52 protein-coding genes and 1 pseudogene (2 of these 53 only partly in view) are annotated in these 56,448 nt (G+C 66.4%); 17 read left to right on the top strand and 36 right to left on the bottom strand.

Annotated elements, in window-relative coordinates; all coding sequences use genetic code 11:
* Positions 1-1,115: the 5' portion of a PQQ-binding-like beta-propeller repeat protein gene (locus tag G9465_RS16885; protein ID WP_166972105.1), read on the bottom strand. The gene continues 532 nt to the left of window position 1, outside the view; 1,115 of the gene's 1,647 nt are visible here — the first part of the coding sequence; its start codon is at positions 1,113-1,115; the stop codon falls past the left edge of the window.
* 103 nt (positions 1,116-1,218) lie between these two features.
* Positions 1,219-2,466, bottom strand: a complete 1,248-nt coding sequence (gene gatD, locus G9465_RS16880) for a Glu-tRNA(Gln) amidotransferase subunit GatD (protein WP_166972103.1) — start codon at positions 2,464-2,466, stop codon at positions 1,219-1,221.
* A gap of 133 nt (positions 2,467-2,599) precedes the next feature.
* Here gatD and G9465_RS16875 point away from each other — a divergent pair, with 133 nt between their 5' ends.
* Positions 2,600-3,100 carry a hypothetical protein gene (locus tag G9465_RS16875; RefSeq protein ID WP_166972101.1) on the top strand — a complete coding sequence of 167 codons (501 nt, stop codon included), beginning with the start codon at positions 2,600-2,602 and terminating at the stop codon, positions 3,098-3,100.
* Here G9465_RS16875 and G9465_RS16870 read toward each other — a convergent pair.
* From G9465_RS16870 to G9465_RS16860, 3 genes are all read right to left on the bottom strand, one after another.
* Complete coding sequence (locus tag G9465_RS16870; RefSeq protein WP_166972099.1) at positions 3,092-3,739, bottom strand: metalloregulator ArsR/SmtB family transcription factor; 648 nt, start codon at positions 3,737-3,739, stop codon at positions 3,092-3,094. The two genes, G9465_RS16875 and G9465_RS16870, sit on opposite strands and share 9 nt — an antisense overlap.
* A gap of 49 nt (positions 3,740-3,788) precedes the next feature.
* Entirely contained in the window at positions 3,789-4,745 is a 957-nt protein-coding gene (locus G9465_RS16865; protein ID WP_166972097.1) for a hypothetical protein, read from the bottom strand.
* Between the two features lie 95 nt (positions 4,746-4,840).
* Positions 4,841-5,479, bottom strand: coding sequence for a DUF1405 domain-containing protein (locus G9465_RS16860; protein WP_166972095.1), 639 nt, complete (start codon positions 5,477-5,479; stop codon positions 4,841-4,843).
* A 133-nt stretch (positions 5,480-5,612) separates the two neighbouring features.
* On the opposite strand from G9465_RS16860, the gene G9465_RS16855 reads away from it, so the two are divergent.
* Genes G9465_RS16855 through G9465_RS16845 form a run of 3 tightly spaced genes read left to right on the top strand, consistent with a single transcriptional unit; the run spans position 5,613 to position 7,401 of the window.
* A complete protein-coding gene (locus G9465_RS16855) occupies positions 5,613-5,978 on the top strand; it encodes a DUF5802 family protein (RefSeq protein WP_166972093.1) in 366 nt (121 codons plus the stop codon).
* A gap of 42 nt (positions 5,979-6,020) precedes the next feature.
* Positions 6,021-6,914 (top strand): Vms1/Ankzf1 family peptidyl-tRNA hydrolase, encoded by an 894-nt coding sequence (locus tag G9465_RS16850; RefSeq protein ID WP_166972091.1) that lies wholly within the window; start codon positions 6,021-6,023, stop codon positions 6,912-6,914.
* Between the two features lie 55 nt (positions 6,915-6,969).
* Positions 6,970-7,401, top strand: coding sequence for a universal stress protein (locus G9465_RS16845; RefSeq protein WP_166972089.1), 432 nt, complete (start codon positions 6,970-6,972; stop codon positions 7,399-7,401).
* A gap of 118 nt (positions 7,402-7,519) precedes the next feature.
* On the opposite strand, the gene G9465_RS16840 is transcribed toward G9465_RS16845, so the two are convergent.
* Together G9465_RS16840 and G9465_RS16835 are read right to left on the bottom strand one after the other, a co-directional pair.
* The gene (locus G9465_RS16840) at positions 7,520-7,963 is read right to left on the bottom strand and encodes a universal stress protein (RefSeq protein WP_166972087.1); all 444 of its coding nucleotides are present in this window, start codon (positions 7,961-7,963) and stop codon (positions 7,520-7,522) included.
* Positions 7,964-8,068: 105 nt separating this feature from the next.
* A complete protein-coding gene (locus G9465_RS16835) occupies positions 8,069-9,226 on the bottom strand; it encodes a KaiC domain-containing protein (protein WP_166972085.1) in 1,158 nt (385 codons plus the stop codon).
* Positions 9,227-9,337: 111 nt separating this feature from the next.
* On the opposite strand from G9465_RS16835, the gene G9465_RS16830 reads away from it, so the two are divergent.
* Positions 9,338-10,189 (top strand): NAD(+)/NADH kinase, encoded by an 852-nt coding sequence (locus G9465_RS16830; protein ID WP_166972082.1) that lies wholly within the window; start codon positions 9,338-9,340, stop codon positions 10,187-10,189.
* Here G9465_RS16830 and G9465_RS16825 read toward each other — a convergent pair.
* The gene (locus tag G9465_RS16825; RefSeq protein WP_166972080.1) at positions 10,186-10,473 is read right to left on the bottom strand and encodes a hypothetical protein; all 288 of its coding nucleotides are present in this window, start codon (positions 10,471-10,473) and stop codon (positions 10,186-10,188) included. The genes G9465_RS16830 and G9465_RS16825 overlap by 4 nt on opposite strands.
* Before the next feature lie 161 nt (positions 10,474-10,634).
* Here G9465_RS16825 and G9465_RS16820 point away from each other — a divergent pair, with 161 nt between their 5' ends.
* Positions 10,635-11,210 carry a response regulator gene (locus tag G9465_RS16820; protein ID WP_166972078.1) on the top strand — a complete coding sequence of 192 codons (576 nt, stop codon included), beginning with the start codon at positions 10,635-10,637 and terminating at the stop codon, positions 11,208-11,210.
* A gap of 7 nt (positions 11,211-11,217) precedes the next feature.
* Here the strand turns inward: G9465_RS16820 and G9465_RS16815 are convergent, their stop codons facing one another.
* Positions 11,218-11,820, bottom strand: a complete 603-nt coding sequence (locus G9465_RS16815) for a hypothetical protein (RefSeq protein ID WP_166972076.1) — start codon at positions 11,818-11,820, stop codon at positions 11,218-11,220.
* Between the two features lie 92 nt (positions 11,821-11,912).
* On the opposite strand from G9465_RS16815, the gene G9465_RS16810 reads away from it, so the two are divergent.
* Positions 11,913-12,491: a HalX domain-containing protein gene (locus G9465_RS16810; RefSeq protein WP_166972074.1), complete on the top strand. Its 579-nt coding sequence runs from the start codon at positions 11,913-11,915 to the stop codon at positions 12,489-12,491.
* Positions 12,492-12,620: 129 nt separating this feature from the next.
* Here the strand turns inward: G9465_RS16810 and G9465_RS16805 are convergent, their stop codons facing one another.
* Positions 12,621-13,253 (bottom strand): TetR/AcrR family transcriptional regulator, encoded by a 633-nt coding sequence (locus G9465_RS16805; RefSeq protein ID WP_166972072.1) that lies wholly within the window; start codon positions 13,251-13,253, stop codon positions 12,621-12,623.
* A 205-nt stretch (positions 13,254-13,458) separates the two neighbouring features.
* Here G9465_RS16805 and G9465_RS16800 point away from each other — a divergent pair, with 205 nt between their 5' ends.
* The 3 genes from G9465_RS16800 to G9465_RS16790 all read left to right on the top strand — a co-directional run bounded on the left by G9465_RS16800 (position 13,459) and on the right by G9465_RS16790 (position 19,385).
* On the top strand, positions 13,459-15,384 hold the full coding sequence (locus tag G9465_RS16800) for a COG1361 S-layer family protein (RefSeq protein WP_166972070.1): 1,926 nt from the start codon (positions 13,459-13,461) through the stop codon (positions 15,382-15,384).
* 1 nt (position 15,385) lies between these two features.
* The gene (locus G9465_RS16795) at positions 15,386-17,905 is read left to right on the top strand and encodes an RND family transporter (protein ID WP_166972068.1); all 2,520 of its coding nucleotides are present in this window, start codon (positions 15,386-15,388) and stop codon (positions 17,903-17,905) included.
* A 73-nt stretch (positions 17,906-17,978) separates the two neighbouring features.
* Complete coding sequence (locus G9465_RS16790; RefSeq protein ID WP_166972066.1) at positions 17,979-19,385, top strand: NAD(P)/FAD-dependent oxidoreductase; 1,407 nt, start codon at positions 17,979-17,981, stop codon at positions 19,383-19,385.
* Here the strand turns inward: G9465_RS16790 and G9465_RS16785 are convergent.
* The 11 genes from G9465_RS16785 to G9465_RS16735 all read right to left on the bottom strand — a co-directional run bounded on the left by G9465_RS16785 (position 19,382) and on the right by G9465_RS16735 (position 31,550).
* Positions 19,382-19,558 carry a hypothetical protein gene (locus G9465_RS16785; protein WP_166972064.1) on the bottom strand — a complete coding sequence of 59 codons (177 nt, stop codon included), beginning with the start codon at positions 19,556-19,558 and terminating at the stop codon, positions 19,382-19,384. The genes G9465_RS16790 and G9465_RS16785 overlap by 4 nt on opposite strands.
* Positions 19,559-19,611: 53 nt before the next feature.
* On the bottom strand, positions 19,612-21,528 hold the full coding sequence (locus tag G9465_RS16780) for an ATP-binding protein (RefSeq protein WP_166972062.1): 1,917 nt from the start codon (positions 21,526-21,528) through the stop codon (positions 19,612-19,614).
* Between the two features lie 47 nt (positions 21,529-21,575).
* The gene (locus G9465_RS16775) at positions 21,576-22,322 is read right to left on the bottom strand and encodes a 5-formyltetrahydrofolate cyclo-ligase (protein WP_166972060.1); all 747 of its coding nucleotides are present in this window, start codon (positions 22,320-22,322) and stop codon (positions 21,576-21,578) included.
* A 39-nt stretch (positions 22,323-22,361) separates the two neighbouring features.
* Positions 22,362-23,210, bottom strand: coding sequence for a hypothetical protein (locus G9465_RS16770; RefSeq protein WP_166972058.1), 849 nt, complete (start codon positions 23,208-23,210; stop codon positions 22,362-22,364).
* A gap of 70 nt (positions 23,211-23,280) precedes the next feature.
* A complete protein-coding gene (locus G9465_RS16765; RefSeq protein WP_166972055.1) occupies positions 23,281-23,817 on the bottom strand; it encodes a hypothetical protein in 537 nt (178 codons plus the stop codon).
* A gap of 41 nt (positions 23,818-23,858) precedes the next feature.
* Positions 23,859-25,193 carry an ABC transporter ATP-binding protein gene (locus G9465_RS16760; protein ID WP_166972053.1) on the bottom strand — a complete coding sequence of 445 codons (1,335 nt, stop codon included), beginning with the start codon at positions 25,191-25,193 and terminating at the stop codon, positions 23,859-23,861.
* A complete protein-coding gene (locus G9465_RS16755) occupies positions 25,183-26,247 on the bottom strand; it encodes an ABC transporter ATP-binding protein (RefSeq protein WP_166972051.1) in 1,065 nt (354 codons plus the stop codon). The genes G9465_RS16760 and G9465_RS16755 overlap by 11 nt, the downstream gene beginning before the upstream one ends.
* Positions 26,244-27,284: an ABC transporter permease gene (locus G9465_RS16750; protein WP_166972049.1), complete on the bottom strand. Its 1,041-nt coding sequence runs from the start codon at positions 27,282-27,284 to the stop codon at positions 26,244-26,246. The genes G9465_RS16755 and G9465_RS16750 overlap by 4 nt, the downstream gene beginning before the upstream one ends.
* A gap of 2 nt (positions 27,285-27,286) precedes the next feature.
* The gene (locus G9465_RS16745; RefSeq protein ID WP_166972047.1) at positions 27,287-28,246 is read right to left on the bottom strand and encodes an ABC transporter permease; all 960 of its coding nucleotides are present in this window, start codon (positions 28,244-28,246) and stop codon (positions 27,287-27,289) included.
* Positions 28,247-28,258: 12 nt separating this feature from the next.
* Positions 28,259-30,256 (bottom strand): ABC transporter substrate-binding protein, encoded by a 1,998-nt coding sequence (locus G9465_RS16740; RefSeq protein WP_227015596.1) that lies wholly within the window; start codon positions 30,254-30,256, stop codon positions 28,259-28,261.
* Between the two features lie 196 nt (positions 30,257-30,452).
* A complete protein-coding gene (locus G9465_RS16735; protein WP_166972045.1) occupies positions 30,453-31,550 on the bottom strand; it encodes a PGF-CTERM-anchored ABC transporter substrate-binding protein in 1,098 nt (365 codons plus the stop codon).
* Positions 31,551-31,609: 59 nt separating this feature from the next.
* Between G9465_RS16735 and btuC the strand changes: the two genes are divergently transcribed.
* Genes btuC through G9465_RS16720 form a run of 3 tightly spaced genes read left to right on the top strand, consistent with a single transcriptional unit; the run spans position 31,610 to position 36,331 of the window.
* Entirely contained in the window at positions 31,610-32,680 is a 1,071-nt protein-coding gene (btuC, locus tag G9465_RS16730) for a vitamin B12 ABC transporter permease BtuC (protein ID WP_166972043.1), read from the top strand.
* Between the two features lie 38 nt (positions 32,681-32,718).
* On the top strand, positions 32,719-33,942 hold the full coding sequence (locus G9465_RS16725; protein WP_166973086.1) for a heme ABC transporter ATP-binding protein: 1,224 nt from the start codon (positions 32,719-32,721) through the stop codon (positions 33,940-33,942).
* Between the two features lie 19 nt (positions 33,943-33,961).
* Positions 33,962-36,331, top strand: coding sequence for a DEAD/DEAH box helicase (locus G9465_RS16720; protein WP_166972041.1), 2,370 nt, complete (start codon positions 33,962-33,964; stop codon positions 36,329-36,331).
* On the opposite strand, the gene G9465_RS16715 is transcribed toward G9465_RS16720, so the two are convergent.
* Positions 36,332-37,189, bottom strand: coding sequence for a mechanosensitive ion channel family protein (locus G9465_RS16715; RefSeq protein ID WP_166972039.1), 858 nt, complete (start codon positions 37,187-37,189; stop codon positions 36,332-36,334).
* 79 nt (positions 37,190-37,268) lie between these two features.
* Positions 37,269-37,682 (bottom strand): Lrp/AsnC family transcriptional regulator, encoded by a 414-nt coding sequence (locus G9465_RS16710; protein WP_166972037.1) that lies wholly within the window; start codon positions 37,680-37,682, stop codon positions 37,269-37,271.
* 102 nt (positions 37,683-37,784) lie between these two features.
* Here G9465_RS16710 and carA point away from each other — a divergent pair, with 102 nt between their 5' ends.
* On the top strand, positions 37,785-38,831 hold the full coding sequence (carA, locus tag G9465_RS16705; protein WP_166972035.1) for a glutamine-hydrolyzing carbamoyl-phosphate synthase small subunit: 1,047 nt from the start codon (positions 37,785-37,787) through the stop codon (positions 38,829-38,831).
* Between the two features lie 231 nt (positions 38,832-39,062).
* Here carA and G9465_RS16700 read toward each other — a convergent pair whose 3' ends face one another.
* The 8 genes from G9465_RS16700 to G9465_RS16665 form a co-directional block, all read right to left on the bottom strand.
* A complete protein-coding gene (locus G9465_RS16700) occupies positions 39,063-39,989 on the bottom strand; it encodes a 2-dehydropantoate 2-reductase (protein ID WP_166972033.1) in 927 nt (308 codons plus the stop codon).
* 136 nt (positions 39,990-40,125) lie between these two features.
* Positions 40,126-43,374 (bottom strand): carbamoyl-phosphate synthase large subunit, encoded by a 3,249-nt coding sequence (carB, locus tag G9465_RS16695; RefSeq protein WP_166972031.1) that lies wholly within the window; start codon positions 43,372-43,374, stop codon positions 40,126-40,128.
* Positions 43,375-43,506: 132 nt separating this feature from the next.
* A complete protein-coding gene (locus tag G9465_RS16690) occupies positions 43,507-43,725 on the bottom strand; it encodes a hypothetical protein (RefSeq protein WP_166972029.1) in 219 nt (72 codons plus the stop codon).
* A gap of 97 nt (positions 43,726-43,822) precedes the next feature.
* On the bottom strand, positions 43,823-44,587 hold the full coding sequence (locus tag G9465_RS16685; RefSeq protein ID WP_166972027.1) for a hypothetical protein: 765 nt from the start codon (positions 44,585-44,587) through the stop codon (positions 43,823-43,825).
* Between the two features lie 37 nt (positions 44,588-44,624).
* Positions 44,625-45,161, bottom strand: a complete 537-nt coding sequence (locus G9465_RS16680; RefSeq protein WP_166972025.1) for a DUF5815 family protein — start codon at positions 45,159-45,161, stop codon at positions 44,625-44,627.
* A 50-nt stretch (positions 45,162-45,211) separates the two neighbouring features.
* Positions 45,212-46,039, bottom strand: coding sequence for a hypothetical protein (locus tag G9465_RS16675; protein WP_166972023.1), 828 nt, complete (start codon positions 46,037-46,039; stop codon positions 45,212-45,214).
* Between the two features lie 71 nt (positions 46,040-46,110).
* Positions 46,111-46,527, bottom strand: coding sequence for a hypothetical protein (locus G9465_RS16670; protein ID WP_166972021.1), 417 nt, complete (start codon positions 46,525-46,527; stop codon positions 46,111-46,113).
* Between the two features lie 147 nt (positions 46,528-46,674).
* Positions 46,675-47,925, bottom strand: coding sequence for an NAD(P)/FAD-dependent oxidoreductase (locus tag G9465_RS16665; protein WP_166972019.1), 1,251 nt, complete (start codon positions 47,923-47,925; stop codon positions 46,675-46,677).
* A gap of 129 nt (positions 47,926-48,054) precedes the next feature.
* On the opposite strand from G9465_RS16665, the gene G9465_RS16660 reads away from it, so the two are divergent.
* On the top strand, positions 48,055-48,645 hold the full coding sequence (locus G9465_RS16660) for a DUF6149 family protein (protein ID WP_166972017.1): 591 nt from the start codon (positions 48,055-48,057) through the stop codon (positions 48,643-48,645).
* Between the two features lie 163 nt (positions 48,646-48,808).
* On the opposite strand, the gene G9465_RS16655 is transcribed toward G9465_RS16660, so the two are convergent.
* The 3 genes and pseudogenes from G9465_RS16655 to G9465_RS16645 form a co-directional block, all read right to left on the bottom strand.
* Positions 48,809-49,519 carry a hypothetical protein gene (locus G9465_RS16655; RefSeq protein WP_166972015.1) on the bottom strand — a complete coding sequence of 237 codons (711 nt, stop codon included), beginning with the start codon at positions 49,517-49,519 and terminating at the stop codon, positions 48,809-48,811.
* Positions 49,520-49,901: 382 nt separating this feature from the next.
* Positions 49,902-51,250, bottom strand: a pseudogene (locus G9465_RS16650) (NAD(P)/FAD-dependent oxidoreductase).
* Between the two features lie 11 nt (positions 51,251-51,261).
* Entirely contained in the window at positions 51,262-53,496 is a 2,235-nt protein-coding gene (locus G9465_RS16645) for a histidine kinase N-terminal 7TM domain-containing protein (RefSeq protein ID WP_166972013.1), read from the bottom strand.
* Between the two features lie 130 nt (positions 53,497-53,626).
* On the opposite strand from G9465_RS16645, the gene G9465_RS16640 reads away from it, so the two are divergent.
* The gene (locus tag G9465_RS16640; RefSeq protein ID WP_166972011.1) at positions 53,627-54,502 is read left to right on the top strand and encodes a homoserine kinase; all 876 of its coding nucleotides are present in this window, start codon (positions 53,627-53,629) and stop codon (positions 54,500-54,502) included.
* A gap of 1 nt (position 54,503) precedes the next feature.
* Here the strand turns inward: G9465_RS16640 and G9465_RS16635 are convergent, their stop codons facing one another.
* Entirely contained in the window at positions 54,504-54,716 is a 213-nt protein-coding gene (locus G9465_RS16635) for a hypothetical protein (RefSeq protein ID WP_166972009.1), read from the bottom strand.
* Between the two features lie 391 nt (positions 54,717-55,107).
* Here G9465_RS16635 and G9465_RS16625 point away from each other — a divergent pair, with 391 nt between their 5' ends.
* Entirely contained in the window at positions 55,108-56,079 is a 972-nt protein-coding gene (locus G9465_RS16625) for a C-terminal binding protein (protein WP_166972007.1), read from the top strand.
* A gap of 9 nt (positions 56,080-56,088) precedes the next feature.
* Here G9465_RS16625 and G9465_RS16620 read toward each other — a convergent pair whose 3' ends face one another.
* Positions 56,089-56,448 carry the 3' portion of a peroxiredoxin gene (locus G9465_RS16620; RefSeq protein ID WP_166972005.1) on the bottom strand. 93 nt of this gene lie beyond the right edge of the window, so 360 of the gene's 453 nt are visible here — the last part of the coding sequence; its start codon lies beyond the right edge, outside the window; its stop codon occupies positions 56,089-56,091.

The following is a 56,448-nucleotide window of genomic DNA, read 5'->3' as shown; positions in this document are numbered from 1 at the left end:
TGTTTCGCGGGGACGTAGACGGTCCCGTTGGCGACGGTCGGGGCAGCGAACGCCGCGCCCGCCGGGTCGAACTGCCACTCGGTCGCTCCCGTCTCGGCGTCGTGTGCGTACACCGCCGAGCGTCCGAGCGTCTCGCTCACGTAGACGGTGCCGTTCTGGACCGCCGGTGCAGTGAGACCGCTTTGCTCGCCGCTCTGGCCGTAGTCTCGCCGCCACTCGACGGCACCGTCTGCGAGTGAAAGCGCTCCGAGCGTGTCCTCGCCGTCGGAGACGTAGACGGTCCCGTCGTCGATAGCGAGGCCGCTGGGGTCGGCGGACTCCGCGGACGTGTCGAGGGTGGCGTTCCACTCGACCGTGCCGGTCGTCGCGTTCAGCGCGACGACAGAGACGTTCTGGGACGCTTCGGTCATTACGAGGGTCCCGTTCGACAGCGCGAGGTGGGTGGGTCGAACGTCGTCGGGACCTTCCCACACCGTCTCACCGGTCGTCGCGTTCAGCGCGACCGCGCGACCGGTGTCGACGTAGAGGCGGTCCTCGCCCAGCACCTGCCCCTGACCAGAGACGTTTCGCGACCACACCATCTCGCCGGTCGTCGCGTTCATGGCGAACGTCCCGCCCGGGCGACCGCCGACAGCACTCGTCTCCTCCGGGTGCTGTCGGTCGTAGATGGGGCCGGTTCCGGTGACGTAGACGCGGTCGTTGCCCACCGAGGGCGTCGACCGAACCTTCGGCAACGCGGTCCGGTTCCACACCATCTCGCCCGTCGTCGTGTCGTACGCCACGACGTCGCCTCTGCTGTGATAGCCCGGCGACCCGGTGTGGTCGTAGCCGACGTACATCGTCCCGTCGACGACAGCCGGCGTGGTCGGTTCGCCCGCGCCTCTCGTGCCGTTCTGGTGGACGACCCCCGCTCTGGAGTCGCCGGCCGGGTACTCGTAGGCCAGCGTGACGTTCGTGTCGCTGGGGGCGTTCCCCGCGTTAGACCCTGTCGCCGCGGGCCCACCGCGTTCGCCGGGCCAGTCGTCCGCGTCGGTCGGGCCCGCCACGGCGGCGGGCACCAGCGATACACAGACTGCAACCGTCAGGACGAGCGCGACGATTCGCTGTCGAGGCATGTCCGCACTCTCGGGTGTGTGCGAAGTTACTAGTCATGTGGTAACCGTCGCAAAATGCGGTTTTAAAACGTCAGTTCGGCCCGGCCGAGCGGTGTCGTGAGCGCTACAACCAAGGGGTCGACCGCTGCTGAATCTCGCCGGCCAGCGATTCGCTCATCGCGTCGGCGACGTCCTCGGTGTTTTCGAGTGCCCACATCAGTTTCACCTTCGCGGTGCCGGGGAGCATATCCTCGCCCTCGATTACGCCGGCCTCTAGCAGGTCTCGGCCGGTGTCGTAGACGCGGTCACACACCCGGCCTTCGAGGCACTGGCTGGTCATCACGACGGGGATGTCGAGGTCGTCGAGCACCGAAATCCACTCGGTGTTGACGTGGCCCAGTCCGGTGCCTTCCAGTACGAGACCCTCGGCCCCCTCGGCGGCGGTTTCGAGCAGTTCGGTGTCCATCCCGGGCGTGAACTTCAGGAGTTCGACGTCCGTTGCGAGGGCGTCGTGGAGCGCGAGGTCCGCCTCGCCTCGTTGGGCGTACTCCCGGCGGAACGTGACCGCGTTGTCGCCGTCGGTGTCGTAGTCGACGTCGCCGAGCGGTTTCGCGCCGACCGTCTCGAAGGCGTCGCGACGGGAAGTGTGGTTCTTCCGCACCCGCGTGCCGCGGTGGAGCGCACAGCGGTCGTCGGACTCGTCGGCGTGCATACAGACGAGTACCTCCGCACAGTCGCTCTTGGCGGCCTCGACGGCGCAGACGGCGTTCATCACGTTGTCCGAGGACGGGCGGTCCGCGGAGCGCTGACTACCCGTGAAGACGACCGGCACGGGCGTATCGAGCATGAAGGCCAGCGCAGAGGCCGTAAACTGCATCGTGTCGGTGCCGTGCATGACGACGACGCCGTCCGCCCCGGCCTCGATTTCCTCTTTCACGGCGCGTGCGAGGTCCTGCCACACGTCGGTCGTCATGTTCTCCGAGAGGATGTTGGCGACGACGCGGCCCCGGTAGTTGGCCATCCCCGCGAGGTCCGGCACCGCCCGGAGGACGTCCTCGGCGTCGAACTGCGCGGTGACTGCGCCGGTGCGGTAGTCGACGGTCGAGGCGATGGTGCCGCCGGTAGAGATGAGCGACACCGTCGGGAGCTCCTCGTCGAACTCGATTTCGGAGTGACTGTCCTCGTCCTGTGCGCTCTCGACGTCGTAGACGTCGGATTCGAGGACCTCGACCGACGCCTCGTCCCGGTCGATGCCCACGTTGTACCCGCCGTCGAGTTTGACCACGACGTGGTCGGGCGTACTGGAGGGCAGCAAGACGCCCTCGTAGCTCTGGTCCGCGCTGTCGACGCGAACACGGTCGCCTGCGTTCATGCGCGTGGGTTCCTGCCGGCGTGACTTGAACCCATTTGTTTCGGCGCTCGCTCCGGGCGGTGGGGGCGTCTGTTCCAGTCACCACCGCCACACCTCCACAAAGGCCATAGGTCCAGCGAGCCGAACGAAACGTATGTCCGAGCGAACGGCGGAGCGGACCCACGAGACCGACGCGGAGGCCGATACAGTCGAAGAGAGCCCCGGTATCGGCCGGCTCGACGGGTTCTCGACGGCGACCACCGAGACCGAGTCCGAGTCAGCAGGGGGGAGTTACTTCTCGCTCCGGGCGCTCCTGTTCGCGTTCGTCGCCGTCGGCGGCGGCGTCGTCGCCGGGAGTTTGGTTCCCCTGCTTCCGTTCACCGCGCTACTGGGGATTCCGGTCGGCGCGTTCGTCTACGGCCTGTTGGCGAGCGAGCGACGCTACGCGGAGACGGCGCTGGCCGGTGGGGTCACCGCTGGCCTCCTCTCGGTCACGTCCTTTCTCTCGCAGTTCGTCGTCCGTGGCATCGCCGGCGGTCAACTCGGGATGGGGCGCCTGTTCGCCGTCGCCGCCGCTGTGGGTCTCGTCCTCGCACTTCTCGGTCACTACTTCGGCCGGGACCTGCGCGACGGCCTGACGCGGGACCTAGCGTAACTGCCACCCGTCGCGGGTCTGTTCGACGACGCCTTCACTGGCCAGTCGTTCGAGCGCCTCATCGACCATCTCGGGCGGTGCCTCGATAGTCCGTGCTAACTTCCGGACCGACGCCGGCCCGTGGGACAGCGCACTGACGAGTTCCGCGTACAGGCGGCCGTCGCCGTCCTCTACGCGCTGGTCGAACTGGTCGCGGACGTCGGTGACGCGGCCCTGTACCCACCGCTGGGCCAGCGAGAGTTCGTTCTCCAGCTGTTCGAGGTGTTCGAGTTCGTGGGCGAGGTCACGCAACTCGCCGTCGCCCTCGTCCTCGACGTCGATAGAGAGGTGCCGACAGGTGGAGATGTCGAGTCCCGGGTTCGCCGGATAGGCGCTCTTGGTCCCGAACTCGTAGGGGGAGACGCGGACCTCCAGTCGGAGGTTCCGGGCGATAGAGAAGTACTTCCGGCGCTGGTCGTCGGTGCGAGATTCGACGAGGCCGGCGTCCTCCAGTTTCTGGAGGTGATCGATGACGGCCTTCGGGCTGACGCCGATGTACTCGCTTATCTCGGTCACGTAGCAGGGTTTGTGTGCGAGCAAGCGGAGGATACGTCGCCGATTGGCGTTCCCCAGCAAGTCGAGCAACTCGGCGGAGTCCATTCATCCGAGGGTAGCGGGTCGCAGTAGAAAAGGGTGACTCCTGCGGCCGTCAGTTAGCGCGGCCACCGGCGGCCGACCCGTCCCCACTCCCGCCGTCGCCGCCGTCGCCAGCGCTACCGTCGCCGCCGTCACCAGCACTGCCAGCACCGCCGTCACCAGCGCTACCGTCGCCGCCGTCACCAGCACTGCCGTCGCCGCCGCCCGTGTTTCCCGCGTCGTCGCTGTCGGCCGTCTCGTTCGCGGAACTGTTCGTCGCGTCCGAGTTACGAGGGTCCGCGTCATCACCGGCCGCTGGACCGGGTTCGTCGGCCGGTACGGCGCCGCCGTCTCCGGGTTGACCGCCAGCGCTCCGGTCACGCCCTCTCGCCGACGTGTTTCCCTCGTCGGTACCTGCCTCGGATTGGCCGGGAGCGTCGACCGGTGGGCCGCCGCCGTTCCCACGCACGATAGCGGCGACGTCCGGTCCTGATAACCGACTGGCGTTCTCTTTGAGCCGTTCGATTCTGCTATCCTCGACGCCGGCCACTGCTGCGGCCTCGTCCGTGTCGTTCACTGCCGTTTCAAGTGCGTCAATGCGGGCGGCGAGACGGCTCTGCTGGGCGACGTAGGCCTGCCGGGGGATGGTTCCGTTTTCGTACCGTTCGCGGAGGCTCTCGTTTCGCTCGCGAAGCCGTTCGAGGCGCTGTTCGAGAGCGCCCGTTCGACTGGTCACCATCTGCGCCCGTTTATTCTCGTTCGCACGCTCGAACCCGGCCTGCCACATACCGTTCTCGACCGTGTCGTCGGTCGCAGCCGAACTGGACTGCAGGAATGCGGTCAGTTGCGTCCCGAGGCCCGGTCCGTCGTCGGTGTCGTTGGCCGCGGTACCGTTCGTCGTGGTGTCGCTGGTCGCAGTCTCGTTGGTCGCGGTGTCGGTGGTCGTCTCCTGTGCCGCGGCCGCCGGTAAGCCCAGCATTGCAGCGGCGACGAGACACAGCACGAGTCCCACAACGTACCGTCGAGTCATCTCTACTCGCTCATTGCCGACCCACCCTAAAAAGCGGCCCCTTCGTTCGCTCCGTTCAGCACCGTCTGAAACGAGCGCAGACGGTCCAAGAGCGTTTAGGACCTTTGCTCGTCCAGCCTCGGCATGATTTTCCATGCCACCCCGACCGAGAGGACTGACAGCGCCACCGTCGCGACGACGAGCGTGAGGCCCGGATCGTACCGGAGCGGCGGGTAGTAGCCAAAGCCGTAGTCAACGATGTCGTTGCCGAGTGCAACGACCAGCGCCGTCAGCAGCGCACCGCGAGTCGTTCGGGCGTAGTGAGGGACTAACAGCCCCTCCGCGATGAATCCGACGTGGGTCACGATGATACCGAAGTACGCCCACGGCTCCGGGAAGTACGCGCTAAAGCCGAGGTTCAGGGCGACGAACGTCCACACACCCATCTTCAGGAGCCACACGAGCGCGATAGTGTGGAGGTACGCCAGCGGCAGGTTCACCGGCACGTCGTCGAGCGAGCGCCCGAGAAACGGGAGCAGCGTCACGAGCGACAGCGTCAGGAGGAACAGGGCGGTCGGCGAATCGGCGTACAGCGGCCAGAGGAACGTCGAGACGCCGGGCATCGTATCGACGTAGTATCGGACGCCGACGAGGATTCCCACAACGTTAATGACGACCAGCCACACGAGACTCGGCGTGTTCTCCAGATAGTACCGCGCGTAGCGACGCGGCAACGGCCCCCGCTCGTTGTCCATGGGGTCCTCTCGGCCCCGCCCGGCAGAAACCCTATCGGTCCCGGCGCGGCGAGAGCTACGGCCTGAAAGCCCGACGGGAAAAGGGTATCGGCGAAAGCTTATGTGTGTGACTACCACACGTACGACCGTACCGATGTTCGAACAGTTCTCCCGCGGCTACTACCTCGGTCGCCTCTACGTCGAACCACGTCAGGACGGGGCGGCCGCGATGTGTCGGGACCAACACGAGCGAGTCAACCAGCAACTGTACGCCTCTGGCGAGGGAGTCGAACGCACAGACCTCCCGCTCGTAATGAAACTCGGCTCCCGACACTTCCCGGTCCACGGCGACGACCGGGTACCGGCCGATACCCTTGCCGTCCCCGACGAGGTGCTCGAATCTGCGAACGTGCGGAACCCGCCCAGCCTTCGTGAGGTGTTCCTCGCGAAGGCGGACCACGCGGCCCAACTGCTGTCGGTAACCGACACGACGTCGGCGCTGCCCGATAGCGCCGTCTGAGGGCAACCACTTTTAAGCCCGTCCCAGTCCGCAGTCCAGTCGATGCTGGACCGGTTGCTGGGGCGTGCCTCGCTCAAAGAGCGCGTCGCTGACCTCGAAGCGGAGAAACGCCACCTCGAACGGCAACTCGACGCGGAAGAAGAGCGGCGCGCCGAGGCGTCGACGGCCAGACAGCAGGCCGAGGCCGAGGTCAACCGGCTAGAGGACCGCGTTACCGAACTCGAGGACCGCGTCGAGCGACTGCAGGCCGACGACGGCGAGTACGCCTACCGCGCCGAGGACCGACTCAACGGCCGGCGAGTCGGCGAGATACTGGACCGACTCTCGTCGGTCGAGAGCGAGCCAGAGGGCGTCTTCACCGCCTACGTCGCCGACGAGAGCCACTTACCCGGCCCCGTCCGAGACGCCTTCGGTGACCGCGCGTCGCTGGTCGCCCGCGCCGCCCCGTGTCTCGCGGTGACTGACGACGCCGGCCTGCTGTCGGCCTGTCTCTCGGTCCCGGTGCCGCCCGAACCCTTCGCGACGTGGAGCGACGGCGTCGAACTGGAACGGTCGTGGTTCGAACCGACCGGGACGTACGCCGTGGCGCTCGTCCGCTCGGACCTGTTCGCGCTCGGTACCTACGAGGACGGCGAGCGCACCGCGTTACACGGATTCGACGCCGACCTCAAGAGCCAGCACTCGAAGGGCGGGTTCTCCCAGTCCCGGTTCGAACGGTTGCGCGACCAGCAGATAGCGACCCACCTCGAACGCTGTCGGGCCGCCATCGAGGAGGTCGACCCCGACACCCTCTACGTCGTCGGCGAGGGGTCGGTCATCCACGAGTTCGAGGCCGACGCCGCTGTTACCCGGACCGTCGACGCGACGGGCGACCCGGAGGACGCGCTGGCCGACGCCGTTCGGTCGCTGTGGACGGTCCGATTGCGCGTCCCCTGACGCAGTCGCTGTCACAGGCCGAAGATTCAAGCCGCCGGCCGCGGGCAGGGAGTGTATGGGAAAGCGCATTCTGGTCCCCGTCGACGGGTCCGACCAGGCGAAGGCCGCCTCCGAGTTCGTCGTCGACAACTACCCCGACGCCACGGTCGTCCTCTTACACGTCATCAACCCGGCCGAGGCCGGGTACAGCGCGCAGGCGTCTGTTCCCTCTTTCTCCGAGGAGTGGTACCAGCAGAAGAAGGCGGCCGCCGAGTCGCTGTTCGACGACCTCGAAGCGGCGGCCCACGACGCCGGCGTCGAAACAGTCGAGCGAGTGCTGGAGGTCGGCCGGCCGACTCAGACCATCGTCGACTACGCCGACGACCACGACATCGACCAGATCGTGATGGGGAGTCACGGGCGCTCCGGGGTCTCGCGAATCCTGCTCGGGAGCGTCGCCGAGACGGTGGTCCGCCGGGCGACGGTGCCCGTGACGGTCATCCGCTGACGGCCGAGGCTACCTATACGCCGCTGTTTCGCGGCTCTCCTGCCGCGATTACGCGTGACAAAGCGCCGGCCACATCGCCGACACTCAGGCGTGCGCAATCGCGGCTCACCTGCCGCGATTACGCGTGTCGCACGATGTGAATGTCGTATCGCGGGTCCTCGGAGACGGGGGCACCGACGCTGGAGACGGGCGTCGAGACGCGGCCGGCGTTCTCGCTGCCGACGAAGACGATAGACGCGTCGACGTCGTGGGCGACCGACCGAATCGTCCGGACCACGTCGGTGGTGATGGAGGCCATCGAACTGACGTCTTCCGGGACTTCCGCGCGGAACTCCGCCTCCGGCGCTATCTCGGCGACGCGCTCACGCAAGGTGTCGGCGATGTCGTCCGGATCGAAGGGGTCGTTCGGGTTGAGCCAGTTGCGCTCCAAAGCGTAGTCAGGTTCGTCGGGGATGACGACCAGCGCGAGGACGTCCTCACCGGTGTACTCGGAGAACTCCGTCGCGCGTTCGAGGGCGGCCTGTGAGAGCTCCGAACCGTCGAAGGGAACGAGCAGCACCATAGCGGTGACTCGACAGGCAGCGGCTTAAAATCACACGGCCGGTCGTGATACGTGTGGTCCGTGATGGCGTCGGCGTCTCGAATCACGCCGACTCCGGTCCCGCCGTCAGAAGATGTTTGCTTGCTGGTAGACGCTGATGCCGTCCATGGTTATCTCGTAGGGTTTCGTCTCTCGGGAGTGATTCGCGTTCCGAATCTTCTGAATCTCGACGGCGAGACGGGTCTCGCGGGTCTCCGAGCGGACGTACTGGAGGATGAACACGCCGTCGGTCAGGTACTCGATGACGCCGTAGCGGGAGGCGTAGGGGTTGTCCTCGTTGGCTTCGGAGGTGAGCATCGTCGTCACGCCGGCGTCCTTCAGCGACCGCGTGAAGTCGAACACCTCGGTCCGGCGCTTCGAGGGCTTGTCGTACATCATCTCGAGCAGCGAGACGGAGTCAAGCACCAGTCGGTCCGCGCCGAAGTCCTCGATGAGGTCGGGGAGTTCGCCCCGGATGTTGTCGAGACTGTTCGCCATCTCGACCGGGTCGAGGTCGACGACGGCCAGTCGACCCTCGGCCTCGTACTCCTCGAACCCCCACCCGCGGTCGTCGGCGGTGTCCATGATGGCCTCGTGCGACTGTTCGAGCGTGATGAACACGCAGCTCTCGCCGTTCTGGAGGCCGTGGTGGAGGAACTGCAGGCCGAACGTCGTCTTCCCGGTGCCCGCCGACCCGATAGTGACGAGGAGGTGCCGGCGGGGAATCCCGCCCTGTATCATCCGGTCGAGCCCCTCGATACCGACGTCGATGCGCGGGATGTCGGAGTCGAAGTCCTCGTCCGCGAAGTCTGCGCCACCGCCGCCACCGGGGTCGCCGGCGGACTCGAAGGCCGACGAGAAGTCGTCGTCGAACAGGCCTTCGCCACCAGCGTCCCCGAACGGACTGTCGCCGCCAGCGTCCTCGAACGGACTGTCGCTGCCGGAATCGTCGAACGGACTGTCGCTGCCGGAATCGTCGAACGGACTGTCGCTGCCGGAATCGTCGAACGGACTGTCGCTGCCGGAATCGTCGAACGGACTGTCGCTGCCGGAATCGTCGAACGGACTGTCGCCACCAGCGTCCCCGAACGGACTGTCGCCGCCGGAATCGTCGAATGGACCGTCGCCACGCTCCGCGTCGGTCGACTCCTCGCGCTCCGTGTCGTCGGCGTCGGTATCGTCTTCGGGTTCGCCCTGGACAGCGCTCTCGAACCAGTCGTCGTCCCGTCGCTCGTCGTCACTCATCGCCCCGACCACCGGCCACAGACCCGGGCCATGGAGTGACGTTCTCGCCCAGATAAATATAACCTTGCCGTCGTGGAGGGTTTATACCCGCTCGCGGAAAACACACGGGCAATGACCGTCGGTATCGTCGCCCAGCGAGACAACGACCGGGCGATGTCGCTCGCAAGCAGGCTGACCGGCCGCCTCGCCGAGGTGGGGGAATCGGTGGCCGTAGACCAGACGACCGGAGCGGCCCTAAACGACCACGAGGCGTGGGACGCGTCACAACCGTCGAGTCGCCCGGTCGAGGAGATGCGTGATTGTGACCTCGTCGTCAGCATCGGCGGGGACGGTACCTTCCTCTATGCCGCCCGCGGTGCCGGGTCGACGCCGCTCATGGGCGTCAACCTCGGCGAAGTCGGCTTTCTCAACGCCCTCGCGCCCGAGGAGGCCGTCGAGACGGTGGTCGCCGAGGTCGAACACATCCAGAAGACCGGCAGTGCCCGCACGCGAGCGATGCCGCGGCTACGGGCCAGCGGCCCCGGATGGGCGCTCTCTCCGGCGCTCAACGAAGTGGTCGTGCAGGGGTCCCACCGCGGTTCCGGCGGTGGCGGGACGTTCGAGGTGCGCGTCGACGGGTCGCTGTACACCAGCGGGCACGCCGACGGGGTACTCGTCGCGACGCCGACGGGGTCGACGGCGTACAACCTCAGCGAGGGCGGGCCGCTCGTCCACCCCGACGTCGCGGGCCTCGTCGTGACGGGGATGGCCGAGGTCGACGGGATGCCGCCGCTGGTCGTCGACGCGGACAGCGACGTGGTCGTGACGCTGACGGATGCAGAAAGTGGCGTCGTGGTCAGTGACGGACGGGTCCGCGAGGAGATAACACCGCCGGAGCGCGTGACGCTGTCGCGGGCGAGCGAACCGATCCGGCTGGCCGGGCCACCGCTCGATTTCTTCACCGCGCTGGGGAAACTGGGTTAGCGGCGGCCAACGGCGTAGAGGACCGGCGCGACGGCGAGCAGTACCAGCCCGAACAGTTTGTACTGGAACGACGAGGCGAGGACGCTGCCGGCGTTCGGTTCCATCGCTGCTGCGGGCGTGATGAGGAGCAGGGCACCCATCGCGATGGTGTGGACGCCCAGCATCCGGAGCGAGCGCATCGGGAGGATGCCGACAGCGCCCACGACGAACCCCAAGAGCAGGATATCACCGATGGTGTAGTTCAGCAGGAAGCTGTCGATGACTTGCAGCGGTGGCGCGAGCATTCCTATCCCGAATCTGGCCGTGACGCAATCTTTAAAGTTCCGTTCCGTCACCGCTCGTTGGCACACACCGAGACGGCCCTCGACACCGCTCCCGACCGGCAGTACCGGGGCTCAGACGGTGACGAATAGTTATATGTACGCAGCTAGCAGTAGACAATATCGTGTCAGACTCCACTGCGGATGCGACCGTTCTCGTCGTAGACGACGAGGAAGAGGTCGCAGACGTCTATGCGTTGCGTCTCCGCAACCAGTACGAGACAGAGACGGCCTACGGTGGCGAGGCCGCACTCGCCCGGGTCGACGAGGACGTCGACGTCGTGCTACTGGACCGACGGATGCCAGACATCTCTGGCGACGACGTCCTCGCGGAGATACGGGAACGCGACATCCCGACCCGCGTCATCATGATAACGGCGGTGGACCCGGACTTCGACATCATCGACATGCCGTTCGACGACTACCTCTGTAAGCCGGTCGAGAAATCGGACCTCGTGGCGGCTATCGACCAGCAACTGGCCGCGCGCCGGTACGATGACAGACTCGCGGAGTATCTCGAAGCCACGTCGAAACTCGCGCTGCTGGAAGACGAGAAGACCCCGCAGACACTCGAAGACAGCGACGGTATCGAGTCGCTCGAACGACGTGTGGAGGAACTCAAATCGGAGATGGACGAGGCGCTCTCGGAGTTCGAGAGCATCGACACCGCGTTCAAAGAGATCGGCCGCCGGCCGAGCTAACTCGCCTTCAGTCGTCTAGCGGGGTGTAGAGGACGTACCCGCTCGTCTCGGCAGCGACAGTCCTGAGTCGGAACGACGCCGCCCCACTGTCAGTCTCGCAGGTGACGACGGTGTCGAACCCGTCCGTATCTAGCTGTGTTTCCTCTGCCGTCTCGGCACCGGTAACGAGCACTGCCTCGGAGAGTGGTGTTCCCGCCAGTTGGTCGGCCGGAACGCCGAACGTCGCGGCGAACGCCTCGTTGGCCGCTCGAATCACCGGCCCGTGGCCCTCGTTCGCGTAGTAGAGGACGGGATCCGGGTGACCGTCAAAGAGGTCCGCGGGTTGTGGCGCCGGTACGGACGAGTCGTCGACGTCGACGGTCATCGTCTCGTCCGCTATCTCGACGTCGTCCGCAGTCTGGAGGAAGTGAACCACGGCGCCGAGACCACCGCCGAGTGCGACGCCGAGACCGAGTCCGACCGCTCGCGAGACGGGGAGAGCAGCTACTGTGTCGACGCCGAGTATGAGCACAGCGAGCGTTATCGCTCCGGCGCCGATGTAGCCGACGACGACAGCGAGGCTCCCGAATCGTCCGGACGCCGCGGCGCCGTTACCGGAGGTGTCGTCCATCCTACTTCGGAGTCGACGGGCCACGAGTTAACCTTTTTCGAGACGCCGCCGGGCGATAAGACATATGCGTCTCTCCGTCCTACGGGAGGGACGTGTCCCCCGGCACAGACAGACGTGGGCATGTCCTGATTGTCGACGACGAACACGACATCGCGGACACGCAGGCGCTTCGACTCCGCGAGCGCTACGAGACGAGCGTCGCGTACGGGGGCGAGGCAGCGCTGGAACTGGCCGGACCGGACGTGGACGCGATTCTACTGGACCGTCGGATGCCGGACGTACACGGTGACGAGGTCCTCGATCGACTCCGTGAGCGAGGCTACGAGGGCGCTATCATCATGCTGACGGCCGTGGATCCGGATCTGAACATCCTCGAGATGGCATTCGACGACTATCTCAGGAAACCGGTCGACCGGGAGACCTTACTGTCGACGCTCGACCAGCATCTCGACTCACCTGGTGAGGACGAGCGACTGGACGAGTTCTTCGAGATAACGTCGAAGATAGCCGTGCTGGAGGCCGAGAAGTCGGTGTCACAGCTCGAAGACAGCAGCGAGTACACCGCGCTCAAAGCGCGCGCCGACGAACTGGAGTGGCAGCTTCGGACCGAACTCGACGACTTCGACGACATCGTCGAGACGTACCGCGATATCGGCCGGAACTCCGGGTAATCAGAAGGGAGCTCAGTCCGTCGCGAAGTAGCTTGAGAGCGATGACAGCGAGCAACAGGTGTACACGATGCCTCGGTCGGGGAGGCGTCGGCGTCACGGCCGGCCAGCGACGCCGACGAAACCGGATGGCTACGACTCGGCGTGGTCCTCGACCAGCAGTTCGTTTTCGATGTAGGACTCCATGGCCTCGCGCATCTGCGGGAGCGGGTTGTCGTCTCGCGTCGCGTTCTGGAGCGTGATTCCCTCTAGCGTGGTCAACAGGAACTGTGCGGTGCGTTCGGCGTCGACGTCTCTGAACGTACCGTCCTCGCTACCCTCCTCGATGAGAGCGGCGATACGGTCGGTGAACTCCTGGTCCGTCTCCGTGAACTTCGCCCGAAAGTCCGGGTTACGGACTGCCTGCGCCCGCAACTCGACGTACGTCGCCAGTACGTCCTCCTGTTCTGGCATCCCGTCGGCCGTGGGGAAGTCCCCGAGGAGGAGGCCGAAGAACGTCTGGAGGTCTGTCGCCGGGTCACCGGACGACTCTAGCTGAAAGACGCGGTCGAACTCTTCGAGGGTGAACTCGAGGAACGAGAGCAGCAGATCCTCTTTCCCGTCGAAGTGGTGGTAGAACGTCGACTTGCTGAGGTCTGCCTTGTCGGCGATACGCTGGATAGAGAGTCCTGCGTAGCCGTGTTCTTGCAGTGCACAGAACGTCGCACGCATTATCGCCTCGTGTGAGTCCTCGGGTTCGCCCGCGAACGGAAACGCGTCGGTCATCCCGACCGAATATTCGTTTGGTAGACTAAAGTGCTTCGTACCAGTCGTTAACCGGAACGTTGATATTTGACCGAACGTTCGTTCGATACGAGATGACCGATTGGAGGTTCGGGTTCGACGACTCTAAAGGCCCGAACACGGACCTGCCCGTCCCAACGATCCCTGCATCGGCCGACGAACTCCCCTCTATCACTGTCCCCACTCAATGAGACTCCGAACACCACTGACGCTGACCGTCGTCGCGCTCTTGCTATCCGCCGGTACCGCTGCCGCCGCGGTGAGCGGGAGTCCCGACATCGACGTGACGTTCGCTGACAACACCGTCTCGCCGGGCGAGGAGACCACGCTCGACGTGGTCCTCGTCAACAGCGGAGACCTCGACTCCGGATCTGCGAGCAACCCGAGCCTGAACAGCGAGGTGACGACTGCTCGCGGACTGACGGTCGACGTGAAATCGGGCGGTGCGCCGGTATCCGTCACGACCTCCCGGCAGTCGCTCGGGACGCTCCCGCAGGGGCCCTCGAAGACGGTCTCGTTCGACGTCAGTATCGACGAGGACGCAAACCCCGGCAAGTACCAGATACCGGTGCAACTGGAGTACGAACACACGAGCTATATCTCCGAGAGCGACGGGAGCCGCGACGAGAACGAAGTCTCGCGAACCGCGATGGTCACGGTTCGCGTCACCGACGACGCGACCTTCGACGTGACGAACGTCGAGTCCAACGCCCGCGTCGGGTCGACCGGAACGGTCGCCGTCACCGTAGAGAACACGGGCAACGAGGTCGCGCGTGACGCCGCCGTGACGCTCGCCAGTCGGAGTGGCGACCTCGGCGTCGGTGGCGGCACGGAGAGTTCGCGGTACGTCGACGTCTGGGAGACCGGCGAACAGCGGACCTTCCGGTACCGCGTGAGCGCCTCCGAGAACGCCGAATCGGAACCCTATCAGTTCGACCTCTCGGCCACGTTCGACGACGCGGACGGCGCCCGAAAGCAGTCCGTCGGCTCGTCGGTCGGTATCGCACCGCAGCCAGAACAGACGTTCTCGGTCGTGAACACGTCGAACGCCGTCGCGGTCGACAACACCGGTTCCTACGCGGTGACCCTCCGAAACGACGGTCCGGTGACGGTCCGCGACGCGACGGTCACGGTCACCTCACAGAGCTCCGATATCACCTTCGGTAAGTCGAGTTCGACTACGCAGTACGTCGGAACGTGGGCACCCGGCGAGACCCGGACCGTGGTCGTCGACGCGACGGCCAGTCCCGACGCCGAGACGCGCCAGTACGCCCTCTCGACGTCGGTCCAGTACGAGGACCCGGAGGGTGACGCGGGCGTCGACGAGGGCCTCTCGCTGGGCCTCCAGCCCCGGCCGGAGCAGCGATTCTCCCTCTCGAACGTGACCGCTACTCTGCAGGCCGGCGAAGACGGTCGACTCGAAGCCACGCTGACCAACGACGGTCCGCGTGCGGTCAGGAACGTCGTCCTGAACTGGAACAGCGATCACAGCAACCTCTCGCCACAGGAGACCCAGTACGCCGTCGGGAACCTCGAACCCGGCGAGTCAGCGACGGTGAGTTTCGGCGTCGACGCCTCCGAGAGCGCCGACGCCGGCCCGCGACAGTTCGACTTCACCGCGGTGTACCGCGACGACAACGGTGACCGCCGTGAGAGCGATACGATGGAGGTCCGGACCGACGTCGCGGCCAGCGAGGACGAGTTCGACATCGAGTCCGCCAACACGACGGTCGACGCTGGCGGTACGGCGACCATCGAACTCACCGTGACTAACGCGGAAGACGTGCCGCTGACCGACATCTCGGCGAAGCTGTTCGCCGACTCGCCCATCTCGGTCACGGACGACGAGGCGTACATCGACCGCCTCGAACCCGGCGAGTCGACGACGCTGCGCTTCGGTATCAGCGCGAGCGGCGGGGCGATGCAGAAAGATTACCCCGTCTCGCTTGACTTCCGGTACGAGGAACCCGACGGTGACACACCGGTCTCGGACACCTACCGCGTCGCCATCGGCGTCACGTCTGGTGGCGGCGGTGGGACGCCGCTCGCGACTATCGGCGGCGTCGCGCTAGTGGCCGTACTGGCTATCGGCGGCTACTTCAGGTTCAGATAAGATGGAGTATCAGCGGTACATCGACTGGATAGACGACCGCATCGTCGAGGACTCCCGTCGGGTCGTCGCCGTCTTCCTAGTCGCGACGCTGATCTTTACCGCCGGACTGGGCAACATCTCGACCAACGCCGGGACCTCGCAGTTCACGACCGGCCTCCCGGCAGAGGAGGCCTTCGAGCAGGTCAACCAGGAGTTCTCGCCCGCGTTCTCGCCTGATACCGGGTCGACACAGCTCATCCAGCGCGGCGACAACGTACTCTCGAAGGACGGGCTGTTGCGGATGCTCAGGTCCCAGCATCGGATGGAACAGAAGCCGGACCTCAGGGTACAGAGCACCTCCAGCGCGGCCAGTATCGTCGCCACCAAGCTGGACCCGACGGCCACCTCGACCGAGGCACAGATTCGAGCCGTCGAGTCGGCCACCGAGAGCGAAATCGACGCGGCGGTCCGGACCGCGGCCGACGAGAACCCTCGATTCACGTCGCTGGTCAGTACCGATTTCAACCGGGGGTCCGCCTCGGCTTCGGCGACCATCGGCCTCGCGACCCACGAGGTGCCCGCTGGCATCTCCTCGGGGTCCGGTCAGGGCGGTTCCAGTCCGCTGACGGGTATCCAGCACCGGGCCGACTACGTCGTCCAGTCGGCGGCCCACGGCAGTATCACCGTCTTCGGGAGCGGTATCATCGCCGACGAGAACTCCCGCGTGTTGGTCGACTCGCTGTTGCTCGTGGTCCCGGCGGCCGTGCTGTTCATCATCTTCTTCCTCGTCGTCGCCTACCGCGACCTCGCGGACCTGGTTCTGGGGATGGTCACCCTGCTGATGGCCATCATCTGGACGTTCGGGTTCATGGGGCTCGCGGGCATCCCGTTCTCACAGATGCTCATCGCCGTCCCGCCGCTGTTGTTAGCGGTGGGTATCGACTTCGGTATCCACGCAATCAACCGCTACAGGGAGGAGCGCCAGGCGGGGGCCTCTCTCGAGAAGTCGATGCGCATCACGACCGACCAACTCATCGTCGCGTTCTTCATCGTCACCGGGACGACCATCATCGGCTTCGCGGCGAACCTCACGAGTGCGCTCCCACCGATTCGGGACTTTGGCGCCGTCGCGGCCATCGGTATCACGTTCACGTTCCTCCTGTTCGGTATCTTCCTCCCCGCTGCGAAGGTGGAGATCGACCGGTTGCGCGAGCGGTACCCCATCCCGACGTTCAGCACCCATCCGCTCGGTGAGGAAGGTGGTGCACTGGCGCGAATTTTGGAGGGCGGTATCACCGTGGCCAATCGCGCGCCGCTGGTGTTCCTCGCGCTGATGCTCCTGCTGAGCGCCGGGTCCGGCGCGTACGCGACGGACATCTCCACGACGTTCGACCAGACGGACTTCCTCCCGCCCGAGGAGAACCCCGACTACCTCATGCAGTTGCCCGAGCCGTTCAGGCCGGGCACCTACACCGTCACCGAGCAGATAAACTTCCTCGAAGACAACTTCGGGTCGACACAGAGCGGACAGACGACGGTGTACTTAGAGCGGCCGATGCGACAGGACGGGGCGCTGGAGTCCATCTACCGCGCTAGCGAGGACCCGCCGGATACCTTCGTCCGGGAAGACGGCCGGGCGAAGGCGACGTCTATCGTCACCGTCATCCAGGACCGCGCTGCGCGGGACCCCGAGTTCCGCCGTCTCGTCGAGCGCAACGACGCCAACGACAACGGCGTCCCCGACGACAACATCGGTGCGGTATACGAGTACCTGCTCGACTCCTCCTCGCGCGATCGGACGCTCCAGTACCTCGGTGACGACTACCGGAACGCCCGCATCGTCTACACTGTCGAGGCCGACGCGGACAACGGTGCGGTGACCGACGACACGCAGGCGCTGGCGAACGAGTTCCGCTATACCGCCGTCGCCACCGGGAGTATCGTCGTCTTTCAGGCCGTCTCCAACCTCATCCTCGAATCGGCAATCACCTCGCTCGCGGTGGCACTCGCCGGGACCGGCATCTATCTCGTCCTCGTCTACCGACTCTTCGAGGGCCGGCCCTCGCTGGGCGTGGCGAACCTCGTGCCCATCGTCGTCACCGTCTGTCTCATCGCCGGGACGATGCGGTATCTGGGCATCCCGTTCAACGCCATCACCGCGACCATCCTCGCTATCACCATCGGTCTCGGCGTGGACTACTCCGTCCACGTCACCCACCGGTTCGCCGACGAGATACACCAGAAACCCCTCCAGCAGGCACTGGAGGCGACGGTCCGCGGGACCGGCGGCGCGCTACTGGGGAGCATGCTCACGACCACGTCCGGCATCGGCGTGCTGGCCCTCGCTATCTTCCCGGCGCTGGGACAGTTCGGCATCCTCACCGGCATCTCCATCGTCTACGCGTTCCTCACGTCGGTGTTCCTGCTCCCGTCGGTGCTGGTCGTCTGGGACGGCGTCACCAACTACGACCAACCGCTCCAGCGTCTGTTCGACCTCGGGAGCCCCCAGCAGCCAGTGAAACCGACCGAGGGCGACGACTGACGCGTCTGCCGGTTTTGCCTCTCGGCTACACGCCACTGAAGCCTTTATCCGGAGCCACCGCTAGCCTACCGATATGACCCACGTCGTCATCATCGGCGCGTACGGGAGCGCTGGCGCGGCCGTCGCCGGCGAACTCGTCGAAGCGGACGGAATCGAACTCACGCTCATCGACAACGGTGACCCCGGCGGCGGCCTCTGTATCCTCGAAGGCTGTATGCCCTCGAAAGAGGTGCTCTCCGCAGGCGCTCACCGGTTCCAGGCGCGACACGACCAGCGACTGGTCGGCGACGTACCGGACGTCGACCTGGAGGCCGTCGTCGAGACGAAGAACGAGCGCACACGTGGCTGGGCGGGCCACCGGCGCGACTCCATCCACGAGATGGCCGAACGCGACCACGTGGAGTTCGTCCACGACACGGCCACGTTCGTCGACGACCACACGGTTCGGGCCGGCGGCGAGGAGTACGAGGCCGACTACGTCGTCGTCGCCACCGGGTCCTCGGTGAACGTCCCGGACCTGCCGGGCATCGACGAGGTGGACTTCATGACGAGCAAAGACGTGCTCCACGCCACGGAGTTCCCCGACTCGGGCATCGTGATGGGCTTTGGCTACATCGGCATGGAGATGGTCCCCTACCTCGCCGAGGCCGGCGGGATGGAACTTACGGTCATCGAACACGACGACCGGCCCATCGACGAGGCCGACCCCGCCTTCGGCGACGAGGCCCGACAGATCTACGAGGACAACTGGGACATCACGATTCCGACGAACTGCTATGAGTGTGAACTCGAAGAGACGGCAGACGGCGGTGTCCGCCTGCACGTCGAGTTCGAGGACGGCACAGAGGACACCTACGAGGCCGACCAGCTATTCCTCTTTACCGGCCGCCGCCCGACGCTCGAGGGCTTGGGCCTCGAAAACACGTCCGTCTCTGCCGAGGGCGACTGGGTACGCGAGACGATGCAGACGGTGGACGCCGACCACGTCTACGCCGTCGGCGACGTCAACGAGAAGGAACCCATCCTCCACGTCGCCAAAGAGCAGGGCTTTACCGCCGCCGAGAACATCCTGCGACAGGAGGCCGGGGCGGAGCCACAGGCCTACGAGAACGTCCACCACCACGTCATCTTCTCGGGACTGGGCATCTACCCCTTCGCCCGCGTGGGCCACAACGAGGAGACGGCCCGCGAGGCGGGCTACGACGTCGTGACGGCGACCCGGCAGGCGAGCGACGACGGCGTGTTCAAGTCGAAGGACGTGCCCGAGGGGCTCGCAAAACTCGTCGTCGACGCCGAGGACGGCACCGTCCTCGGCTGGCAGGGCCTGCACTACCACGCCGACAGTTTCGCGAAGACGATGCAGATCGTCGTCGAGATGGGACTGGACGTGCGTGACCTGCCCGACCGGGCGTACCATCCGACCCTGCCCGAGAACCTCGACGGCCTCATCCGGGACTGCGTGGCCGAACTGGACGACTAGTCCCGCATCGACGGATAGTTCTGTATCTCGACGAACCCGGACCCACCACAGGCCGCACACTCGTCCGGCGGCGTGTAACTGTGGTCCGGCGGGTCGCCGTGGACGGTCCCAGCGACGACGGCGTGACACTGCTCGCAGACGTACTCCTGTGGTCGCTCTGGCTGGTGTGCCATATCATGTATTTGAGTCTACACGTCCATAAGCGTGTGTCCGCCGCCTGCCGGCTTCACTCGACGTCGAGGCCGCGGATTTCGAACCGCGCCCCGCCGCTCTCGCTTTCGGTTATCGTGACTCGTGCGCCGTGGGCCTCCGCTATCTCCTCGACGATTCTGAGACCGAGCCCCGTCCCGTCGCCGTTGGTGGTGTAGCCGCTCTCGAACGCGGACTCGCGCTCGTCGACGGGGATGCCGGGGCCGTCGTCGGCGACGTAGAGGCCGTCACCGTTCGACAGGACGCCGACGCGGACGGTGACGCCGGGGCCGCCGTGTTCGACACTGTTTCGAAAGAGGTTCTCGAACAGTTGGCGGAGACGACTGTCGTCGCCCGAGACGGTCACCGACTGGTCGGGGACGGTGAGGGTCGCTCCGTCGTTTTCGATGACGGCCCACGCCTGCTCACAGAGGGGTCCCAGTTCCACGTCGCTCGGCTCGACGACCTGATTGCCCGAGCGAGCGAGGGCGAGTACGTCGTCGATGAGCGTGTCCATCCGGGTCAGCGCTCGCTGGAGCCCCACGACGTGGTCGGGGTCCCCGTCGTACTCCTCGGTGAGGAGTTCGAGGTGGCCGGTGGCGACGTTGAGGGGGTTGCGCAGGTCGTGTGAGACGACGCTTGCGAAGTCGTCCAGTCGGTTGCGCTCCCGGGTGAGTTCGCGCTCGCGCCGTTCGCGCTCCAGTTCGTAGCTTATCCAGTTACCCATCAACTCAACCAGCGTGACTTCCCAGTCGGCGAACGCCTCGCGTCTGGGGTTGCGGTCGTAGAAACAGAACGTCCCGTACACCTCGCCGTCGACGACCACCGGCATCCCGATGTAGCAGGCGATGCCCATCTCGGTGAACCCGGAACGGTCGGCCAGTTCGGGCGCCTCTGTGGCGATGTCCGCCAGCACGAGGGTCTCCCGTTTGACGATGGCCCGCTCACAGTTGGTCGACCCGAGCGGAACCACGTCGCCCGTCTGTGTTTGTCCGGTGGGGTCGATGACGGCCTCGAAGACGTAGTCGGACCCCTCGACACGCGAGAGTGCGCCGAACTCCGTTCCGAGGGCGTCCCGGCCGACTTCGAGGAGGTGTTCGACCTTCTCCCCGAACGGGGTCTCTTTCTCGGCGATGACGCGGTACATCTCCGTGAGAATCTCTTCCCGTTCGGCGAGCGAGTCCTCCCGCTCCCGTCGAGTGGTCACGTCTCGGAAGTACACGGAGAGGCCGGTCTCGGAGGGGTACGCTCTGACGTCGAACCACGTGTCGAGGGGTTCGTAGTACGCTTCGAGCGATTCGGGTTTCTGGCTCTCCATCGCGCGGTGGTAGACGTCGTAAAACTCCGTGTCGACGACTTCCGGAATGACGTCCCAGATTCGACGGCCCACCAGTTTCGAGGCGGCGTCTGTCACGTCTGCGGCCTCGCGGAGTATCTCTCGGCCGCGCTCGTTGAGGTAGGTGAACCGCCAGTTCTCGTCCAGCGCGAAGAACGCGTCGGTCATCCGTCCGAGGATGGCTTCACGGTCGGACTGTTCGGTCATCGCCGTGTGAACCCGGTCGATCAGCGTGGCTATCTGTTCGTCCAGCGGATCCTTGAGAACGTACTCCGTCGCACCGGCGGCGATGGCGTCGCTGGCGATAGCCTCGCTCCCGTCGTCGGTGAACACCACGACCGGCAGATCCGGGTATCGGTCCCGGAGACTCCACAGCAGGTCTACCCCGGTACCGTCCGGGAGCGTGTACTCCGTGACGAGACACTCGACGGCGTGTTCGGCGACGAGTTCGCACGCCTCGGTGACGCTCTCTGCCGTCAGGACTTCGATACCGTCGCTGGAGGCAGTCAACGCGCTCCCGACTGCTGCCGCGGCGTCCGCGTCGGCGTCGACGTAGACCACACGTCGGGTGCCGTGGCCGTATCCGAGTGAGTCGTTCTCGGCCTCGGCGTCGTTCATAGCGTCCTTTAGACGTAATGCCCTAAATCGATGTGGGTGACGATTTTTCACTCAGTTGATCGGCCTTCCGGCGCACGCGCGGCCAGCACCGGCATCTCGGCCACTCGCTGGGGCGAGAGCGCCCCCCAGTCGACACCCTTCGGTCGGCCGTACGGCGTCGCTGTCTCGACGGTCCGCTCGGGCGTCACGACGTAGTCCATCGGCACGTCGTGGGCGTCGACGGGCACCTCGACGTCGGCGACGGCCCCGTCGGGCCCGCCGACCACCTGCAGTTCGTGGACGGTCGTCAGCACCGGCGTCGTCTCGGAGACGAGTCCCAGTTCCCGCAGGACCGCGTACTCCAGATCGCTAAAGCCCTCGCCTTTCCCGATGCGAGCGCCGTCTTCGGTGACCGCCACCGATCCGGACACCACGAGGTCGACGTCGCCGACGGCCTCGGGACCCACCTGTCGGGCGTGGTCGGCGACGTTCGACACCGCCGGCGCGGCCTCGATGTCGTCTAACTCGTCGGGGTCGAGTTCGTAGAAACACCGCTCCTCGCGCAAGCGCGGCACAGCCATGTAGACGGTCTTTCCGGCCCGCAGCGCCGCGCGGCGGAGCGGCAGTTGCGGCGAGTCGGGGTTGGCTTTCACCGTCTCTGCGTCCGCCCAGACGGCCGTCTCGGTCGCGCGCTCGGCCGCCCGTTCGGCCCCCTCGTAGTTCGGAATCCGGTCGTGGGGTGGGAACGGGAACCGGGCGACGCCGCTCTCTTCGAGCGCGTCCCACACCGCCTCGCGAATCGCCTGCTTGTCCATGTGCGGCCTTCGACCGCCGACTCGCAAAAGTGGTCCGTCCTAACTCACGATGGTCCCGGCGTGCGTTCTGGGGTTCAGTTCGGCGAGGCGTTCCCCACAGTCCGTGCAAGCCACGGCGAGCACCTCGTGAACCCCACAGCAGGAGGTCTGGACGTCGCTGGCGCGTTCGACTGGGCCGCCACAGGCCGGACAGACCGTCCGGTGTGCGCGAACCGTCTCCAGCATCTCGACGCGCTGTTCGAGGGGCAGGTCCGCCCAGCGCTCGGTCCACTCAGCGAGCGCTTCGTGTGCGGCCACGTCGACGCGGAGCGCGCTCCACGAGGGCCACTCGCGGACACGGTAGCCGACGGTCACTGCGGGATGTGGGTCGCGGTCGACGGTCACGTCCTCGGCGTCGATCCCGAAGGCGCTCGCCAGCGGTCCGGTCAGGTCGGCGTCGGCGGGTCGAGCAGTCAGTCGTTCTCCGAGCGCGGCGGCGAACGCCTCGGTGAGTTCGCGGCCGTCGTCAGTCTCGGCCACAATTCCCTCGTCGGCGAGGAACGCGTCGGCGTCGACGGCGTTCTGGCGGTAGTGTTCGACCCGCTGGACCACCTCGAAGTCGTCGGGGTCCGTGTAGCCCGGCGCTTTTCCGAACGCTCGCAGGACACGCTCGGGGAGGTACTGCTGTGTCAGTCGCGGCGTCCCCGGAACGAGGTAGCCCCGAAGGGCGATAGCCGCGAGCGAGACGACGGCGACGACCGCGGCGAGTTCGACGGCGACGAGCGTCGAGAGCCCGCTCAGTACGGCTGCGATGGCGACGTTGACGACGGTACACGGCCAGCACCGACGCTCGCCAGTGTGTTCGGGGTCGCGTATCCGTCCGAGCAGCGACGACCCGCCAGTAGGCATGGTCCGTGGTACCGTCTCGATAGTGAAAAGCGTATGCCGTGTGCGCGCCCCAGTTCGGGCCGTTCGGTGGCTACTCCGGTTCGATTCGCACCGTCGTCTCGGCGGCCAGTCCCTTCCCCGCGGCGTCGTCGACGTCGACGTACGCGCCGAGGGTGTACTCGCCGGGCTTCGCTGGCTCCCACTCCGTCTCGCTCACTTTGAACAGACCCGTCCAGCGCCGGCGGAACTCCTTGCGCTCGCCCCGGTCGAACGTGAAGACGCGCTCCTCCTCGGGGAGCGACTCGGGGACTCGGGAGGCCTCGGGCGCGCCGTCGACGTGCCACGTCCACAGGCGCGGCGTCCGGGTACGGACGCTGACGGGGAACGGGAACGCGTTCCGAAGGGTCACCGTCACCGGGACGTCGGTCTCGGTCGGATACGACGACTGCGGCGTCTCGACGGCGACGCGTATCGCACGGTGGGCAAGCCACGCCGGGACGAGGTACCGACTCAGCGACTCGCCGGGCACCGACCGCATCGCCGCCGGCTTGGGCGTCTCCTCCCGTCTACGCGGCGTGAACGCGTCGTCGTCCCGTTCGAGCGCGTCCGACTCGTAGATGCGGCGCATTGGTGGTCGTAGCCCGTGATATTTGTAAAGCGTTGGGGTGGTCAGTCGTCGGCGACGGCGTCGCCGCCCTCCGTCACGTCAGTCGGGTCGTCGGCGTAGTCGTCGTCGTGGAGGTGGCAGGCGATGCGGTGGGTATCGGCGGTCTGGACCGCTCTGGGTTCGTCGGTCTCACAGGGCGAGACGAACGCCTCGTCCAACTGCGCCGAGGCGTCTTCGACGTCACCGTCGTGGAGGCGGTCGATGGCCGCCGAGAGGGCGTCCTCGGCGTCGGGGTTGGAGAGTCGGTCCGGCAGGCCGAACTCCTCGCGGACTAGCCTGCCGAGGACGTCTCTGGACGCTGACTCGGGGTCGGCGCGTTCGTCCTCGGTGACCGCGGTCAGCGAGTCGACGCCGTCGGCCTCGGCGGCCCGCAGTTTCAGGTCCATCACCGCGCGCCACGCCGGCTGTTCGAGGTCGTACGCCGCCGGCTGGATGACCTTCGGGCAGCGGGTGTGGAACCGACACCCGCTGGGCGGATTCAGCGGCGACGGCACCGCCCCGGGGAGGAAAATCTGGTCGCCCTCCCACAGCGGGTCCGGTTCCGGCACCGCCGACAGCAGCGCCTCCGTGTAGGGGTGATAGGGCGGGTCGAACACCTCCTCGGTCGTCCCGACTTCGGCGAACTCTCCGAGGTACATCACCGCGATGCGGTCGGAGATGTGCTCGACGACGGAGAGGTCGTGAGCGATGAAGATGTACGAGAGGCCGTACTCGTCCTGTAGGTCCTCCAGCAGGTTCAGAATCTGGGCCTGCACGGAGACGTCCAGCGCCGACACCGGTTCGTCACAGACGATGACCTCCGGGTCGACGGCCAGCGCTCGGGCGATGCCGATACGCTGGCGCTGGCCCCCCGAGAACTCGTGGGGGTAGCGGTTGGTGTGGCTGGGGTTCAGCCCGACCGTCTCCAGCAGGTCGTAGATGCGCTGTTCGCGGGCCTCGCCCTCGGCGATGCCGTGGATGTCCAGCGGTTCGCCGACGATGTCGCCGACGGTCAGCCGGGGATTCAGACTGGAGAAGGGGTCCTGAAAGATGTACTGCAGGTCCTTTCGCAGGTCGCGAAGGTCGCTGGACCCCAGTTCGGTCAGGTCGTCGCCCCGGTAGTACACCGACCCGTCGGTGGGTTCGGTCAGCCGCAGGAGCGCGCGGCCGAGCGTCGTCTTCCCGCACCCGCTCTCGCCGACGACCCCCAGCGTCTCGCCCTCGTGGAGTTCGAGATCGACGCCGTCGACGGCCTTCACCTGCTGGGCGTTCCCCAGCAGGGCGTCGACGAACCCGCTGCTCGAGTCGTAGTACTTCTCGAGGCCCTCCACGCGGAGGATGGGGTCCTCACCGGGCATCCTGTTCCTCCTCTACGAGCGGGTCCTCGCCCTCGACGGTGACCTCGAAATCGAGGCCGTTCTCCAGGTCGCCGGTGTACTCCAGACAGGCCGCGGCCCGGTCGTCGGCCGCTGTCGGCGCGTCGCCCGTCGCCGGGTCGACCAGTGGCGGTCGTTTCCGGGCGCAACACTCCTCGGCGTACGGACACCGGGGGTGGAACGCACACCCCGGCGGCACGTCCACGAGGTCCGGCATCGTCCCCGGAATCGTCTGGAGGCGGTCGCGCTCGTCGCCGATGCGCGGAATCGAACTCATCAGCCCGACCGTGTAGGGGTGTTTCGGATCGTAGTAGAGGTCCTCGACGCTCGCTTTCTCGACGGGCCGACCCGCGTACATCACCATGACTCGTTCGCATATCTTCGCGACGACGCCGAGGTCGTGCGTGATGAGTTGGACGGCGGTGTCGAACTCGTCGGCGAGGTCCTGAATCTGATCGAGGATCTTCGCCTCGGTGGTCACGTCCAGCGCCGTCGTCGGTTCGTCGGCGATGAGCAGGGCCGGGTCACAGGACAGCGCCATCGCGATGACGGCCCGCTGTTGCATCCCGCCGGAGAACTCGTGTGGGTAGTCGCCGTACCGGCTCTCGGCGTCCGGGATGCCCACCCGGTCGAGCAACTGGACGGTCCGGTCCCGCGCCGCGTCGTCGTCGTAGCCGAGGTGGTGGCGAATCGCCTCCGATATCTGCTCGCCCACCGAATAGACGGGGTTGAGCGCGGTCTGGGCGTCCTGAAATATCATAGCGATTTCCTTGCCACGGACCGACCGAACCTCGGACTCGCTCATCTTCAGGATGTCTTCGCCCCTGAACAGAATCTCCCCGCTCTCGATGCGGCCGGGCTCCTCGATGAGACGCATCAGCGAGAGGGCGGTGACGGACTTGCCGGCCCCGCTCTCGCCGACGACGCCGAACGTCTCCCCGCTCTCGATGCGATACGAGAGGTCGTCGACGGCGGTGACGACCCCCTCCTCGGTGTAGAAGGTCACCGTGAGGTCGTTCACTTCGAGGAGCGTCATTCGGTACCTCCGGCGCCGGCGGCGCTTATCTCCTGTGCGTCAAGCGCGTCGTTGATGCCGTCACCGATCATGTTCATCGCCATCACGAACAGGAAGATGGCACCGCCGGGGAAGACGGTCACCCACCACGGGATGGTCCCGCCCGGCCCCGTGATGATAGTCGAGCGAGTCTGGTTGAGCATCGTCCCCCACTCGGGCGTGCCGGGCGGGAAGCCCAGTCCGAGAAAGCCCAGTGCCGCGACGCCGATGACGACGGTCCCGATAGAGAGCGACGCCTGCACGATGAGCGGCGCCATCGCGTTCGGGACGATGTGTCGGAAGATGACCGACCGGTCACGTGCGCCCAGCGCCTGTGCGGCCAGCACGTACTCGTTTTCTTTGACCGACAGCACCTCGCCCCTGATGAGGCGGGCGTAACTCGCCCACCCGGGGACGGTAAAGGCGACGACGAGCGGCCAGTAGCCGCCACCCAGTAGCGCCACGATGACCAGCGCCAGCACCAGACCCGGGAACGCGAAGATGACGTCGACGAACCGCATCATCACCTCGTCGACCCAGCCACCGTAGTAGCCCGCGATAGCGCCGTAGACCATCCCGATGGTCGCCGTGATGCACACGACGACGAAGCCGATTGAGATGCTGATTCGCCCGCCGACGAGCAGTCGCGAGAAGATGTCTCGGCCGTTGGCGTCGAGCCCCATCGGGTGGGCGAGCGTCGGCGGATTGAACCGTTCGAGGCTCGGGTTCTGCAGGTAGAGAATCTCGCCGGGTTCGTAGGGCGCGATGGAGAACGGCTGGATCGGGACGCCGGCGACGACGACCTCCTGTGAGAACAGCGCCAGCAGCGACATGATGGCGACGGTGTAGACGCCGAGCATCGCCGCTCTGTTCTCCCTGAACCGCCGCCACGCGCGCTTCCATCGGCCGTCGGTCCCGCCAGTCGTCGCCTCCTCGCGCCAGTCAGAGAGGCGCTCGCGGTCGGTGACTCGGTCCGTGTCGAATCCAGTTATCCGGATGCGTCCTCGTTTCGTAGACATAGTCAGTCGTATCGTATCCGCGGGTCCAGCACCGCGTACAGAATGTCGGCGAGCAGGTTCGCCAGGATGATGGCGACGCCGGTAAACAGCGTGATACCGAGTATCAGGTCGACCTGTCGGTTCCTGACGGCGGCGATGAGTTCACGTCCCAGTCCCGGCCAGCCGAACACCTGCTCGACGACGACGGACCCGGAGACGATGGCCGCAGTCAGGAACGCGGCGACGGTCGTCACCGAGATGAGCGAGTTCCGGAGGACGTGCTTCAGAACGACGGTTCGCTCGGGCAGCCCCTTCGCTCTGGCGGCGGTGACGTACTCCTTGTTCATCTCTTCGGCCATCGAGGAACGCATGATGCGCATCAGGTTCGACGCCGAGGCCGTCCCGATGGTGATACCGGGCAACAGGAGGTACCACAGCGTCGCCGGGTGCCACAGGGGCTTTCGCGGTGCGCTCACCGGGAAGAGGTTCAACACCAGCGCGAAGACGAGAATGAGCATCAGTCCGAGCCAGAAGTTCGGCAGCGAGATGCCCGCCAGCGCGACGAACCGGCTGACGTGGTCGCCCAGTTCGTCCTTCCGGACGGCGGCGTAGATTCCGGTCGGGATGGCGATAGCGAGTGCGAACACCCAGCCGAACAGCCCCAGCACGACGGTCTCGGGGAGTCTGTTGGCGATGATGTCGCTGACCGCTCGCTCGCGAGCGCCGTAGGTCGACCCGAAGTCGCCGTGCAGGACGATATCGCCCAGCCAGTTGAGGTACTGCTTCCACGCCGGCTGGGTCAGGCCGTATCGCTGCTTGAGGCGGGCAATCTCCTGTGGACCCATGTCGGGGTTCAGTCCGATGGCGACCTGTACCGGGTTCCCGGGGGTGAGCTTCACCAGCGAGAAGGTGACTATCGAGACCCCCAGCAGGATGGGGAACACCAACAGCACCCGCTTGAGTATAAATCGACGGAGGCTCATGCTGGGTGAAGCTCACCGGTCCAGATACGTAATCTGTTCGTCGGCTGGGTTGTAAAGCCCGTACCCAACGATGTTCTGTACGCTGGGATAGCTGTTGAACCCCTTGACGGCGTTCGAAACCACGCCGACGGTGGTGCTGTGAGTCCCGTAGGAGTTGGCGTTCTCTTGTAAGATGATCTCCCAGACCTCTTCGTACCGCTCCTGACGCAGTTCCGGGTCCGTCGCCACGTCGACGCCGTAGCGCGCGTTCCGGAGCTTCTGGTTGAGTCGGTCGATATCGACGTTCTGGAAGTTACAGCACTGCGCGAAGTTGTCGGGGTGGTGGATGGACTTCGCGTACCCGTGCGGGCCGAAGCCGCCGGAGAGGCCGATGAACGCGATGTTTCCCTTCTTGTAGTAGTTCTTGCTGAGCAGTTGGCTGACGAAGGTGAGGAACTCTGTCGTGTTGATGGAGGCGTCGAAGTACTTCGTCCCGTTTATCTCCTGGTTCAGCGACTGGACGATGAGTTCGACCGTGCGAACCCGGTCCTTGTTGTCGGAGTTGGTCTCCAGGGTGACCTCGATGGGATACTCGATGCCCGCCTCCTCGCCGACTTCGTCCAGCATCTCGGCGGCCGCCTCCGGGTCGTAGGTGTTGTACGACTGCAGGTCCTCGACCAGTTGCTCGTAGTCGGTCGTTCCCTTCCCGGCGGCGAGCGGCGGGAGCGGGACCCACGCGGGGTTCTCCCACCCCTGAAAGATGTTGCTCGCGATGCTCTCTCGCGGGACGAGTTTGTTCACCGCGCGCCGGAGTTTGGCGTTGTCCCACGGCGTCTGGGTCACGGGGAACTGCATGAAGGTGAAGCCGGCCCCGTCGGTCGGTGCGGTCCGGAAGTCCTCGGAGTTCTGGAAGTTGGTCTGTGCACTGGAGGAGAGGCCGCGGGTCATGTCGATTTCCCCCTCCTGTAGCGACCCGGCCCGTTTCGACGGGTCGCTGGTGACGGCGATGTCCACCTCGTCGACCACCGGGGCGTTGGGGAAGTCGCTCGGTCCCTCGAACCAGTCTTTCATCGCCGTGTCGAACCAGTAGTCCTCGAACTTCGAGTACGTCGCGTAGCTCTCGCTCTCGTAGTCCGTGAGCGTGAACGGCCCGGTGCCCATCGGCTCGTGGCTCTCACGCGGGTCCATCTGGCCCAGCGGGACGTTCTGGGGTTGGCCGGGATTGCCGGTTATCTCCGTCGGGTAGATGCTGAAGTCGCTGAGTTCGCGGATGGCGGCGGCGTCGGGAATCTGTACGTACAGGTCGACCGTGTAGTCGCCGTCGCTCTGGACGTCCAGCAGCGAGTCGAACACCTGTCCGGACAGGGCGGACCCGCGGAGGCGCTCGTAGGAGGCCACGACGTTGTCGGCGGTCAGTTCCTCACCGTTGTGGAACGTGATCCCCTCGTGTAACTGGAACCGGTACTGCATCCCGTAAGTGCCGTCGGCGATGGCGTCGCCGACTTCCGCGACGGTCATCACGCGCGCGGTGTCGCCCGCTGTCGGGTCACTGGGGTTGTCCGGGTGTTGCACGACGATCTGCTCGTCCGTATCGATGAAGACCGTCCCGTCGTCGGTCTCGGCGTACTGCACCTCCGTCATGTAGTCGGTGTAGGCCGTCCGCTTGATGTCCTGTACCTCCACCTGTTCGTAGGACTCCGCGAGCCACGGATAGATTTCGCCGCTGGCGTCGGTCGTCGTCATGCCCTCGTACAGGAGGTTGTGGTGGACCGAGGACGTCGCAGAGGTACTCTCGGGCGGGTCGAACGTGTCGACTGCCGACCCGAGTGCCGCTCTGAACGTCCCGCCACGCTTGATGTCGGCGGGGTCTACAGTCACTCGGTCCTGTACGGGGTCGACAGTCCCGCCGCCACCGCCGCTGTCGAGACCCGAACACCCGGCTACGGAGGCGACGCCGAGGCCGGCGACCGTTTGCATGAGGTTTCGCCGCGATAAGACGCCAGTCAGACCCTGGTTTTCGTTGTCAGTCATGCGATATCACAAATGGTCTATGATGATGGATATCTCCCTAAACAAAAAATTTTGCGCAAATTTACACTGTACAATCACGCGACATGCCGAATATCTTGGGTGATAACGGCGACCGAACTATCCGTGTCGGTCGACGTTCGATAGTGACAGGACAACGCCAGCTCGTACGACAGTCGGTGTCCCCCGACGGGGCTACTTACCGGCGTCTGCCGACCAGTGCCGCCACAGCGAACGCACTGACCAGCGCACCGACGGCGGTGAACCCGGGGCCGTTTCCGCCGGTCGTCGCCGTCGTGCCGTCCGACGCCGTGGCGGTGGCCGTCTGGGTCGCCTGCTGTTCGCTCGTCTCGTTCTCGACGGCCGAGCGAGGGACGTAGCTCTCCTCGTCGTAGCGCTCCGGGTAGAGCTGTCGCGTGGCGTTGTGGACCGTGTTGACGACGCTCCGGGGGGCCGGCTGGTTGAGGTCACGGACCCGAAGCCGGACGGTCGCGTTCGTCTCCCCGGCGGTCGTACTCGCGTACGGTTCCTCGTCGACGAGGCCCGCCGTCCGGTCTGTAAGGACCAGTACCTCCGGGTCCAACTGGAGGAGGACCTCGTCGCTCAGTTGCGGGTACCCGCTGTGGTTCCGCGCGGCGACGTTGTCGGCACCGGCCACGTCCAGCAGGGTGTCGATGAACGTCCCGTTGGCGGCGACGTACCCGCTCCCGAGGGGATAGAGGACCGTCTTCCGGTCCTCGATGCCGGCCGTCGTGTCCCGCACGGCGTCGACGTTCCGCGTCATCCACGCGTTGGCCTCGGCCGCGCCCGCACAGTTCCCGGTCAGGCGGCCGATAGTGGTCGTCTTCTGGCGGATGTCCTCGACGCTGGTCGAGGCCGGCAGGTGGTACACGGTCAGGCCGGCCTCTCGGAGACCCTGCACGTCGCCCGCGCTGGCGTTGGGGGCGATGACGAGGTCGGGGTTCGTGCCGACCACTTTCTCGACGCTGACGCCGAATCCGGCGGAGACGTTCGTCCGGCTATCGGCCCCCTCCAGATACGACGCGAACTTCGTGAGACCGACGACCTGCTCGCGGCCGCCGATCTCCCACATCGTCTGGGCCGCCGAGGGGTTCGTCGTCGTCACGCGCTCGGGGCGCTCTTCGAGGGTTATCTCGGTTCCCGTGGCGTCGGTCATCGTCACCGGGAACGAACATGTCTGTGCCGACGCCTGTGTACTCGTCGCGGCCCCCGGCGTCGCGCCGACGACAGAGAAGACCAGCAGAACTCCCAAAACTGCGGTAGCGAATCGTCGCATCGTCTGTGTGGGGGTGCAGGAACAATAAATATTTACCTACTGCAAGTGCCGTTTCAATCATGCAGCCGTCGGGACGGACCCTCTTCTGGTCGCTGGCGCTCGTGGGTCTATTGGGTGCTGTGATCACCGTGAGCGCCGGCATCGGCCCGGTGTGGATTCCGCCCGACGCCGTCGCGAAGGTGTTGCTCAACGCCGTCGTCCTCCCGACGGCCGTCGACCTCTCGGGGGCGACGCCGGCCGTGACGACACAGCCACTGTTCCGGTTCCCGGTCGAGGACATCCAGCGCCAAATCGTGTTGCAGGTCCGCCTGCCACGTATCCTGCTGGGGGCGATCGTCGGGTTCTCGCTCGCGGCCGCAGGGACCATCATGCAGGGTATCTTCCGCAACCCGATGGCCGACCCCTCGATTATCGGCGTCTCCTCGGGCGCGGCCGTCGGTGCCGTCGGCTTCATCGTCGCGCCGGTGGCCCTGCCGTTCGGCCTCGGCCTGCGCGCCGCGGCCTTCTCCGGGGCGCTACTCTCGGCCTTCGGCGTCTATCTCATCGCGACACAGAACGGCCGGACGCCGGTCGCGACCCTCTTGCTGGCGGGCGTCGCCGTCCAGACCTTTCTGGGGGCCGTCGTCTCCTTTCTCCTCCTCCAGAGCGGCGAGAGCATCCGTCGGGCGCTGTTCTGGCTGATGGGACACCTCAAAGGCGCGGCGTGGCCGGAGGTCTGGACGAGCATCCTCCTCGTCGCCGTCCCGTTCGTCGTCCTCCTCGTGTACGCGCGCGACCTGAACGTCATGTTGCTGGGCGAGGAGGACGCACAGAGCCTCGGCATCGACGTCGAACGGACCAAGCGAATCCTGCTCGCGTTCTCCTCGCTCGTCACGGCGGCGGGCGTCGCCGTCGCCGGCATCATCGGTTTCGTCGGCCTCATCGTCCCACACGTGATGCGGCTAGTGGTCGGCCCGGACCACCGGGTCCTCCTTCCGACGGCGGCGCTTGCGGGGTCGTCGTTCCTCGTGGCGACCGACACCCTCGCTCGCTCGGGGAGCGCGGAGGTGCCCGTCGGCATCGTCACCGCCGCCCTCGGTGCCCCGTTCTTCCTCTATCTCCTCCGCCAGCGGGAGGTGCACGAACTGTGAGCGACCACGACGACGGCCACGCGGGCGAGGCGATACCGATGCTCGAAGCCGAAGACGTCACCGTCTCGCTGGGCGGCACGCAGGTTCTCTCCGGCGTGGACCTCACCGCCGAGTGTGGCTCCGTCGTCGGTCTGGTCGGCCCCAACGGCGCGGGAAAGACGACGGTCCTGCGGACGCTCAGGGCGACGCTATCGCCCGACAGCGGGACGGTGCGGGTCGCCGGCGAACCCATCGACGACCTCTCGACGAAGGAAGTGAGCAGGCGCGTCGCCAGCACCCCGCAGGCGACGACGCTCTCGTTCGACTTCACCGTCGAACAGACCGTCGAGATGGGGCGGACGCCGCATCTGGGTCGGTTCGACCGCGCCGGCGAGGCCGACTACGACGCCGTGCAGGCGGCGATGGAGCGCGCGGAGGTGGCGCAGTTCGCCGACCGCCCCGTCACGTCGCTCTCCGGCGGCGAGCGCCAGCGAGTCCTGCTGGCGCGCGCGCTCGCACAGGAGACGCCGGTACTCCTGCTGGACGAACCGACCGCCAATCTGGACGTCAACCACGCCGTCCGCACGCTCGAACTGGTCGCCGACCTCGTCGCCGAGGGGAAGACGGCCGTCGCGGCCATCCACGACCTCAATCTGGCCGCGCGGTACTGTGACGAACTGGTCGTGCTCTCCGACGGCGAGGTCCGGGCGGCGGGCGACCCGCGCGAGGTGCTCACGTCCGAGACGCTCGGGGACGCGTTCGACGCCGAGGCGCTCGTGACCCGCCAGCCCGGCACAGACGCGCCGCTGGTGACGCCCCTTCCCGACTGTGAACCTATCGAGAGGACGGTCCACGTCGTCGGCACCGGCGGGCAGGCCGCCGCCGCCGTCGCCCGCCTCGTCGCCGCCGGCAGTCCCGTCACCGTCGGCGTCGTGCCGGCGGGTGACGCCGCCGCCGAACGCGCCCGCGAACTCGACTGTCCGGTCGTCACCGTCCCGCCGTTCGCCGGCGTCGACAGCAACGCACGGGAGCGAGCGACGGAACTGGCCCGCGAGGCCGACGCCGTGGTCGTCGCGGGCGACGTGGGCGACGCCAACCAGTCCGTCGTCGCGGCCGCCTCGCGACTCGTCGCCGTCGCGGGCGAGGGCGTCCCCCGAATCGAGTCCGAGCGGACCACCGTCACCACCGTCGCGTCGTTGCCGGCGGCCGTCGCCGATCTCCCGCCAGCGGAGAGCCGCGACGAGCGTGCGGTCCCGTCCGGGGAACAGCAAGACCGATACTGACCCGTTCCCTACCTCGCCCGTGGACGACACTATCGCGTGGCTCCGTGACCGACCATACTACGAGGGCCAAATCGTCGACGAGCGGACGGTGCCGGGCCGGGACGCCACCGTCGCCGACTGTGCGTTGCACTCGCGTCTCGCGGACGTGCTGGCCGAGGAAGGTATCACGGACCTCTACGCCCACCAGACCGCCGCCGTCGAGTCGGTTCGCGACGGCGAGAACGTCGTCCTCGCGACGGAGACGGCCAGCGGCAAGAGTCTGGCCTACACCGTCCCCGCCTTCGAGCGGGCGCTGGACCGGCGGGCGACGACCCTCTACGTCGCCCCGCAGGTGGCGCTCATCAACGACCAGACGGAGACCCTCTCGGAACTGGCGCAAGGCCTCGGCTTCGCCTCCGGCGTCTCCGTCGCCCAGTACACCGGCCGGCAGTCCAAATCCGAGAAGGAGGCTATCCGGGAGCGCCAGCCGACCGTCCTCCTGACGACGCCGGACATGCTCCACTACGGTATCCTGCCCCACGCCCACCGCCTCTGGGACTGGTTTTTCCAGCGACTGGAGACCGTGGTCGTCGACGAGGTCCACGGCTATCGCGGCGTGTTCGGGAGTCACGTCTCGCTCGTCATGCGTCGGCTCCAGCGCATCGCCGAGCGGTTCGACAGCGACCCCGAGTGGGTCTGCTGTTCGGCGACCATCGGCAACCCCGTCGACCACGCCGCCACCGTCACCGGCCGACCGTCCGACTCGTTCGCGCTCGTCGACGAGGACACCAGCGCCAGCGGCCCGCGCCACTGGCTCTTGTGGAACCCGCCGGAGTACGACGGGGGGAACGGCTGGGGGAGCGGCCGCCGGAAGTCCAGCCACGTCGAGACGAAGCAGTTGTTCGTCGACTTGGTCGAACGCGGCCTCCAGACGGTGGTGTTCGCCGGGTCCCGACAGACCGCCGAGCGGTACGCCAGCGACAGCGCGGACGCGTTGCGGGACAGAGGGCACCACGACCTCGCCGACGCCGTCGGGGCGTATCAGGCGGCGCTCACGGACGAGAAGCGGCGGGACCTCGAAACCCGGTTGCAGTCCGGGGACCTGCGCGGCGTCTGGTCGACCAGCGCGCTGGAACTGGGCGTCGACGTGGGTGGCCTCGACGCCGTCTTGCTGGACGGCTACCCCGGCACGCGGATGCGGGCGTTCCAGCAGGCCGGGCGCGCGGGCCGGGGCACCGACCCGGCACTGGTCGTCCTCGTCGGCGGCGAGGACCAACTCGACCAGTACGTCCTCCGCAATCCGGCGACGCTGTTCGAGAAAGACGCAGAGCAGGCAGTGACGAACCCCGAGAACGAGCAGTTGCTCCCGAACCACGTGCTGGCCGCCGCCAGCGAGAACTGGCTCTCGCCCGACGACGACCGGCACTTCGGCGAGACGTTTCCCGACGTGGTCGCGACCCTCGAATCGGCGGGGGACCTCGACCGCCGGACGACCGACGAGGGCGTCCGCTGGACCTCGAACGGTCGCCCGCACCACGACATGAGCCTCCGCACCGTCGACGACCGCGAGGTGAAACTAATCGCGAAGGGCGACACCATCGCCAAACTCCCGTTCGAGGACGCCCTGCGGGACGCCCATCCCGGCGCCATCTACCACCATCAGGGGCGACGCTACGAGGTGACGGACCTCGACCTCTCGACGGGCGTCGCCGAACTCGACCGGACGTGGGCGAACTACTACACCCGCGTCCTGCACGACAAGACAATCACCGTCGAGGCCGACCTGCAAGAGCGGCCGCTCCCGACCCGCGAGGACGTGCCCGTCCGGTTCGCGTCGGTGACGATGCGCAAGCAGATTACGGGCTACGAGCGCCGCGACGGGTCTTCGGGCGAGGTGCTGGGCCAGCGCCCGCTCGATTTGCCGGAGACCACGCTGGAGACGAAGGCGCTGTACTACACCATCCCCGAAGACCTCGAAAGCCAGATTCGCGGCGCGGCCTACGAGACCGACGAGGGAGCCGCCGGCGCCGAGACGGACGGCGGAGATTCGGGCGACTTCCCCGGTGCTATCCACGCGGCCGAGCACGCGATGATTTCGATGTTCCCGTTCGAGTACCTCTGTGACCGCGGCGACATCGGGGGGCTGTCGACGCCGCACCACCCGCATACCGGGGAGCCGACTATCTTCATCTACGACGGCTATCCGGGGGGCATCGGCCTGACGCGGGCGGGCTACCACGACGTCGGCCCGCTGATGGACACCACGCTGTCGATGCTTCGGTCCTGTGACTGTGCCGACGGCTGTCCGGCCTGCGTGCAGTCGCCCCACTGTGGCAACGCCAACGACCCGCTGGACAAACACGGTGCCATCCACCTGCTCGGCGGTCTCACTGGCAACACAGGCGACTGACTATTCCGCTGGGACGACCGACTCGTGGACCGTCACCTCGCCGGAGAGCTCCGTGTGCAGCGTCTCGCTGAGGTCGATCCCCTCCGCGCGACAGGCCTCGTGGACGCCGCGGACGAACGCGGACCTGACCGAGGGCGCCCGGTTCTTCCGCTCGACGGGGAGCCACACGCGCCCAATCAACAGGACGGAACTGCTCGTCAACTCCGAGACGGCGACGCTCGGTGCCGGTTTCTCGCGGACGTGGTCCAAGTCGCGGGCGACGTTGCGGATGATGGCCTCCACCTCGTCTAGGTCCGCGTCGTAGTCGACGCCGAACTCGTAGGAGATGCCGACGGGGTCCGTCGTCGTGTGGTTCGTCACCGCCGTCGTCGCAAGCGTCGTGTTCGGGACGACGATGCGGTCGTTGTTCGGCGTCTGCACGCGGGTCACCCGGAGGTCGATGTCGACGACGGTCCCCTGCTTGCCGTCCCACTCGATGGTGTCGCCGACGTTCAGGTCGGGGTCAGTGACGATGAACGCGCCCGAGACGAAGTTCCCCAGCACGTCCTGTGCAGCCAACCCGATGGCGATGGTGATGCCGGCGGCGATGAGCGTCGACCCGGCGAGGCTCCCCCTGAACCCCGCGAGGCTGGCCGCGACGACGAAGGTGACGACCACCACGAGCAGGTGGGTCGCACTCACCAGCGCACTCACGATGGTCCGGTTGAACTGCGAGCGCTCTAACCCCCAGCGAACGCCCGGAACGATGACGAGACGGCCGATGGCGTACAACAGGACCGCCACGGCCAGAAACTCCGCACCGTCGTTTGCGAGTTGGGCGTACGTTTCGGTGATGTCGCCGGGGACGGGGAACTGCATGTCGGCCGTACCGCCGGCCGGAACGTAAAGCCTCGCTGTCAGGTACGCCGGCGTCGCATCGGCCACCGTACCGCGGGCACTATCCGACGCGCTCGTCCAGAATTAACCGCGTCTTCGTGCTCACGACCTCGTCCAACTCTCGCGCTCGTGTGATGAGGTCGTTGACCTCGCCGGTGTCGGTGGCGTCGACGACGACGACGATGTCTTCCTCGCCGGAGACCTGCCAGACGAAGTCGACGGAGGGCCACTCGGCGATGCGGTCGGTCACCGCCGCCGTGTCCACGTCGACGTCGACGCCGACCTCTATCATCGACTTGACGTTCCCGGTGCGCGTCGCGACGGTGAAGCGCTCGATGACGCCGTCTTCGACCAGTCGCTCGACCCGGTTGCGCACGGTCCCCTCGGAGGTGCCCACGTCGTCGGCGATCTCCGTGTAGGGCGTGCGGGCGTCTTTCCGGAGTATCGAGAGTATCTCCCTGTCCAGTTCGTCCATCGAGATTGGACGCTTCCCACCCACCGGACTTTAGGATTACGAAAATCGTAACTCGGCTTCGAAAGCAACCCTTATGAACTGGAATCCTGTACGCATCTCGTAATGACAGACGCATACGTAGCGCTGGAGGGTGACCGCGTCATCGAGGCCCGCGCACGCGCGCCGGGGACAGCACGCGGCGAAGTGGTGTTTACGACCGCCTACACCGGCTACGAGGAGAGTCTGACCGACCCGTCCTACGAGGAACAGGTCCTCACCTTCTCGTATCCGCTCATCGGGAACTACGGCGTCCGGGAGGAGCGCTTCGAGTCCGACCGCGTCCACCCGCGTGCGGCCGTCGCCCGCGAGATGACCGACGACGTCGCCGAGTGGCTTGAAAGCGAGGGCGTCCCCGCCGTCGACCACCTCGACACCCGCGACATCGTCACCGAGATTCGCGACGAGGGGGCCATGAAGTGCGGCATCGCCGCCGGCCCCGACGCGACGAAGCAGGACGCGCTGGACGAACTCCACCAGTGCAAGCACATGTCCGACCACACGGACATCGGTGCGCAGGTGTCCGTCGACAGCGTCGAGACGTACAACGAGGACGGCGACGGTGAAACCGTCGCGCTCGTCGACTGCGGTGCGAAGGGCTCCATCATCGAGTCGCTGGTCGAACGCGACGCCGCCGTCCACGTCTTCCCGTACGACGCCAGCGAGGACGACGTGGCCGCCGTCGACCCGGACCTCCTGTTCATCTCGAACGGCCCCGGCGACCCCGAGAACTTCGAACAGGCCGGCGAACTCGTCGAGACGTACGTCGGCGACGTCCCCCTCGCCGGCATCTGCCTCGGCCAGCAGGTCGTCGCCAACGCGCTCGGCGGCGAGACGGAGAAGATGGAGTTCGGCCACCGCGGGGTCAACCAGCCGGTCCGTGATCTGCGCACGAATCAGGTCGTGATGACGACCCAGAACCACGGCTACACCGTCGCCGAACCCGGCGACAAACTCGACGTGACGCAGGTCAACGTCAACGACGACACCCCCGAGGGACTGGAGAACGACGACCTGAACATCATCACCCGTCAGTACCACCCCGAGGCCAACCCCGGCCCGCACGACTCGCTCAGCTTCTTCGACGACGTGCTGGCGATGGCAGAGGAGTAGCGAGGGCTCGAACGTAGTGAGAGGCCTCGTTGACTGCGAGAGCGCGGTTTGGAGCGAGCGAGAACCGCGAACCGGAACGGCGACCGCAGGGTGCCGTGGAGGACTAGTTGCGCTGAGCGACGCGAAGCGCAACTGACTGTCCCGAGCGGTGACCGTCGGGAACCTTGAGGGGCGCACGAGCGTGGCCCGCGACAGTTTCGAACATCGAAGTCACCAGCCGCGCGAACGGACTCACCCGTCCGCGAACCGCTCGGCCCACGACCGGAGGACGGCCGTGACGGCCTCGTTCATCGGTACCGCCACGTCCGTCCCGTCGGCGTGGCGGACGACGGCGGCGTTGAGCGCGTCGAGTTCCATCGGCTTCTCGTGGGTCAGGTCGTAATGCAGCGAGGAGTACGAGTCGGCGTCTAACTCCTGCGCGAACTCGACCCACTCGTCGGCAGTGTCGTCGGGGAGCGCCACGTCGTTCGCTCGCGCGACCGCACACACCTCCTCGATGACCCGGCGGTACATCCGCCACGAGTCCTCAGCGTCGCGGATGTCGCCGACCGGGAGGCGCGTCGCCGCGGTCATCCCGGAGTGGGCACAGATGAACGCGAACTTCCGCCACAGTTCGACGTCGATATCGTCCGCGAGGACGGCCTCGACGCCAGCACACGAGCGGAGGGCGTCGTCCAGTGCCGCGATACGGTCGGTACGCTCGCCGCCGAGTTCGCCGTAGACGAAGCGGGCCGGCCCGCCGGTGTGTTCGATGACGCCCGGTTCGGCGATGGTCGAGAAGATGTAGGCCACGCCGCCGACGACGTGGGGCTCGCCGACCTCTTCGGCGAGCCATCGTTCGTTGTCGACGCCGTTCTGGAACGAGACGACGGCGGTGTCGTCCTCCAGAAGCGGTCCGAGGTCGGCCGCCGCCTCGCGCGTGTCGTGAGCCTTCACGCAGAACAGCACGTAATCGACCGGCCCGATGTCGGCGGGGGCGTCAGTCGCAGGCAGTTCGACTGTGGTGTCGCCGGCGACGCTCTCGACGGTGAGCCCGTCGGTCCGCAACGCGTCGAGGTGGTCGCCACGGGCTATCAGGTGGACGTCGTGGCCGGCGTCGGCCAGGCGAGCGCCGAGGTAGCCGCCGACGCCGCCGGCGCCGAACACTGCAAATCGCATGGTCGACGCTGACGGTGGGACGAACCGTAGCTGTTTGGACGGTCGAGACGCTGGCGGTCGTCCTTGCTATCGGTGCCCCGTGAGAACGGAGCCGCGAAAAGATATCGGGTAGAAACGCGTCAGAGAGACAGTCGCGTTACTTACCCCAGTCGCGCGTGGTCTTCGGGCGCTCGTCGATGGCCTGCACCGCGAGGGGCTGGTCGTCGGAGTTGATCGCTTCCAGCGCCGCTTCGCCGCTCTCGATGGTCGAGAAGTAGGTGACCGTCTCCTCGACGCAGGCCTCCAGCACGTCGCGGTCACGGGAGACCACGAGGTCGATTTCGCCGTTCTGGATGGCCTCGACGACGGCCTCGGTGTCCTCGAAGTCGTCGAGGTCGTACGTGTCGAAGTGCTCCTCGAAGCCGAGGATAGGCAGGTCGACGATGGCCGTGCCCGAGAGCGGAATCGGCTTACCGACGCTCATCTGGGCCTTCTGATAGGCCTTGCCGAACGACCCGGCGGTGCCCATGACCTCGCCCGTCGACTTCATCTCCGGGCCGAGACGCGGGTCCGAACCCGGCAGGCGGTCGAACGGCAAGACGACCTCCTTCACGGAGACCTGCTCGGGAATCTGCTCGTCGATGTCGAGTTCCGAGAGACTGTGTCCGGCCATCACCTGCGCGGCGATTTTGGCGATGGGGACGCCGGTGGTCTTCGAGATGAAGGGGACGGTACGCGAGGAGCGCGGGTTGGCCTCCAGCACGTACACCTCGCCGTCGCGGACGGCCAGTTGGACGTTCAGCAGGCCGACCGTATCCAGCGCGTCGGCGATGTCCTCGGTGACCTCGCGGATGCGCGGCATGACGTCTTTGATCTCCTGTGAGCGGGGCGGAATCATACACGCCGAGTCGCCGGAGTGGACCCCGGCGGTCTCGACGTGTTCCATCACGCCGCCGATGAGGACGTTCTCGCCGTCGGCGACGGCGTCGACGTCCAGTTCCACCGCGTCGGCGAGGAACTCGTCGACGAGGATGGGCTTGTCGGGAGAGACGCGGACGGCTTCCTCGATGTACGTTTCGAGGTCGTCGTCGTTGTAGACGACGTCCATCGCGCGGCCACCCAGCACGTACGAGGGGCGCACGAGGACGGGGTAGCCGATGTCGTGGGCCAGTTCGAGTGCCTCCTCCTTGCTGGTGGCGGTGCCACCCTCGGCCTGCGCGATGCCGAGTTCGTCCATCAGTTTGTTGAAGCGGTCGCGGTCCTCGGCGAGGTCCATCGCCTCGACCGAGGTCCCGAGAATATCACAGTCCAGCCCGCGGCGGTCGAGTTCCGCTTCGAGCGGTTCGCCGATGTCGACGGAGGTCTGGCCGCCGAACTGGACCATCACGCCGTCTGCGCCGGTGGACTCGACCACGTCGGCGACCTCTTCTGCGGTGACGGGTTCGAAGAACAGGCCGTCGGAGGTGTCGTAGTCCGTCGAGACCGTCTCGGGGTTGTTGTTGACGACGTGGGCGTCGATGCCCATCTCGCGCAGGGCACGGACCGCGTGGACCGAACAGTAGTCGAACTCGACGCCCTGTCCGATGCGGATGGGGCCGCCACCGACCACGACGACGCTCTCGACGTCGGGGTCTATCTGGAGTTCGTTGCGGTCGATGCCCGAGACGGGGTCACGCGTCGAGTAGTAGTACGGCGTGGTCGCCTCGAACTCGCCGGCGCAGGTGTCGACGAGTTTGTAGTCGCGGTGGGTCGTCTCGTCCTCGACGGTCTCTATCTGGACGCCGCTCCCGTCGGTCGCGGCCTCGACTTCGGTCTCGTCGCCGTCGTCGGCGTCGAGGCTGGCGGGGAGCCACGAGACGTGGGTGTCGTTGAACTCGCCGCCGGCGAGCGCGGTGATCTCCTGATCGGTGAAGCCGGCCTGTGCGGCCGTCTCGTAGTCGCCCTGCTGGGCGGCCTCGGCGGCGTCGGCGACCGTCTGGAAGCGCTCGACGTACCACTCGTGGATGTCGGTGAGGTCGACGATTTCCTCGACCGTGTAGCCGCGCGTGAACGCCTCGAAGATGGCGTACGGGCGGTCGGGGCTCGGCCGTTCGAGGTACTCCGATTCGAGTTCGTCGTCGTCGACCGTCTCGAAGTCGACGGCGGGGTTGTACTCCGAAGAGCGCAGCGCTTTGAGGAGGCTCTCGGGGAACGTCCGGCCGATGGACATCGCCTCGCCCGTGGACTTCATGGCCGTCGACAGTTCGAACTCCGTGTCGCGGAACTTGTCGATGGGCCAACGGGGCACCTTCGTGACGACGTAGTCGATGGCCGGTTCGAAGGCGGCGGTCGTCTCGCCGGTAATCTCGTTGTCTATCTCGTGGAGGCGCTTGCCGAGTGCGACCTTCGCGGTGACGCGGGCGATGGGGTAGCCGGTCGCCTTCGAGGCCAGCGCGGAGGAGCGAGAGACGCGCGGGTTGACCTCGACGACGCGGTACTCGCCGCCGGGCGTGCCGTCGTCGCGCCACGCGTGCTGGATGTTACACCCGCCTTCGATGCCGAGTTCGCGGATGACCTTCAGCGCGGAGTCGCGCATCTGCTGGTGACCCTCGTCGGGGATGACCTGCGAGGGCGTGACGACGGTGGACTCCCCGGTGTGGATCCCCATCGGGTCGATGTTCTCCATGTTGCAGATGATGATACAGGAGTCGTCGGCGTCGCGCATCACCTCGTACTCCAGTTCGACCCAGCCAGAGATGGACTCCGTAATCAGGACCTCGCCGTTCCGCGAGAGGCGCAGGCCCTTGCGGACGCGTTCGATGAGTTCGTCGAACTCGTCGACGACGCCGGACCCGGAGCCACCCAGCGTGTACGTCGTGCGCGCGATGACGGGGAGACCGCCGACTTCGTCGACGGCGTCCTGTACGCGCTGTTCGAGTGCGTCTTCGTCGAAGTCGGTGACCGACTCGTCCTCGTCGAGCGAGATGGTCGTCGACCGGGGGACCGGTTCGCCAATCGACTCCATGCGCTGGCGGAACAGGTCGCGGTCCTCCGTCGCGTAGATGGTGTCCAGCGGCGTGCCCATCACGTCGACGTCGTACTCCTCTAGGACGCCCTCCTCGGCGAGTTCGGCCGTGACGTTCAGGCCGGTCTGGCCGCCGAGGCCGGCGATGACGCCGTCGGGGTCCTCCTTCCGGATGATCTCGCTGATGGCCTCGGTGTTGATGGGTTCGAGGTACACCTTGTCGGCCATCTCCGGGTCGGTCATGATGGTCGCCGGGTTGGAGTTGACCAGTACCACGCGTGCACCCTCTTCCTGGAGGGCCCGACAGGCCTGTGCACCGGAGTAGTCGAACTCGGCTGCCTGTCCGATCTTGATGGGGCCACTCCCGATGAGCAGGATCGTGCGGTCTTCGTCCTCTGTCATTACCCGAATCGAACCCACACATCGTAATAAGCCCGGCGAAAAGGTACGAGTCTCGAAGCCCGATTTCGAATATCGTAATGCGACATCCTCACACGGGGGTGGTTCACACTCTTCCCCGGTTCAGTTGCCGCGTTAGTCGACCCGGTAGCGGTAGGGTTGGTCCTCGATTACCTCGACGTCGCCGGTCTGTGCCCGGCGGCCCAGTACTGTCGCGACGCGGTGGGCGCTGCCGAAGTCTTCGTCGTGTTCCTCCAACAGGTCGAGAATCTCGCGGGCCGTCAGCGGGCCGTCGGCGTCGGCGTCGTCGAGCACCGAGATGATGCGCTCGAACTCGCCGTGGCGGATGGCCATACGTACGTACAAAACCCCAAACATCATATAACACCGTCAGACAGCCGTCAGACGGCTGTTTAGGGAAAACCGCGAGACGGCGGGGAGCCCGTCGCTGTCAGCCACTGTCATACGGTGTCGTCGTCGCCGTCCCACGTCGCGTCTCCTCGGGCCACCGCTCGCGAACCCACGACGGCCGTTCGACCGTCGTCTCCCCGACGTCTGTGTACCGGAATCGGTGGTAGGCGGTCGCGTTCCGCTCCGTGTTGCGATAGCTGACGACGAACGACCGGACGAACCCCGAGGGCGCGACGACGGCGCGGACGACGTACCGGTCGACCCGTTCGAAGCCATCCGGGGCCCGCCGGACGACGAGTTCGTAGCCGTCGGGGTGGGGCTCGATGGCAGCAGGCCCCGCCGGGAGGAAACTCCGCACGAGTCGGGCGGTGACGTGGCCGAACCGGTCGCGCGCCGGCGCTGACTGACCCCGGCCGAACTTGACGCCGAGCGGGCGGCGGTATCGGTTGTAACGGGTGGCACCGTCGACGAACGTCCGGTCGCTGTACCCCCCGTCCATCTGCTCGTTGCGGTAGCGGTACCGGCGCTCGTCTTCGACTGCCAGTCGCGTGATGCCTTCGCGGGCACCCACCGTCCACCGGACAGTCAGCGTGTACGACCGGTCGTACAGCGACCGACGATGTGCGCGCGCGAGGGCGTCGGGACTGGCGATGCTATCGTTCGTTAGGCCGGGCACGGCGGCCGGTCCCGTGGGTTGCTCTGGCACCGGTGCTGGTGTGACCGCCCCCGGGCCGTCAGTGGCAGTGAAGCCGCTACATCCGGCCACGACGAACGCGGCGGCGACGACTATCGCACGCCAGCCCATACGGGAGAATCGGTCTGCTCGCGGGAAACAGTAGCGCTCAGATAGCGGTGTCGTGTCGGTCGTCGAAGTTCCGCTGGGCGCGGTACTGGTCGACGAACGCCTCGACGTCGAACTCCAACATCTGGGCCTCGAACTCCTCCATCACGGCGTCGTCCTCGGCGTGGCTGACGGCGTGTTCCATCAGTTCGACGAGCAACTCGACGACGATTTCGTGGAGTCGGCGGGAGTCGAAGTCGGTGACCCACGCCAGTGAGAACCCGACGGCGCCGTCCTCGGCGGCGTCGGCGACGGCGACTTTCTCGGGGAACTCCTCGATGACGACGCCCATGAGGTGGGCCGTCGTGAACTCGTCGTGGTCGTCGGCCGGTTCGATCGTCTCCGTGAGGACCTCCTCCAGAAACTCCGGGACGAAGCGGGCGAGCGGGTGCGCGTCCAGTACGACGGCGTGAGTCGCGCCACACGCGCAGTCGTACTCGCGAATCCCCATGTGCAGGTCGTCGTGGGTGTCGATGACCTCCCCACAGGCGAGTTCGAGTTCGGACTCGCGTCCGCCGGGCACACGCGGTTCTGCCATTGCCAGCGATAGGACACTCGCGGGTTAAAGCCCGCGATACGGCGGGCTGCTCAGAGTCCGGACGGGGCCGCGCTCGACCGAACCTGTAGATACGCAGCGGTCACGGCGGCGATGCCCAGCGTCTGGAAGACGGCCCTGATGACCGTCGCGACGACGTTCAGGACGACCCGACCCGAAATCCCGGCGACGCCCGGGGCGATGTCGAAGAACGTCAAAACCGTCGGGATAGCCGCGACGAGACCGAACAGGCCGAGCACCACCAGCAGGACGATGATGCTCGCGGGGTCGTCCATGAACCGGGCGAAACTGTTCTTCACCGTCGCCCCGTAGCCCCCGTCGTTCAGCGCTATCTCCTGTCGGAGGTAGACGAAGACGGTGAGCAAGACGAGCGAGCCGACCGAACCGACTAACGAGCCGACGCTCCCTACTAGCGGGCCGACTAACTGTCCAGCCAACGGCGCCACCGACCCGAAGACGAACAGCAGGACGGCGACGCCACCGCCGAGGACCAGCACGTGGCTGACTCGCTCGGCCGGCGACTCGACGGCCGTCTCGCTCGGCCCGGCGAAGGTCCTGATCGCCCAGAACCGGACGAACTCGCCGACGAGGACGAGCAGTAGTGCGAGGGCGACGGCGACGCCGAGGCCCACGTCTATCGCCAGCGGATAGTTCCCCGTGAACGAGGCCATCATCTGCTGCTGTTCGGGGGTGTACCCGCCGTTTTCGAACACGAATTGCATCATCTCTTTGGTGAAACTCTCATTGGCGACGAGGCTCCCCAGATTGAGGACGACTAACACGGCGACGACGAGCACACCGGATTCGCTCGTCAGGTCGTCGAATCCGGTTCGGAGGGCGGCACCGATGTCGAGGGACATTGTCGGTTCAGTTCAACTCTCGGAACGTAAATAAAAAATACTGTCTCCGTCGAAGCGCCTGTGACGCCGGTTCAGGGCCAGTCGTCGCGCTCGTCGTCCTCGTTGGCCGTCGCGGCGGGGGCTTCGGGTTCGCCGAGTTCCCAGTCGGCGGCCTCGGCGGCCTGTTCGACTGGCAGGTACTCCCACCCGGCCGTCTCGGCGAGTTCGGCGGCCGCTTCGTCGGTGCCGACGAAGACGTGGCGGTCGGTGTCGAACTGCTCTTTGACGTTGACGAGACTCTCCTCGCGGCCCCGCGGCCCGGAGAAGAAGTCCTGTCGGATGCGATGCTTTCGCGTGAAGTTGGTCACGACGTACGTGGGTTGATCAGAGATGACGCCGACGTACTCGGACCACTGGCGGGCGTCGTTGAAGACGCTGTCCGGGTACGCCAGTTCTTTCAGGGCGTCTAGGTCGAACGCGAGGGTCATGTCGCCGCTGCCGCCGTCCATACGCCGTACTCCGCCGTGCGCGGAAAAAAGGGCGTCGTTCTCGTGTCCTGCCGACGTCCGCCCGGACCGGCACACGATAGCTGGTGTCGGGGAAGCGACGACCGGATACGCGGGCCGGTGTCGCGGAAACCGGAGTCGGAAGCCGCGTTACTCTGCGGGCGCGGCGGTCTGGGCTTTCACTTCTTCGAGGTCGACGTCCTTCTCTAGCAGCAGTTCCTTCTTGTCTGCGACCTGTCGCTCCTCGCGGATGAGCTTCTTGAACTTCGACTGCTGGGAGAGGTCCCCGATGAGCACGCCGCCGACCAACTGCCCGTCCTCGAAGGCCAGTCGGCGCCACTCGCTGTCGGAGTACTTCCGTTCGGCCTCGTCTTCGCCGCGGGCCGGGTGACCGAAGGAGAGGAACGGGAAGTCGAAGTGGGTGATGGAGTACGAGGAGACCCAGCGGAAGGCGTCGGCCTCGTCGTCGGCGACCATGTTCTTGCCGGCGACCGAGCCCTGCTCTTTCGCGGAACCCCACGCGCCGTTCTGGGCCTGCGCGTCGAGGATGGTGTCGTAGAACTGGGTGATGTCTCCCGCGGCGTAGACGTCCTCGACGTTGGTCTGCATGTACTCGTCGACGACGATACCGTCGTCGAGTTCGACGCCGGAACCGCCGAGGAACTCCGTGTTGAAGTCCAGTCCGATGGCGACGCCGGCCCACTCGCCCTCGTACTCCTCGCCGTTCGGGTCGACGGCACCGGTGACGTGGCCGTCGTCGTCGACGGTGAAGTGGTCGACGCCGGAGTCGAAGACGGGTTCGACGCCGTTCTCGCGCAGGGCCTCGTGGATAATCTCCGCGCCGTCCTCCGAGAGCGCGTAGCGCCACCAGCGGTTGCCGCGCATGAGGTACTTCGCGTCGATTCCCTGTGCGGCACAGACGGCGGCGAGGTCGATGCCGAGCAGGCCGGCACCGACGATGATGCCCTGATCGGCCTCTTCGGCGTGTTCGGCGATGCCGCGGGCGTCCTGGAACGTCCAGAAGTGGTGGATACCGTCGGCGTCGCTGTTCTCGACGGGGACCTGTGCGGGGGTGCCGCCCGTAGCCACGAGGAGCTTATCGTACTCGTAGGTCGTCCCGCTGTGGGTGTTGACCTCGTGGGCGTCGGGGTCGATGTCGGTCACGTGGGTGTTTAGCTGGAGGTCGATGTCCCGCTCGTCGTACCACTCGGGCTCGTGAATGGAGATGGGCGCCTCGGGGAGTTTCCCCTTCGCGAACTCCTTGATGAGGATGCGGTTGTACAGGGCTTCGCCCTCGTCGGTGATGACGGTGACGTCTGCGTCTGGGTCTTCCTCGCGGATCGTCTCGGCCGCGGACGCTCCCGCGATACCGTCTCCGATTATCACGTGCGACGTGCTCATGTTCGGTGGGTAGGAAATCGGGCTTAATGTGGATTGCTATCTCCGTATCGACCGTGATACCTCGCCCGAACTCGCCGAAATCCGGGGGTAGTCGGGGCATTGAAGACGTTCGCGCCCCAAGCACGGGTGATGAAACTCCGTCAGAACGTCAAACACTTCGCGGCCAAACAGGCGCTGACGCTCCCAGTGGTCGGTGACAAAGTCAACGACCGGTTGGTCGACCTCCACACGAACGTGTTCGCCGAGAAGGCCGACCCGGCCCGGGCTGACGAACGCCGGCCCCACTTAGACGACTTCTTCGACGCGACGATGAACACCTACGTCGCGGCCCTGGAGTCGGGCTATCCGGAGGCCGAGGCCCGCGAGATAACCCACATTCAGGCCAACTTCGACTTCTACAACCACGGCTGGACCGAGATGATGGAGTTCCCCAGCGACGAACTCGAAGTGCACTACGAGCGATACGACGAGTTCTTCGCGCGCTACGACATCACCATCGACGACCCACTCGGGAAGTTCAGACCGGCCGACGGCATCACCGAGGCACCGTCGACGCCGGAGAAACTCGACGACCCGGACCACCCACACGCCGAGGGCGGGTTCGCCGACGACGTCTACGTCGAGACGGCCGACGGCGAGGTAGTCGTCGGCGGGCAGGCGGAACCGGAGGACGTCAGTCCGTCGGAGGCGCCCGGCGTCGACGACGAGACGGCCGACTGAGGCTCCTCGCGTCGGTCGGTCCAGCGCCGTCGAAACTCGAACGCCGCCAGCGGCGCCACCAGACTGCCGTCTCGTGGTACCCCGCGACGGCGAGCGCCTGACGGCGGTGCATACCCCTCCGTGAGCACCCGTGACAAAGAGTGCGGGCGCAGCGAGCCGTCAGCTATCCCTGTGCGGTCGTCTGGTCGGACCCATCGACTGGTATCGCCGTCTCGACGCGTGTGAGTGCGACGAGTTCGGTGCGTCCCTCGGGCGCGGCCGTCGAGTCGTCGACTATCTGGTAGCTGCCGGTGACGCTGAACGCGTACACGCCCGGCGACAGCGAGACGTCGAGGTACTTCACGTTGTCGTCGTTCGGCGTCGGTCCGGAATGTGAGGGTATCTTCCAGCGGTACGTCTCGCCCGGGTCGAGGAGGTAGAGCGGTTCCCGTATCGGCCCGTTGGGTGCGACCTTCGTCCACTCGCCGTCGCCCTCGAAGCGGTGGAGCGACCAGTCGTAGGGGTTGACCCCGAACGTCCACGCCGAGCGATTGTAGAGGCCGAACGACAGCGTCTCCACGTTGTCGTCGCCGCCGTACGGGTCGAACACCTCCGGTTCGGCCGTCAGGACGACGGCCTCGTCCGTGGCCGTGTGGTAACAGACGCTCTGGTCGGCCGCGTCGTCGAACGACGGACACTCGAAGCCGTCGAAGACGTCCGTCGCGTCCGGCACGTCGACCCCCGGCGTCCGCTCGTCGGTGGTCACCGTCGGTTCGTCAGTACTCGTCACGGTGTCGTCGCCCGAGGGCGTGTTCGCTGGCGGGTCGTCCGTCGAGAGACACCCGGCGCTCCCGAGGACGGCGCCGACGGTGGCGAGGAGGGTACGTCGCTGCACGTCTCGGACGACGGCGGCACGAAATAAAACCCTTCAGAACGCTCAAACACCGGCTTGACCCTCTCGTCGGTCGTCCGCTCAGCACGTACCAGACGTTCGCGAACACCGTCAACGACCCCTCTGCGGTCCAGCGCAGCGTCAGGCGAAACGGCTTCACGGGGGTGCCGTCGTCTAGGCGGAGTCGGGGGCGAGTCGGAGGACGACTCGGCCGACTGGACGTGTCCACACACCGCCTGGTCCGTCCGGCGGTCGAAACCGGGAGCAGATCTCGTCGTCGAAGCGGTCCGTCGAGACCGGGACGTCCGACGGCACCGGAGCGGGCGTCGTCACCGACGGCGCATCGCCGACCGCGACGGCCCGGACTGACGAGAGTTGGGGGTCCTCACTCGGTGGTCGGCGTCGCGCGGTCAGTCGCGGCGTCCACGCGGCCGTCGATGCGGTCGGCGCACTCGTAGCCCGCGACGACGCCGCCGTTGAGCGAGCGCTCCGGGTACTGCGCCTTCGAGGCCATCCCGGCGTAGTAGACGCCCTCGGCCACCGCGTCGCCGAGGTCGTAGGGGACGACCATGTCGACGTACCCGCGCTCGTAGATGGGCGCAGTGCGAGGGTTCCGGGCGGTGCGGATCCAGTTGACCGACTCGCGGTCGAACTCGGGAACAGGCCCTCGATGCCCGAGAGCCACGTCTCCCGGACCTCGTCGTCGTCCTGTTGCCAGACGTCCTCCTCGGGGGACTGGATGTAGCGGGCGACGTACAGCAGGTGTTCGCCGCCGTAGCGCTCGGCCGGGACGAAGTTGGTGTGCTCGATGAGCGCGCCGAAGGGGGCCTCGTCGGCGATGTTGAGCCAGTAGGTGTCCATCAGGGACTCGTCCATGCTGACGACCGAACACACCGTCCCTTGGAAGTCGATGTCACAGGGGTAGCCGGTGAGGTCTTCGAGGACGTTCGGCATCGTCGCGACGACGACGCTGTCCACGTCGTGGGTCGTCGTCTCGCCGCCGCGTTCGGTGGTGAGACTCGCCACTTCGCCGCCCGCCGTATCGAGGTCGGTCACGCGCGTGCCGGTCTGGATGTTCTCGCGGCCGACGGCCTCGACGAGGGCGTCCAGCAGACGGCCGAACCCGCCGTCGAGATAGCCCAGCACCTCGCCTTTCAAGATATCTCGCTCCCCGCGGAACTTGATGCGACCCAGTAGCCACGCCGCGCTCACGTCGTCTTTCCGGTCGCCGAACTTCGCGTCAAGCAGCGGTTCGAAGAACGTCTCGTAGACGTTCTGCGTGGTGTGTTCCCGGGCGAACTGCTCGACGGGGACGTCCTCGAAGTCGGACAGTTCCTCGTAGGTGTCGAACTTCGGGACGCCGCCGCGCACGTCGATATCGAGCGTGAGCATCCCCAGACGGAACTTATCGTAGAGGCTCCAGTGGGGGAACGAGAGAATCTCCCACGGCTTGTCCATCGGGTGGACGACGCCGTCGACGTAGTAGGCGTTCTTGCCGATGCGCCACTCGACGTCCTCGCCCAGCCCCAGTTCCTCGGCGAGTTCGACGATGGTCTCTTCGGACTTCGAGAGGTGGTGATAGAACTTTTCGATGGGGTCTCCCGCCGTCTCGTACACCGCGGCCAGACCGCCGAGGTCGTCGCTCGCCTCGAACACGCGGACCTCGTGGCCGCGTTGCTGGAGGCGGTACGCCGCAGAGAGCCCCGCGATGCCGCCGCCGACGACGCCGATCATACGCGAGAGTATCAGTCGTCGTGGGATTTACTTTGTGCTTCGGCGGCCGGACCGTTCGTGCTCTCCGTATCGGCCCGCGGCGACTCCGTTTCGGGTCGCTCGCTCGTCCGCTGGAACTCGAGGATAGCGACGGTCCCGGTCGGGTCGTTGTCCTCGAACCAGACTTTCCCCCCGTAGAGGTCCATCATCACGGAGACGAAGTAGAGACCGAACCCGCCGCCCGTCTGGTTCGGGGTGAGCGTGCGCTCGAACATCGTCGCCTTCAGGTCGTCGGAGATGCCCGGCCCGTCGTCGGCGATACGGAGCTGGACCCAGTCGCCCGCCTTCTGTGTCGTGATGGTGACGTGAGGGACGCCGTCGTTGTGTTCGACGGCGTTCTCGACGACACTCAGCAGTACCTCTTCGGCGAGTTCGTTCGCCAGCACTCGCTCGTCGTTGACGTCGACGCCGATCGTAGCGGCTGGCCACTCGCTGCTGACTGTCTGTGCCACGCGCCGGAGTATCTCCCCCAGTTCGATCACTTCCAGTCGCTCGCTCTCGCTCGCGGTCACCGTCTCGTTGATGTCCCGAATCGTCTCGCTGGTCGCTGCGAGTTTCTCACACCACGCCGTGATGCTGTCGAGGTGTCGCTGCTGGTCCGCGGAGACGTGGTCGTGGAGGTGTTCCGAGCGGCCACGGATTACCAGCATCCCGTTTCGCAGCGAGTGTCTGAGAACGCCGTTGAAGAACTCTATCTGTTCTGTTCGTCGCTGGACGGCGGTGCGGCTCTCGCGGAGTTCCCGCTCCCGGGCGACCTGATCGAGTGCGACCTGTGTCGTCCGAGCGAGTATCTCGGCGTACTGCTTGTCCTCCGGCGCGTACGTCCGCTCCTCGGAGCCGATGGCGACGACACCGTGATCGCCGATCGGGATCATGAGCGCCGTCTTCAGTTCGCAGACTCCGCCGCCCTCGAACGAGACGATGCGGCGTTCGCCCGTCTCGTAGGTCTGCCAGAGGCTGTCGTCGGGCATCTCCTCGGGGTCGACGTACAGCAACTCCTCGTCGACGTAGTCTTCCACCTGATCGCTGACGGCGGTCGGTTCGAGGTGGCCCTCGTCGTTACAGAGGAAGACACCGGCGGCGTTCTGATCGAGGGCGCGTGTCGCGAAGTCGACGGTCAGACGAGCGACGGTCTCGGGCTGGTTGGCCTCGATGAAGTGTCTCGTCGCCGTCTGGAGCGTTTCGAGTCGGTCTTGCCGGCGTTGCTGTCCCGTCACGTCACGCAACAGGACGAGCCGTCCCCGGACCGTCCCGCGCTGGTCAGTGACGGTACGCGTCTGTGGGTCGAAATAGGCGGCATTCTGTCCAATCGTGAGGACGCCGCCCTGATTGATTTTCTCGAGGAGCCCCGGTGCGACGTCGTCCACGTCGGCCCCCTCGATGTCCTCGCCGTCGGCTATCACCGTTGCGGCGGCCGGGTTGTAGTCGATAATCGTCTCGTGGCGGTCCAAGACGAGGACGGGGTCGGGAAGTTCGTCGACCACCAGGTCACCGGCGAGGGGTGCGACGGAGAGGAAGTCATAGCGAAACAGGGCGATGCCGACGAGCAGACCGTTGAACGCGAAGGTGAGCGGTGCGACGTTGAGCCCCGGATGTGGCGTCACCCCGAAGACGAACAGGACGTGGACTCCGGCGGTGACCAGACCGGCGACGAGGACCACGAACGTCTGTTTGCGGTGAAGGTTTCGCGTCCGGAGGAGGAACTCCCCAAGGAGTCCGTACCCGACGGCGATGAGCGAGAGAGAGACGGCGGTCTGTGCAGTGTACACCGGTCCGGTCTGGCCGACGAAGAACGTCTGTCCGTCGACGATCGAGAGCGTCACGTCGGCGACGACGAGACCGTGAAGCGGATTCGTCAGCGCCAGCACGGCGTACGTAGACGGGACGAACAATATCGCCCCCACTCGGGCGGGTGTGAGCCACGTCCGCCGACCCGTATATACCAGCGCGAACACGACCCAGAGACCGACTATCAGGCCGGAGGCGGCCCGTATCGCGAGAAACAGGGCCATCGCGACGGCCGAGTCGGTCGTGACGACCCACGCCGCACCGAGGAAACACCAGCCAGCGGCGGCGGCCATCAACCACCCGAACGGGACGGCCCCGGCGACCGAGCGATTGCGCCAGGCGGCACCGGCGAGCCCTGCACTGATGACTCCCCCGACTACGCTCCCCACCACCACGGCGATACCGACCTCGACTGCCATCCCCTATCTACCGGTACCACCGCAGTCCGGGATTTATTGTTTTGGGCCGCGTTCTCAATCGTGAGAGTCGAGCGACGGGTCGCTGTGGCGGTCCGCTACCTTTTTGACCACACTGGAAAAATTCGCAGGCATGCTCACCGTCCGGGCACCGGCCACGAGCGCGAATCTCGGCAGTGGCTTCGACGTCTTCGGCGTCGCGCTGGAACGGCCCGCCGACGTCGTCCGCCTCTCGAAGGCCGACCGGACGACTATCGACGTGACCGGTGCCGGGAGCCAGTTCATCCCCGAGGACCCGGAGAAAAACACCGTCGGCGCCGTCGCCGAGGCGCTAGAGGCCCCGGCACACATCGAGATAGACAAGGGCGTCCGTCCGGCGTCGGGACTGGGGTCGTCGGCCGCAAGCGCCGCCGCCGCGGCCGTCGGCCTCAACGAACTGTACGACCGCGGCTACTCCCGGGAGGAACTGGTCCCCATCGCCGCGAAGGGCGAGGCCGTCGTCTCCGGCGACGCCCACGACGACAACGTCGCGCCCTCCATCATGGGCGGCTTTACCATCGCTACGGAGTCGGGCGTGCGACAGGTCGACGCCTCGATACCACTGGTCGCCTGTCTCCCCGACATCGTCGTCTCCACCCGCGACGCCCGGCGCGTCGTCCCGGAGAACGCCCGCGTCGACCAACTGGTCGAGACCGTCGGTAACGCCGCGACGCTGACGACCGGGATGCACCGGGACGACCCGGAACTCGTCGGCGAGGGGATGCACGACACCGTCGTCACGCCCGCCCGGGCGAAACTCATCGACGGCTACGAGTCGGTCCGCGAGGCCGCACTCGACGCCGGTGCGACGGGCGTCACCATCTCCGGGGCCGGCCCGACGGTCATCGCCGCTTGCGAGGACGCCGACCAGCGGGCCATCGCCAGCGCGATGCTCGACACCTTCGGCGACCGCGGCATCGACGCGCGGGCGTATCAGACCCGCATCGGTCGCGGCGCGCAGATATTCTGAGCTACAACAGGCCGAGGTCGCGTTCGGTCGGCGTCTCTTCGACGGCCGTCCCGCAGTCGGGACAGCGTTCCATCTCGCTGACGATGAACGTCTTCTCACACTCCGGGCACGTCCGGAGCGACGACGCGTCCTCCGGCGAATCTGTCGATCGACCCGCGTCCCGTCCCGGCCCGCCGACCAGCGACTTGAGTCGCTCGCTGAGTTTGTGGCTCATTGTCATGTATGGCTGGTGACTGGGTGTAAATGTCTTTTGGCCAACAGTTGGGGGAGGGTGGTGTCGCCGCCGCTCGTTTCGGGTGAGCAACTATGTCGCCGTCGTCCACCTCGCGCAGACAACCTCGAAGGCATCCACAACGTCGCCGAGACGGCCGTCGACGCCGACCTCGACAGCCCCGTCTTTCTTCGAACCACGCCGTCGGGATGGTCGAGGTCCGAAACGCGCCCGACGTGTACCGCGACACGGGCGTCCGCGCGGGCCACGACGAACCCCGCCGACCGGACTCCCGGTACGGACTCAGAGCTACGGCGAGGCGTGGGACGAGCCACCGGCCTGAGTAGCAGCGACCGGGCACACACTCTTTGTGGTGGCCCGTACGACAGTCGATATGGACTACACTATCGTCCTCTGTGACAACAAGACGGTCGACCCGACGACGCAGTCGGAGATTCTAGAGGCCGCGGGCGCGACCATCGAACTGCTAGACGAGAAGACCGACGCCGCCGTCACCGAGGCCGTACAGGGTGCCCACGGTATCATCGTGGACGCGGCGACGCCCGTCACGGCTGCGGCGCTCTCGGGTACCGACACGCTGCAGGTCGTCGGCCGGGCCGGCATCGGCGTCGACAACATCGACGTCGACGCGGCCGCCGAGAACGGGATCACCGTCGTCAACGTCCCCGACTACTGTCTCGACGAGGTGTCGACGCACGCGCTCTCGTTGTTGCTGGCCTGCGTGCGAGCGATACCCCACTACGACCGCGAAATCTCCGAAGGGACGTGGGACTGGCGGACCGGTCGCCCGCTTCACCGGATGCGGGGCCGAACACTCGGCCTCGCCGGGTTCGGTGCCATCGCCCGTCGTCTGGCGTCGAAACTTCGCGCCTACCAACTGGACGTCGTCGCCTACGACCCGAACGTCGACGCGGCGACGATGCGGGACTACGGCGTCGAGAAGGTACCGTTCGACGCGATGCTGGACCGTCTCGACTACCTCTCGATCCACGCCCCCCTGTTCGAGGAGACCCGCCATATGTTCTCGACCGGGGAGTTCGAACGACTCGAAGCGGCCATCGTCGTCAACACCGCCCGCGGCCCGGTCGTCGACGAGGACGCCCTCGTGTCGGCCCTAAACGACGGGTCCGTCGCGAAAGCGGGGCTAGACGTGCGGGCCGAGGAACCACCGGGCCCGGACGACCCGCTCGCGGGCCGGGACGACGTAATCTGTACGCCCCACGTCGGCTGGTACTCCGAGGAGAGTCGGACCGATCTCTCGCGCGGCGTCGCGAGCGACGTCGCTGCCGTCTTGCGGGGCGAGGACCCGGCGAACCCGATAGACCCCGAGACGCCGTGGATCTGAGCTGGCGGGTTACCCGCCCTGTACGTACTCGTTGCGCGTGTCGTTCAGCACTTCCTCCGCGTGGCCCGACGGGTCGGCCATGTCCGGGTCGTAGACAGCCTTGACCTCGCCGTTGGACAGCACGAACGTCCGTCGGTCGGTCCACCCCGAACTGACGTCGAGACCGAACGCCTCCGCGACGGTTCCGTCGGGGTCGGCCAGCAGGTCATAGCGGATCCCTTCCTCCTCGGCGAACTCGTCGTGTGTCTGGAAACCGTCCATCGAGACGCCATAGACCGTGATGTCGACTTCGCGGAACTGCGGGAGCACGTCCTGAAACTCCCGTGCTTCGATGGTACACCCGCCGGTGAAGTCTTCGGGGTAGAAGTA

This window comes from Haloarcula sp. JP-L23 (genome assembly GCF_011602445.1).
GTDB lineage: Archaea > Halobacteriota > Halobacteria > Halobacteriales > Haloarculaceae > Haloarcula > Haloarcula pellucida.
Note: the sequence above shows the minus strand (reverse complement) of the source record. Positions and strands in the feature narration are given on the sequence as shown.

Excerpts from the sequence above, each read along its gene's own strand:
- G9465_RS16830 (WP_166972082.1), top strand. The coding sequence starts at position 9,338 with ATGACCGTCGGTATCGTCGCCCAGCGAGACAACGACCGGGCGATGTCG.
- G9465_RS16755 (WP_166972051.1), bottom strand. The coding sequence starts at position 26,247 with ATGACGCTCCTCGAAGTGAACGACCTCACGGTGACCTTCTACACCGAG.
- G9465_RS16770 (WP_166972058.1), bottom strand. The coding sequence starts at position 23,210 with ATGCCTACTGGCGGGTCGTCGCTGCTCGGACGGATACGCGACCCCGAA.
- G9465_RS16710 (WP_166972037.1), bottom strand. The coding sequence starts at position 37,682 with ATGGACGAACTGGACAGGGAGATACTCTCGATACTCCGGAAAGACGCC.
- G9465_RS16815 (WP_166972076.1), bottom strand. The coding sequence starts at position 11,820 with ATGGACGACACCTCCGGTAACGGCGCCGCGGCGTCCGGACGATTCGGG.
- G9465_RS16640 (WP_166972011.1), top strand. The coding sequence starts at position 53,627 with ATGCTCACCGTCCGGGCACCGGCCACGAGCGCGAATCTCGGCAGTGGC.
- G9465_RS16870 (WP_166972099.1), bottom strand. The coding sequence starts at position 3,739 with ATGGACTCCGCCGAGTTGCTCGACTTGCTGGGGAACGCCAATCGGCGA.
- G9465_RS16760 (WP_166972053.1), bottom strand. The coding sequence starts at position 25,193 with ATGCCCGGTGAGGACCCCATCCTCCGCGTGGAGGGCCTCGAGAAGTAC.
- G9465_RS16645 (WP_166972013.1), bottom strand. The coding sequence starts at position 53,496 with ATGGCAGTCGAGGTCGGTATCGCCGTGGTGGTGGGGAGCGTAGTCGGG.
- G9465_RS16850 (WP_166972091.1), top strand. The coding sequence starts at position 6,021 with ATGCTGGACCGGTTGCTGGGGCGTGCCTCGCTCAAAGAGCGCGTCGCT.
- G9465_RS16875 (WP_166972101.1), top strand. The coding sequence starts at position 2,600 with ATGTCCGAGCGAACGGCGGAGCGGACCCACGAGACCGACGCGGAGGCC.
- G9465_RS16690 (WP_166972029.1), bottom strand. The coding sequence starts at position 43,725 with ATGGCCATCCGCCACGGCGAGTTCGAGCGCATCATCTCGGTGCTCGAC.
- G9465_RS16750 (WP_166972049.1), bottom strand. The coding sequence starts at position 27,284 with ATGTCTACGAAACGAGGACGCATCCGGATAACTGGATTCGACACGGAC.
- G9465_RS16685 (WP_166972027.1), bottom strand. The coding sequence starts at position 44,587 with ATGGGCTGGCGTGCGATAGTCGTCGCCGCCGCGTTCGTCGTGGCCGGA.
- carA (WP_166972035.1), top strand. The coding sequence starts at position 37,785 with ATGACAGACGCATACGTAGCGCTGGAGGGTGACCGCGTCATCGAGGCC.
- G9465_RS16805 (WP_166972072.1), bottom strand. The coding sequence starts at position 13,253 with ATGACCGACGCGTTTCCGTTCGCGGGCGAACCCGAGGACTCACACGAG.
- G9465_RS16700 (WP_166972033.1), bottom strand. The coding sequence starts at position 39,989 with ATGCGATTTGCAGTGTTCGGCGCCGGCGGCGTCGGCGGCTACCTCGGC.
- G9465_RS16725 (WP_166973086.1), top strand. The coding sequence starts at position 32,719 with ATGCTCGAAGCCGAAGACGTCACCGTCTCGCTGGGCGGCACGCAGGTT.
- G9465_RS16865 (WP_166972097.1), bottom strand. The coding sequence starts at position 4,745 with ATGACTCGACGGTACGTTGTGGGACTCGTGCTGTGTCTCGTCGCCGCT.
- G9465_RS16625 (WP_166972007.1), top strand. The coding sequence starts at position 55,108 with ATGGACTACACTATCGTCCTCTGTGACAACAAGACGGTCGACCCGACG.
- G9465_RS16665 (WP_166972019.1), bottom strand. The coding sequence starts at position 47,925 with ATGAGCACGTCGCACGTGATAATCGGAGACGGTATCGCGGGAGCGTCC.
- G9465_RS16860 (WP_166972095.1), bottom strand. The coding sequence starts at position 5,479 with ATGGACAACGAGCGGGGGCCGTTGCCGCGTCGCTACGCGCGGTACTAT.
- G9465_RS16740 (WP_227015596.1), bottom strand. The coding sequence starts at position 30,256 with ATGACTGACAACGAAAACCAGGGTCTGACTGGCGTCTTATCGCGGCGA.
- G9465_RS16670 (WP_166972021.1), bottom strand. The coding sequence starts at position 46,527 with ATGGACGGCGGCAGCGGCGACATGACCCTCGCGTTCGACCTAGACGCC.
- G9465_RS16745 (WP_166972047.1), bottom strand. The coding sequence starts at position 28,246 with ATGAGCCTCCGTCGATTTATACTCAAGCGGGTGCTGTTGGTGTTCCCC.
- G9465_RS16855 (WP_166972093.1), top strand. The coding sequence starts at position 5,613 with ATGTTCGAACAGTTCTCCCGCGGCTACTACCTCGGTCGCCTCTACGTC.
- btuC (WP_166972043.1), top strand. The coding sequence starts at position 31,610 with ATGCAGCCGTCGGGACGGACCCTCTTCTGGTCGCTGGCGCTCGTGGGT.
- G9465_RS16780 (WP_166972062.1), bottom strand. The coding sequence starts at position 21,528 with ATGAACGACGCCGAGGCCGAGAACGACTCACTCGGATACGGCCACGGC.
- G9465_RS16775 (WP_166972060.1), bottom strand. The coding sequence starts at position 22,322 with ATGGACAAGCAGGCGATTCGCGAGGCGGTGTGGGACGCGCTCGAAGAG.
- G9465_RS16790 (WP_166972066.1), top strand. The coding sequence starts at position 17,979 with ATGACCCACGTCGTCATCATCGGCGCGTACGGGAGCGCTGGCGCGGCC.
- G9465_RS16660 (WP_166972017.1), top strand. The coding sequence starts at position 48,055 with ATGAAACTCCGTCAGAACGTCAAACACTTCGCGGCCAAACAGGCGCTG.
- G9465_RS16845 (WP_166972089.1), top strand. The coding sequence starts at position 6,970 with ATGGGAAAGCGCATTCTGGTCCCCGTCGACGGGTCCGACCAGGCGAAG.
- G9465_RS16785 (WP_166972064.1), bottom strand. The coding sequence starts at position 19,558 with ATGGCACACCAGCCAGAGCGACCACAGGAGTACGTCTGCGAGCAGTGT.
- G9465_RS16800 (WP_166972070.1), top strand. The coding sequence starts at position 13,459 with ATGAGACTCCGAACACCACTGACGCTGACCGTCGTCGCGCTCTTGCTA.
- G9465_RS16795 (WP_166972068.1), top strand. The coding sequence starts at position 15,386 with ATGGAGTATCAGCGGTACATCGACTGGATAGACGACCGCATCGTCGAG.
- G9465_RS16735 (WP_166972045.1), bottom strand. The coding sequence starts at position 31,550 with ATGCGACGATTCGCTACCGCAGTTTTGGGAGTTCTGCTGGTCTTCTCT.
- G9465_RS16825 (WP_166972080.1), bottom strand. The coding sequence starts at position 10,473 with ATGCTCGCGCCACCGCTGCAAGTCATCGACAGCTTCCTGCTGAACTAC.
- G9465_RS16635 (WP_166972009.1), bottom strand. The coding sequence starts at position 54,716 with ATGAGCCACAAACTCAGCGAGCGACTCAAGTCGCTGGTCGGCGGGCCG.
- G9465_RS16840 (WP_166972087.1), bottom strand. The coding sequence starts at position 7,963 with ATGGTGCTGCTCGTTCCCTTCGACGGTTCGGAGCTCTCACAGGCCGCC.
- G9465_RS16680 (WP_166972025.1), bottom strand. The coding sequence starts at position 45,161 with ATGGCAGAACCGCGTGTGCCCGGCGGACGCGAGTCCGAACTCGAACTC.
- G9465_RS16715 (WP_166972039.1), bottom strand. The coding sequence starts at position 37,189 with ATGCAGTTCCCCGTCCCCGGCGACATCACCGAAACGTACGCCCAACTC.
- carB (WP_166972031.1), bottom strand. The coding sequence starts at position 43,374 with ATGACAGAGGACGAAGACCGCACGATCCTGCTCATCGGGAGTGGCCCC.
- G9465_RS16675 (WP_166972023.1), bottom strand. The coding sequence starts at position 46,039 with ATGTCCCTCGACATCGGTGCCGCCCTCCGAACCGGATTCGACGACCTG.
- G9465_RS16765 (WP_166972055.1), bottom strand. The coding sequence starts at position 23,817 with ATGCGCCGCATCTACGAGTCGGACGCGCTCGAACGGGACGACGACGCG.
- G9465_RS16835 (WP_166972085.1), bottom strand. The coding sequence starts at position 9,226 with ATGAGTGACGACGAGCGACGGGACGACGACTGGTTCGAGAGCGCTGTC.
- gatD (WP_166972103.1), bottom strand. The coding sequence starts at position 2,466 with ATGAACGCAGGCGACCGTGTTCGCGTCGACAGCGCGGACCAGAGCTAC.